This is a genomic window from Deinococcus taeanensis, from assembly GCF_020229735.1.
GTDB lineage: Bacteria > Deinococcota > Deinococci > Deinococcales > Deinococcaceae > Deinococcus > Deinococcus taeanensis.
In genome coordinates this window covers 115,343-169,534 of record NZ_CP083457.1, presented here as the reverse complement: position 1 = coordinate 169,534, position 54,192 = coordinate 115,343, and the positions used below count along the sequence as shown (strand labels likewise).

60 protein-coding genes and 3 pseudogenes (2 of these 63 only partly in view) are annotated in these 54,192 nt (G+C 65.4%); 24 read left to right on the top strand and 39 right to left on the bottom strand.

The window, feature by feature from the left end:
• Window positions 1-595, top strand: partial view of a VOC family protein gene (locus tag LAJ19_RS16535; RefSeq protein ID WP_225523955.1) — the 3' portion only. Its footprint begins 338 nt before the window's first position; the window shows 595 of its 933 coding nt (coding positions 339-933); its start codon lies beyond the left edge, outside the window; it ends in the stop codon at window positions 593-595.
• A 205-nt stretch (window positions 596-800) separates the two neighbouring features.
• On the opposite strand, the gene LAJ19_RS16530 is transcribed toward LAJ19_RS16535, so the two are convergent.
• The 3 genes from LAJ19_RS16530 to LAJ19_RS16520 all read right to left on the bottom strand — a co-directional run bounded on the left by LAJ19_RS16530 (window position 801) and on the right by LAJ19_RS16520 (window position 3,167).
• Window positions 801-1,526, bottom strand: a complete 726-nt coding sequence (locus tag LAJ19_RS16530) for a hypothetical protein (RefSeq protein ID WP_225523954.1) — start codon at window positions 1,524-1,526, stop codon at window positions 801-803.
• A 20-nt stretch (window positions 1,527-1,546) separates the two neighbouring features.
• The gene (locus LAJ19_RS16525; RefSeq protein ID WP_225523953.1) at window positions 1,547-2,092 is read right to left on the bottom strand and encodes a hypothetical protein; all 546 of its coding nucleotides are present in this window, start codon (window positions 2,090-2,092) and stop codon (window positions 1,547-1,549) included.
• A gap of 733 nt (window positions 2,093-2,825) precedes the next feature.
• On the bottom strand, window positions 2,826-3,167 hold the full coding sequence (locus LAJ19_RS16520; RefSeq protein WP_225524000.1) for a cupin domain-containing protein: 342 nt from the start codon (window positions 3,165-3,167) through the stop codon (window positions 2,826-2,828).
• 487 nt (window positions 3,168-3,654) lie between these two features.
• On the opposite strand from LAJ19_RS16520, the gene LAJ19_RS21745 reads away from it, so the two are divergent.
• Entirely contained in the window at window positions 3,655-3,789 is a 135-nt protein-coding gene (locus LAJ19_RS21745; protein ID WP_255639902.1) for a hypothetical protein, read from the top strand.
• A gap of 113 nt (window positions 3,790-3,902) precedes the next feature.
• On the opposite strand, the gene ybiA is transcribed toward LAJ19_RS21745, so the two are convergent.
• The gene (ybiA, locus tag LAJ19_RS16515; RefSeq protein ID WP_225523952.1) at window positions 3,903-4,415 is read right to left on the bottom strand and encodes a riboflavin biosynthesis intermediates N-glycosidase; all 513 of its coding nucleotides are present in this window, start codon (window positions 4,413-4,415) and stop codon (window positions 3,903-3,905) included.
• Between the two features lie 100 nt (window positions 4,416-4,515).
• On the opposite strand from ybiA, the gene LAJ19_RS16510 reads away from it, so the two are divergent.
• Window positions 4,516-4,935, top strand: a complete 420-nt coding sequence (locus LAJ19_RS16510; RefSeq protein ID WP_225523951.1) for a hypothetical protein — start codon at window positions 4,516-4,518, stop codon at window positions 4,933-4,935.
• A gap of 101 nt (window positions 4,936-5,036) precedes the next feature.
• Entirely contained in the window at window positions 5,037-5,618 is a 582-nt protein-coding gene (locus LAJ19_RS16505) for a DUF6183 family protein (RefSeq protein ID WP_225523950.1), read from the top strand.
• A gap of 206 nt (window positions 5,619-5,824) precedes the next feature.
• Here LAJ19_RS16505 and LAJ19_RS16500 read toward each other — a convergent pair whose 3' ends face one another.
• From LAJ19_RS16500 to LAJ19_RS16480, 5 genes are all read right to left on the bottom strand, one after another.
• A complete protein-coding gene (locus LAJ19_RS16500; protein WP_225523949.1) occupies window positions 5,825-6,517 on the bottom strand; it encodes an MBL fold metallo-hydrolase in 693 nt (230 codons plus the stop codon).
• A 70-nt stretch (window positions 6,518-6,587) separates the two neighbouring features.
• A complete protein-coding gene (locus LAJ19_RS16495; RefSeq protein WP_225523948.1) occupies window positions 6,588-6,878 on the bottom strand; it encodes a putative quinol monooxygenase in 291 nt (96 codons plus the stop codon).
• 606 nt (window positions 6,879-7,484) lie between these two features.
• Window positions 7,485-8,204, bottom strand: a complete 720-nt coding sequence (locus LAJ19_RS16490) for a 3-ketoacyl-ACP reductase (protein WP_225523947.1) — start codon at window positions 8,202-8,204, stop codon at window positions 7,485-7,487.
• A 265-nt stretch (window positions 8,205-8,469) separates the two neighbouring features.
• The gene (locus LAJ19_RS16485; protein ID WP_225523946.1) at window positions 8,470-8,715 is read right to left on the bottom strand and encodes a hypothetical protein; all 246 of its coding nucleotides are present in this window, start codon (window positions 8,713-8,715) and stop codon (window positions 8,470-8,472) included.
• A 559-nt stretch (window positions 8,716-9,274) separates the two neighbouring features.
• The gene (locus tag LAJ19_RS16480; RefSeq protein ID WP_225523945.1) at window positions 9,275-10,144 is read right to left on the bottom strand and encodes a DUF7662 domain-containing protein; all 870 of its coding nucleotides are present in this window, start codon (window positions 10,142-10,144) and stop codon (window positions 9,275-9,277) included.
• Between the two features lie 441 nt (window positions 10,145-10,585).
• On the opposite strand from LAJ19_RS16480, the pseudogene LAJ19_RS16470 reads away from it, so the two are divergent.
• Window positions 10,586-11,757, top strand: a pseudogene (locus LAJ19_RS16470) (IS3 family transposase).
• A 26-nt stretch (window positions 11,758-11,783) separates the two neighbouring features.
• On the opposite strand, the pseudogene LAJ19_RS22160 reads toward LAJ19_RS16470, so the two are convergent.
• Together LAJ19_RS22160 and LAJ19_RS16460 are read right to left on the bottom strand one after the other, a co-directional pair.
• A pseudogene (locus tag LAJ19_RS22160) lies at window positions 11,784-12,001 on the bottom strand (transposase); the annotation flags it as partial.
• Window positions 12,002-12,521: 520 nt separating this feature from the next.
• Window positions 12,522-13,142: a MarR family transcriptional regulator gene (locus LAJ19_RS16460; protein ID WP_225523944.1), complete on the bottom strand. Its 621-nt coding sequence runs from the start codon at window positions 13,140-13,142 to the stop codon at window positions 12,522-12,524.
• 86 nt (window positions 13,143-13,228) lie between these two features.
• Here LAJ19_RS16460 and LAJ19_RS21740 point away from each other — a divergent pair, with 86 nt between their 5' ends.
• The gene (locus tag LAJ19_RS21740) at window positions 13,229-13,354 is read left to right on the top strand and encodes a hypothetical protein (RefSeq protein ID WP_255639900.1); all 126 of its coding nucleotides are present in this window, start codon (window positions 13,229-13,231) and stop codon (window positions 13,352-13,354) included.
• 104 nt (window positions 13,355-13,458) lie between these two features.
• The gene (locus tag LAJ19_RS16455; RefSeq protein ID WP_225524015.1) at window positions 13,459-13,965 is read left to right on the top strand and encodes a hypothetical protein; all 507 of its coding nucleotides are present in this window, start codon (window positions 13,459-13,461) and stop codon (window positions 13,963-13,965) included.
• 598 nt (window positions 13,966-14,563) lie between these two features.
• Here the strand turns inward: LAJ19_RS16455 and LAJ19_RS22155 are convergent.
• The gene (locus tag LAJ19_RS22155; protein WP_225523999.1) at window positions 14,564-14,743 is read right to left on the bottom strand and encodes an integrase core domain-containing protein; all 180 of its coding nucleotides are present in this window, start codon (window positions 14,741-14,743) and stop codon (window positions 14,564-14,566) included.
• A gap of 340 nt (window positions 14,744-15,083) precedes the next feature.
• Here LAJ19_RS22155 and LAJ19_RS16445 point away from each other — a divergent pair, with 340 nt between their 5' ends.
• Window positions 15,084-15,824: an alpha/beta fold hydrolase gene (locus tag LAJ19_RS16445; protein ID WP_255639899.1), complete on the top strand. Its 741-nt coding sequence runs from the start codon at window positions 15,084-15,086 to the stop codon at window positions 15,822-15,824.
• Window positions 15,825-15,957: 133 nt separating this feature from the next.
• Here LAJ19_RS16445 and LAJ19_RS16440 read toward each other — a convergent pair whose 3' ends face one another.
• Genes LAJ19_RS16440 through LAJ19_RS16425 form a run of 4 tightly spaced genes read right to left on the bottom strand, consistent with a single transcriptional unit; the run spans window position 15,958 to window position 18,617 of the window.
• Window positions 15,958-16,788 carry an EamA family transporter gene (locus tag LAJ19_RS16440; protein WP_225523943.1) on the bottom strand — a complete coding sequence of 277 codons (831 nt, stop codon included), beginning with the start codon at window positions 16,786-16,788 and terminating at the stop codon, window positions 15,958-15,960.
• Window positions 16,781-17,485, bottom strand: coding sequence for a B3/B4 domain-containing protein (locus LAJ19_RS16435; RefSeq protein WP_225523942.1), 705 nt, complete (start codon window positions 17,483-17,485; stop codon window positions 16,781-16,783). The genes LAJ19_RS16440 and LAJ19_RS16435 overlap by 8 nt, the downstream gene beginning before the upstream one ends.
• A 35-nt stretch (window positions 17,486-17,520) precedes the next feature.
• Complete coding sequence (locus LAJ19_RS16430) at window positions 17,521-18,090, bottom strand: pyridoxamine 5'-phosphate oxidase family protein (protein WP_225523941.1); 570 nt, start codon at window positions 18,088-18,090, stop codon at window positions 17,521-17,523.
• Window positions 18,087-18,617 carry a GNAT family N-acetyltransferase gene (locus tag LAJ19_RS16425; protein WP_225523940.1) on the bottom strand — a complete coding sequence of 177 codons (531 nt, stop codon included), beginning with the start codon at window positions 18,615-18,617 and terminating at the stop codon, window positions 18,087-18,089. The genes LAJ19_RS16430 and LAJ19_RS16425 overlap by 4 nt, the downstream gene beginning before the upstream one ends.
• 99 nt (window positions 18,618-18,716) lie before the next feature.
• Here LAJ19_RS16425 and pdxR point away from each other — a divergent pair, with 99 nt between their 5' ends.
• On the top strand, window positions 18,717-20,144 hold the full coding sequence (gene pdxR / locus LAJ19_RS16420) for a MocR-like pyridoxine biosynthesis transcription factor PdxR (RefSeq protein ID WP_225523939.1): 1,428 nt from the start codon (window positions 18,717-18,719) through the stop codon (window positions 20,142-20,144).
• Window positions 20,145-21,041: 897 nt separating this feature from the next.
• Here the strand turns inward: pdxR and LAJ19_RS16415 are convergent.
• From LAJ19_RS16415 to LAJ19_RS16410, 3 genes are all read right to left on the bottom strand, one after another.
• Window positions 21,042-21,902 (bottom strand): PhzF family phenazine biosynthesis protein, encoded by an 861-nt coding sequence (locus tag LAJ19_RS16415; RefSeq protein ID WP_225523938.1) that lies wholly within the window; start codon window positions 21,900-21,902, stop codon window positions 21,042-21,044.
• A 382-nt stretch (window positions 21,903-22,284) separates the two neighbouring features.
• Window positions 22,285-22,416 carry a hypothetical protein gene (locus LAJ19_RS21735; RefSeq protein ID WP_255639898.1) on the bottom strand — a complete coding sequence of 44 codons (132 nt, stop codon included), beginning with the start codon at window positions 22,414-22,416 and terminating at the stop codon, window positions 22,285-22,287.
• A gap of 121 nt (window positions 22,417-22,537) precedes the next feature.
• Window positions 22,538-22,951, bottom strand: coding sequence for a response regulator (locus LAJ19_RS16410; RefSeq protein ID WP_225523937.1), 414 nt, complete (start codon window positions 22,949-22,951; stop codon window positions 22,538-22,540).
• A 966-nt stretch (window positions 22,952-23,917) separates the two neighbouring features.
• Between LAJ19_RS16410 and LAJ19_RS16405 the strand changes: the two genes are divergently transcribed.
• Window positions 23,918-24,178, top strand: a complete 261-nt coding sequence (locus tag LAJ19_RS16405; RefSeq protein ID WP_225523936.1) for a hypothetical protein — start codon at window positions 23,918-23,920, stop codon at window positions 24,176-24,178.
• 398 nt (window positions 24,179-24,576) lie between these two features.
• Here LAJ19_RS16405 and LAJ19_RS16400 read toward each other — a convergent pair whose 3' ends face one another.
• A complete protein-coding gene (locus tag LAJ19_RS16400; RefSeq protein WP_225523935.1) occupies window positions 24,577-25,674 on the bottom strand; it encodes an EAL domain-containing protein in 1,098 nt (365 codons plus the stop codon).
• A gap of 407 nt (window positions 25,675-26,081) precedes the next feature.
• On the opposite strand from LAJ19_RS16400, the gene LAJ19_RS16395 reads away from it, so the two are divergent.
• On the top strand, window positions 26,082-26,750 hold the full coding sequence (locus LAJ19_RS16395) for a molybdopterin-dependent oxidoreductase (protein ID WP_225523934.1): 669 nt from the start codon (window positions 26,082-26,084) through the stop codon (window positions 26,748-26,750).
• Between the two features lie 341 nt (window positions 26,751-27,091).
• Here the strand turns inward: LAJ19_RS16395 and LAJ19_RS16390 are convergent, their stop codons facing one another.
• Entirely contained in the window at window positions 27,092-27,661 is a 570-nt protein-coding gene (locus LAJ19_RS16390; RefSeq protein WP_225523933.1) for an ankyrin repeat domain-containing protein, read from the bottom strand.
• Between the two features lie 545 nt (window positions 27,662-28,206).
• On the opposite strand from LAJ19_RS16390, the gene LAJ19_RS16385 reads away from it, so the two are divergent.
• The gene (locus tag LAJ19_RS16385; RefSeq protein WP_225523932.1) at window positions 28,207-28,629 is read left to right on the top strand and encodes a TlpA family protein disulfide reductase; all 423 of its coding nucleotides are present in this window, start codon (window positions 28,207-28,209) and stop codon (window positions 28,627-28,629) included.
• Window positions 28,630-29,123: 494 nt separating this feature from the next.
• The gene (locus tag LAJ19_RS16380) at window positions 29,124-29,714 is read left to right on the top strand and encodes a P-loop nucleotide/nucleoside kinase family protein (protein ID WP_225523931.1); all 591 of its coding nucleotides are present in this window, start codon (window positions 29,124-29,126) and stop codon (window positions 29,712-29,714) included.
• A 714-nt stretch (window positions 29,715-30,428) separates the two neighbouring features.
• On the opposite strand, the gene LAJ19_RS16375 is transcribed toward LAJ19_RS16380, so the two are convergent.
• From LAJ19_RS16375 to LAJ19_RS16365, 3 genes are all read right to left on the bottom strand, one after another.
• Window positions 30,429-30,986 (bottom strand): DUF2087 domain-containing protein, encoded by a 558-nt coding sequence (locus tag LAJ19_RS16375; protein ID WP_225523930.1) that lies wholly within the window; start codon window positions 30,984-30,986, stop codon window positions 30,429-30,431.
• Complete coding sequence (locus LAJ19_RS16370) at window positions 30,983-31,189, bottom strand: hypothetical protein (RefSeq protein WP_225523929.1); 207 nt, start codon at window positions 31,187-31,189, stop codon at window positions 30,983-30,985. Before LAJ19_RS16370 ends, LAJ19_RS16375 begins: the two co-directional genes overlap by 4 nt.
• 537 nt (window positions 31,190-31,726) lie before the next feature.
• The gene (locus LAJ19_RS16365; protein WP_225523928.1) at window positions 31,727-32,587 is read right to left on the bottom strand and encodes a hypothetical protein; all 861 of its coding nucleotides are present in this window, start codon (window positions 32,585-32,587) and stop codon (window positions 31,727-31,729) included.
• Window positions 32,588-32,865: 278 nt separating this feature from the next.
• Between LAJ19_RS16365 and LAJ19_RS16360 the strand changes: the two genes are divergently transcribed.
• The 4 genes from LAJ19_RS16360 to LAJ19_RS16345 all read left to right on the top strand — a co-directional run bounded on the left by LAJ19_RS16360 (window position 32,866) and on the right by LAJ19_RS16345 (window position 35,677).
• Window positions 32,866-33,939 carry an alpha/beta fold hydrolase gene (locus tag LAJ19_RS16360; RefSeq protein ID WP_225523927.1) on the top strand — a complete coding sequence of 358 codons (1,074 nt, stop codon included), beginning with the start codon at window positions 32,866-32,868 and terminating at the stop codon, window positions 33,937-33,939.
• A 324-nt stretch (window positions 33,940-34,263) separates the two neighbouring features.
• Window positions 34,264-34,830, top strand: a complete 567-nt coding sequence (locus LAJ19_RS16355) for a hypothetical protein (protein WP_225523926.1) — start codon at window positions 34,264-34,266, stop codon at window positions 34,828-34,830.
• Window positions 34,793-35,020, top strand: coding sequence for a hypothetical protein (locus LAJ19_RS16350; protein ID WP_225523925.1), 228 nt, complete (start codon window positions 34,793-34,795; stop codon window positions 35,018-35,020). Before LAJ19_RS16355 ends, LAJ19_RS16350 begins: the two co-directional genes overlap by 38 nt.
• A gap of 429 nt (window positions 35,021-35,449) precedes the next feature.
• Window positions 35,450-35,677: a hypothetical protein gene (locus tag LAJ19_RS16345; RefSeq protein ID WP_225523924.1), complete on the top strand. Its 228-nt coding sequence runs from the start codon at window positions 35,450-35,452 to the stop codon at window positions 35,675-35,677.
• Window positions 35,678-36,246: 569 nt separating this feature from the next.
• On the opposite strand, the gene LAJ19_RS16340 is transcribed toward LAJ19_RS16345, so the two are convergent.
• Window positions 36,247-36,474 carry a hypothetical protein gene (locus LAJ19_RS16340; protein ID WP_225523923.1) on the bottom strand — a complete coding sequence of 76 codons (228 nt, stop codon included), beginning with the start codon at window positions 36,472-36,474 and terminating at the stop codon, window positions 36,247-36,249.
• 544 nt (window positions 36,475-37,018) lie between these two features.
• Window positions 37,019-37,189, bottom strand: a complete 171-nt coding sequence (locus LAJ19_RS16335) for a hypothetical protein (RefSeq protein ID WP_225523922.1) — start codon at window positions 37,187-37,189, stop codon at window positions 37,019-37,021.
• A gap of 342 nt (window positions 37,190-37,531) precedes the next feature.
• Between LAJ19_RS16335 and LAJ19_RS16330 the strand changes: the two genes are divergently transcribed.
• A complete protein-coding gene (locus LAJ19_RS16330) occupies window positions 37,532-38,008 on the top strand; it encodes a hypothetical protein (protein WP_225523921.1) in 477 nt (158 codons plus the stop codon).
• A 636-nt stretch (window positions 38,009-38,644) separates the two neighbouring features.
• Here LAJ19_RS16330 and LAJ19_RS16325 read toward each other — a convergent pair.
• A complete protein-coding gene (locus tag LAJ19_RS16325) occupies window positions 38,645-39,811 on the bottom strand; it encodes an FAD-dependent oxidoreductase (RefSeq protein WP_225523920.1) in 1,167 nt (388 codons plus the stop codon).
• Between the two features lie 406 nt (window positions 39,812-40,217).
• On the opposite strand from LAJ19_RS16325, the gene LAJ19_RS16320 reads away from it, so the two are divergent.
• Window positions 40,218-40,901, top strand: coding sequence for a DUF2726 domain-containing protein (locus tag LAJ19_RS16320; protein ID WP_225523919.1), 684 nt, complete (start codon window positions 40,218-40,220; stop codon window positions 40,899-40,901).
• 230 nt (window positions 40,902-41,131) lie between these two features.
• Here LAJ19_RS16320 and LAJ19_RS16315 read toward each other — a convergent pair whose 3' ends face one another.
• Entirely contained in the window at window positions 41,132-41,608 is a 477-nt protein-coding gene (locus LAJ19_RS16315) for a DUF4188 domain-containing protein (protein ID WP_225523918.1), read from the bottom strand.
• A gap of 68 nt (window positions 41,609-41,676) precedes the next feature.
• Here LAJ19_RS16315 and LAJ19_RS16310 point away from each other — a divergent pair, with 68 nt between their 5' ends.
• The 4 genes from LAJ19_RS16310 (at window position 41,677) to LAJ19_RS16295 (ending at window position 45,200) form a co-directional block, all read left to right on the top strand.
• Entirely contained in the window at window positions 41,677-42,213 is a 537-nt protein-coding gene (locus tag LAJ19_RS16310) for a PadR family transcriptional regulator (protein ID WP_225523917.1), read from the top strand.
• Window positions 42,214-42,599: 386 nt separating this feature from the next.
• Window positions 42,600-43,142, top strand: coding sequence for a hypothetical protein (locus tag LAJ19_RS16305; RefSeq protein WP_225523916.1), 543 nt, complete (start codon window positions 42,600-42,602; stop codon window positions 43,140-43,142).
• 682 nt (window positions 43,143-43,824) lie between these two features.
• Window positions 43,825-44,349, top strand: a complete 525-nt coding sequence (locus tag LAJ19_RS16300) for a winged helix-turn-helix domain-containing protein (protein WP_225523915.1) — start codon at window positions 43,825-43,827, stop codon at window positions 44,347-44,349.
• The gene (locus tag LAJ19_RS16295) at window positions 44,346-45,200 is read left to right on the top strand and encodes a hypothetical protein (RefSeq protein WP_225523914.1); all 855 of its coding nucleotides are present in this window, start codon (window positions 44,346-44,348) and stop codon (window positions 45,198-45,200) included. Before LAJ19_RS16300 ends, LAJ19_RS16295 begins: the two co-directional genes overlap by 4 nt.
• A 2-nt stretch (window positions 45,201-45,202) precedes the next feature.
• On the opposite strand, the gene LAJ19_RS16290 is transcribed toward LAJ19_RS16295, so the two are convergent.
• Window positions 45,203-45,967 carry an integrase core domain-containing protein gene (locus LAJ19_RS16290; protein ID WP_225475746.1) on the bottom strand — a complete coding sequence of 255 codons (765 nt, stop codon included), beginning with the start codon at window positions 45,965-45,967 and terminating at the stop codon, window positions 45,203-45,205.
• An 89-nt stretch (window positions 45,968-46,056) separates the two neighbouring features.
• The gene (locus LAJ19_RS16285) at window positions 46,057-46,344 is read right to left on the bottom strand and encodes a transposase (protein WP_225475745.1); all 288 of its coding nucleotides are present in this window, start codon (window positions 46,342-46,344) and stop codon (window positions 46,057-46,059) included.
• A gap of 42 nt (window positions 46,345-46,386) precedes the next feature.
• On the opposite strand from LAJ19_RS16285, the gene LAJ19_RS21730 reads away from it, so the two are divergent.
• A complete protein-coding gene (locus LAJ19_RS21730; protein ID WP_432804253.1) occupies window positions 46,387-46,893 on the top strand; it encodes a M23 family metallopeptidase in 507 nt (168 codons plus the stop codon).
• 176 nt (window positions 46,894-47,069) lie between these two features.
• Here LAJ19_RS21730 and LAJ19_RS16275 read toward each other — a convergent pair whose 3' ends face one another.
• The 9 genes and pseudogenes from LAJ19_RS16275 to LAJ19_RS16235 all read right to left on the bottom strand — a co-directional run.
• Complete coding sequence (locus LAJ19_RS16275) at window positions 47,070-47,210, bottom strand: hypothetical protein (RefSeq protein ID WP_225523913.1); 141 nt, start codon at window positions 47,208-47,210, stop codon at window positions 47,070-47,072.
• A gap of 229 nt (window positions 47,211-47,439) precedes the next feature.
• Complete coding sequence (locus LAJ19_RS16270; RefSeq protein ID WP_255639896.1) at window positions 47,440-47,646, bottom strand: zinc ribbon domain-containing protein; 207 nt, start codon at window positions 47,644-47,646, stop codon at window positions 47,440-47,442.
• Between the two features lie 109 nt (window positions 47,647-47,755).
• Window positions 47,756-48,280, bottom strand: a pseudogene (locus LAJ19_RS21645) (RNA-guided endonuclease InsQ/TnpB family protein); the annotation flags it as partial.
• A gap of 113 nt (window positions 48,281-48,393) precedes the next feature.
• Window positions 48,394-48,555 (bottom strand): helix-turn-helix domain-containing protein, encoded by a 162-nt coding sequence (locus LAJ19_RS16260; protein WP_225523912.1) that lies wholly within the window; start codon window positions 48,553-48,555, stop codon window positions 48,394-48,396.
• On the bottom strand, window positions 48,556-48,954 hold the full coding sequence (gene tnpA, locus LAJ19_RS16255; RefSeq protein WP_225523996.1) for an IS200/IS605 family transposase: 399 nt from the start codon (window positions 48,952-48,954) through the stop codon (window positions 48,556-48,558).
• A 174-nt stretch (window positions 48,955-49,128) separates the two neighbouring features.
• Complete coding sequence (locus tag LAJ19_RS16250) at window positions 49,129-51,576, bottom strand: helicase-associated domain-containing protein (protein WP_225523911.1); 2,448 nt, start codon at window positions 51,574-51,576, stop codon at window positions 49,129-49,131.
• Window positions 51,573-51,902, bottom strand: coding sequence for a hypothetical protein (locus tag LAJ19_RS16245; RefSeq protein WP_225523910.1), 330 nt, complete (start codon window positions 51,900-51,902; stop codon window positions 51,573-51,575). The genes LAJ19_RS16250 and LAJ19_RS16245 overlap by 4 nt, the downstream gene beginning before the upstream one ends.
• 81 nt (window positions 51,903-51,983) lie before the next feature.
• A complete protein-coding gene (locus tag LAJ19_RS16240; RefSeq protein ID WP_225523909.1) occupies window positions 51,984-53,660 on the bottom strand; it encodes a DNA repair helicase XPB in 1,677 nt (558 codons plus the stop codon).
• A 369-nt stretch (window positions 53,661-54,029) separates the two neighbouring features.
• Window positions 54,030-54,192: the 3' end of a GGDEF domain-containing protein gene (locus tag LAJ19_RS16235; protein WP_225523908.1), read on the bottom strand. 743 nt of this gene lie beyond the right edge of the window; the window shows 163 of its 906 coding nt (coding positions 744-906); its start codon lies off the right edge, out of view — the gene reads right to left on this strand; it ends in the stop codon at window positions 54,030-54,032.

The window sequence follows — 54,192 nt, the reverse complement described above, 5'->3', positions numbered from 1 at the left end:
TCACCTCACCCACGAAGCGTTTTATTTCAACGATCCTGAGGGCAACGGCATCGAGATCTACCACGATTGGCCACGTGAGCAGTGGCCCTTCAAGGACGGCAAGTACACGTCCTTTGACACGGCGGTCATCAATGTTCAGGACCTGCTGGGCACCCTTGCTCCGGATGATCGAGGCTGGACGAGAGCACCGATCGGGACCCGCATGGGGCATGTGCATCTCAAGATGAGTGATCCAGCCGCTACCCGTGGCTTTTACGAGGGTGTGCTGGGCTTCGACATCGGAGCAGACGGCATGGGCGCCGTCTTCGCTGGCGCGGGAGGCTACCATCATCACGTGGGCACAAACGCCTGGCAAAGCCGCGGCGGACCAGTCCCGCCCAGCGGTGCCCTGGGGTTGCTGCACTACACCATTGAACTGTCGGGCCCGGCCGAGCTCAGCGCCGTGACGGCGCGGCTCAATGCAGCGGGGCTTCAGGTGCAGGCGGGCGCAGCGGGTTCATTCGTCCAGGACCCGTCGGGAATCCGGCTGCTGCTGCGCGAAGGGCCCTCCACGGTGGAGAGCGCCCTGGCAGCGCTGGACGCGGTGGGTGGATGAGGGCCTGGCGCTCCGCGCCCCAGGACACTGCTCTGCCCGCTTCAGCCCACCGTTCCAGGCACGTCACGCTCAAGCGCCGGGTGTGATCACTTGGCGGCGCGGTGACCGGCCCTGCCCCCGTCTTCATCTGCCGCCGGAACGCCGCCCCACGGCCGGAGCCCAAGCGGATGATCAATCGGCCGTGGCCCTGCGGGGCAGCGCCGGTTCAGGGGGGTGTGGGCTTGACCGGCACCACAGGAAAGTTCGGGAGCGGGCGGATGTCCAGCGTCGGGAAGCGGGTGGTGGACAGGGCCTTGAGCCGCGCGGCAAGTTGCGACAGGCTCAGACCCGCTATCTCCTTGGCCGCGCCGCGGCTGGTCACCGGAATCAACCGTTCTCCCTCCAGAAGGTAGCGGCCTTCCGGCGCGATGACCCGGACGGTTTTCTGGCCGTCCAGTTCGGGTCCAGGGCGAAGGAACAGAACGTACTGCTGGCCTTCCCGGTACTCGGGATCGTCGTCAAGCAGGGTGGTGCGGGGCGAGGTCTGCGTGGGGGTGGCCTGATCCATGGGTTTCAGGTCGCGGGCTTTGTCTGGCGGCGTCTGCGTGGTCAGCTGCCCGGTGCTCAGGCCGGTATGAAAGAGCGTGAGCTGGCGCGGCGCGCTGCCGTAGAGCGCCTGTACCTCCAGCAGGACCCGCTCTGCCGGCACACGGTCAACGCCCCCGGGCTCGCCGGCCGCTTTGACCGTCAGGTCACTGGCGCGTTTCACTCCCACGACGCGGGCGATCACCACTACCTGCGAGAGTTTGACGGCTTCCTCCAGGGACCGCGCCATATTGACCCAGCTGGCGTGTATGCCGGGCGCCGCCTGGGGCCATCTGGCGCGCAGCGGCGCAAGCCACTGCACCAGGAGCAGGCCGCTTAAGGCGGTGACAACAAGTGACAGTTTCATAGGACAGTCCTCCTGCGCCTTCAGTACCGGTTGTTGATGTCCGTCCAGTTGTGGGGTCCGGAGAGGTTGACGTTGTTGAAATACCCCTTGCCCATGCAGTCCCCAGTGTCGCTGTGATCGAGGCCGAACAGGTGACCGAGTTCCTGGCAGTACACGCCGCGCTTGTCACTTGCGCTTCCGGTGCCGGTCGTACCGCCGTAGAAGCTGTTGAATCTGGCGTGCCCGTGGGTCACGAGGCAGCCGCCGATGGTTGGGCAGTGCCAGGGCCAGTCGAGTCCCCAGCCTTCAATGGTCGCCAGTCCCCACCAACCCGTGTCGCCGAAATTGCCGCCAAACATGCTGATGTCTGTGTGCCCGCCCTGCCGCGGGAGACTCAGGTCGGTCCGGCTGTCCCACTCGTTCCGTACCGCGTCGGCTTCGGTCACGTCATTCCATATGCCAACGCCCAGGGTGCTGCGGTCCCAGTGCCAGAACCACCAGTTGTGGGCAGCCGCCTGGTGCAGATTCAGCACGATCAGGGTGCCCACCAGGACATGGGCCGCCCGTACGCGGCGTCGTTCGCGCATCTGTCATTCCCCTTTTCCCGTGCATTCCACGCGGGATGGACTTCAGAGGTCGTAGAGCATGGCGACATCCCGGTTGTGACAGGTCCGCACGCAGTTCTTGTCTGCGTCGCTGCCTGAAGTGTCTTTATCGTGCACATTTTCGCATTTGGAAGATGAGACAGGCTCAAAGGCACAATTAATATTGTGTTTGTAATTCCATTTGCAAGTTGCCAGCCTGCCGAGGTACGTTTCCCTGGCTCTGCAGTGCCGCCGCTGGTCAGGTTGATCTTGGACTGGCCACACGCCCGGACGCACGACGCGGCGCCCGGCTCGGCGGGTCTGGCCCTACGCTCCCGGCAGGCGCACTCCTGCATTCGCAGCTGAAGGGGAGGCCCATTGAGGTCACGGTGTGCGTGGCAGAGTATGGAGGCCTGCTTGCAGGTCTGGCCGTGGGCGCGATTGCTGACCCCCCATCAATCCAGGCGTGCTGTTCACAGCCCAGTGGAGCGTGCCTGCTCGTTGGAGACGTCCAGATTCACGGCACGCAGAGGGGAAGCACAAGAGTGCACCGCGCCGGTGGGCCTGTCGTGCTGACCAGAATTCCCGTGGGCATGGATCAGGGAGAAGGCGAACGACCGTAATGGACAGAACCCCGGGCCGGCAGCGATCAACGGAGACACGACCGGACTGAACTGACGGCACTGGAAAAACACGCAGGACGGATGTCCGCTGCGCCGCTCTCTGGAGCGTGACTTCAGGTAACGCTGCTGGAGAGCCACGGGTCTGCGTCCTGTGCGCTGAGCCAGGTTCCCGCTGCCATGAAGCTGTGTTCCGGCCCGGCCGGCGAGAAGGTCGCGAGGAGCCGTGCAGGTTGCTGCCCATTCTCGAAGCGGTGGAGGGTCTGCCGGGGAATGTGAATGAAGTCGCCCGCCGCCACACTGAAGGTCTGAGCACCCACCTGAAAGGTCAGTTCGCCACTCAGGACGTAGAACTGTTCATCCTCCGCCGTGTGCTGATGCAGGTTTGGACCTTTTCCAGGAGGGATAAAGAGTTCCATGGTGGTGTAGCTCCCTCCCGATTCCTGACCGGTGACCAGAATCGTAAACAGGCAGTCGGCGAATCAGAAAGAGCGTTGACTGCGGGCCTGCACGTAACGAATGATGTTGGCCTGCCCGGCTTTCACTGTGTTCATAACGCTGCTCCTGGAGGCCCAACGGATGTCCGGCATTCCCAGCCTCCTCTGACTAAACCATGTCCCTGTGTGAGAGAAACACAACTGCCCGGAACGCAGCCTCCCCGCCGGGGTTCCGCAGGGCACGGTCCGAACGGGTTGTTGCCACCAGGCTGACAGGAAACGGAGAGAAGGGGTCCTCTGCTTGTCCGGGAGGCGGATCGAGGCGTCTTCCCCCGCCTCCCGCGCGGAAGTCGTGTCTGGGGGGACCATGGGTAGACCGGCCTGGAGAAGCTCTGCCCGAAGCATGAGGTGATCGTGCCCCGCATGCGACCTCGAGGCGGCCCACCGAGCAAGGACGACTGCGCTCAATCATCAGATCTCGAAGGTGCGGGTTACCGTGGAGAACGTCGTGTGCAAGCTCAAGACGTTCAAGGTCTGCCGGGAGGTCTACCGGAGTGACACCGGGTGGCACGGCCTGTTCTGGGGTGGTGTGGCCGGCCTGGTCAATCTCCGCGCCATGAACCGCACACCACAGGGTGCCTGAATCACCGGAACCCAGTTCGGGGGAGGCGCTGCTTCTCCTGATCAACTCGCATCCCAACTGGGCTATCCGTCTTCAGTGTCCTGAAACCTCCGGCACCAGCCTGCGCGCGGCGTTCAGGACGCTGTCGGAGGGGAGGACGTGATCTTGACGTCTCCTGTACGTAGGGTGTCGCGCACGCGCATCAACGCCAGCCCCAGCAGGTTCTGACCCCACTGATGGTGGTGGGCGGGGGCGTCCTGTTCGCTGAACCCGATGCCCCAAATGGCATCTGAAGGAGCAGCTTCGACCAGCAAGGCGTCGCCAGTGGACAGGAGGACGTCCCGCAGCCGAGAGTTCTGGGCGAACTTGTGAACGCACGCGTCGTAGGCGACCTGTTCGCGCACGGCAGCCCAGATGGCCTCGTCATACGGCCGGACCCGCCGGCCGAGTTTCTTGCACTCGCCAGGACCACGCGCAGCCAGGATGCGCTCGGCGGACACCGGATCACCGAACGTCAGCGCCTTGCGGTACATGATGTACTGCTCGGCGGTCTGAAAGGTCTGGCTGTCCACGGTGAACACGGACGGATGAAAGTTGCTGAACGGATGCGCCGTTCGGTAGAAGTACACGGGATCGGCAGGGGTCATGCGGCTGAAGGTATCCCTGAGACGTGCCGCGGCACATGGCGCGGATGGCGTACGCCGCTGTGACCGGGCAACGCCACGAGCCGTGCGCTACGGTGGCGGCATGGCCCCCCGTGACCCCCACTGGCTCCACGCTCTGTTCCCGGAAAACGCCGACCGCACCCTGCCCTGGGGGGACGTGGGCGAGCACGTCACGCTGTACCGTCCGGTGGGCCTCGCCGAACTCCGTCTTCTGGCGCTGAATGGCTGGCAGGCCTTTCCTCCGCGGCTGCCAGACCAGCCGATCTTCTACCCGGTACTGAACTTCGCGTACGCTGAGGAGATCGCCCGGGACTGGAACGCGAAGACCGCGCCCTGGGCCGGCTTCGTGACGCGCTTTGACGTGCAGGCGGAGGTCGCGACGCGCTACGAGATTCAGGTCGTGGGCAGTGAGCAGACCCACCAGGAACTGTGGGTGCCGGCCGAGGAACTTGATGCGTTCAATGCCGCGGTCATCGGGCAGATTGGTGTGCTGGTCTCGTAGGTGGGCCCGGCGTTCGAAGGCACGATCAATGCTGCGACGCATCTCCCGCACGATCTGACAGGGAAACAAGCCCCGGACCAACGCGACTGACGGCCTCCAGCGTGCGGACCGCGCGGCCCACTTCGGCGCAGTCCGCCTTTTCCCATCGTTGCTCAACAGCGAAGATTTCGTGGTGCTCCCCAGGTTTCAGCAGGCGCTGGTGGCAGCCCGTCACCCTCCCCCTCGCCCTGACGGATTTAGAACTGAACCTCCCCCTGCCGCAGTACGGTTACGTCCTGGGCAAGTTTGGCGGTGAGTCGCGGCCGGGCGTCACGACGCCGGTGGTGACGCCCGACATGGCGCTGCCTTCCCGGGACGAGGCCTGGCCGGCGTTCCAGCGGGCCGACGATGAGGTGGTTGTCGAAGCCCTCGGGGCGCCCTTTCACCTGTGGCAACAGGAGTCGAATGCCAGCCTCGAAACGCGGGCCTTCCGGTTTGACGCGCCCCTGTCCCGGCTGGACGCTTCGTTGGTGGGTCGCCTGCCGGTCGCTTCGGTCGCCTCACCAGCGACCACCCGGGTGGCCACCAGCAGCGGCCGGGAGGTGTTCATTGACCTGTCTGCGGCCGGCCTGGTGCCACGGCGCCCCGCACACTGTCTCGTTGCCCAACGTTACAGCACTGCCGCCCCTGGGCGCTTCTGCTGAAAGTACCGCGCCTGCACCGTACAATCACGGGTCATCCTCTACTCGTCCGAGGCTTGTCAAACCACCGTCTCAGACGAAGTGTATTGAAGTACCGGTTTCCGTACCTTTTCGTCCGCCGGGCATGTCGGGACCACACCGCCAGCGGACCCCACGCAACCCGTGCACAGGTGCAGTTCTGCCGCTTCCACCTGTGCACGGTTGAAGGCTTACCGGGATTGGTCCAGCACGAAGATGTGCCGGTCGGGCGGCAGGGTGTCACGCGTCAATTCCAGCGTCGGGGTGCCGACGCGCGTGACCATCTCAGCGGGGTACCGCGACAGGAAGGCCTCGACCGGCTCGATCTGCAGCCACCCGCGTGGGCTGTAGTAGTGCATGGGAATCACGACCCGGGGGTTGATCGCCGTGATCGCCGCGTCCAGATCCTCAAACGCGATCGTTGCGTGTGCGCCGGCGAGGGCCAGCATGATGTCCACGTTGCCGCGTAACGCGTCGAGGTGCTCGGCAGGCACGGGGTTGCCTGTATCCCCCAGGTGCAGCACCCGCAGCCCACCCAGGGTAAAGAGGTACAGCGCGTTTGCGTCCGGATGACGGCCGAACTCCCCCTGGAAGTCGAACGAGAGACTTTCCATCGCCGGGAACGCGCGGATCTCCACGCCCTTCACCGTCAGGCCCGCGGGCGGCACAGTGAGCGCGTCCACCACCACAGGTTCCCCCCGCACGTGGCTGGGGTCCGAGTGGAAGGTGTCCGTCGAGGAGCTCATGATGACCAGGTCGGCGGGTTCATCGACCGGGTCGAAGCCCGAACCGGGTTTTGGTCCGGGCGTGTAGGAGTCCGTGATGACGCTCAGCCCGTCCGCGTCGAAACGGAAGCAGGCGTGCGCGTAGAAGGTGATTCTCACGGCCGTCTCCTGTCCCGGGGCGAACGGCGCGCGCTGCCGCCGGGCGCGTCGCCCTGCGAGGGTGCGGTGTTCACGCCCCGACTTTCTCCCCGAGGAACAACTCCCACACCTCGTTCATGCCTTCGGTCTTCTCGGAGAAGGCCTTGAGGTGCGGGGCCTGCATGTGCTGCTCCCACAGCGACCGCGTCGCCCAGTTCTCGTAGAACATGATGACGCCTGGCTCTTCGACGCTCCGGTGCATGTCGTAGTTGAGGCACCCTTCCTCCGCGAGGGTCGGGGCGATCAGTGCCCGGCAGGCTTCGAACAACGGTTCTTCCATGCCGGGTCTGGCTTTGAGCTTGGCGATAACGGTCAGGGGCATGACGTCCTCCTTGGGCAACGGGCCGTGTGCGCGGGGCGTGACATGAACACTGGGTGTTGTACCTGCAGGCCGAGTCTACCCAGCGTGACCCGGACGGTCATGAACGTCGTGCCCCCCTCGTCTTGAGGGACCGGAAAGAAAATCCAGGCCACTTCAGGGGCTGGTCGTGCCCGGCGCCCCACCGGGCGCTCAGCGCAGGGGCGCGGCCGGTGGAGAAAAGGCGTGGTCCACGTGCATTGACAAGGCGGGTGGTGCAAAGAGGCACGCGACTGAGTGCCGTAAGGAGTGAAACCGCACGGGTCATCCACGTGTCGCCGGGCGCTATCGGCCCGTGCGGGGTCACAGCATCCTCGCGCGGAAGCGGGATTCCGGCGCCTTGTGGAGAGGCCCGGAAGGCCTCACGGCGCCCGGTGAACCGCCGCAGGAAAAGCGTGGGGGGTGCCGCCGGGTTTGTTCCGTTGCAGAAGGAGCGTGGGGGTTCACTGCCCCCGCGCTTTCAGAGCACCGCCCGCACGTCGGTGCTCTGCGGGTGACCGCAACAGCCGACGTTTGCTTGAGGCTGCAGGTCAGGAGGGAAGCGCGGAGTGAGGCGTTTCTCTCCTGGTCTTACTGCGGGTTGGTGGTGAGCAGTGACAGGTTGCGGATGAGTGCGCGCTGTGGGAGCCGCAGCGCAGACACAAGCACCTCCGCGACGTCCCCGGCCTGAAGCATGCGGTCCTCCTCGCCGATCTTGAGGCCGAGACTCGCGGCGAGGTCGGTGTTGACGGTGCTGGGGTTGAGCAGGATCACGCGGATGTCGTGCTTGCGCACCTCGGCCATGAGTGACTCGGTGAACGCGATGACGCCCGCTTTGGACGCGGCGTACGCTGAGGCGTTTGGCGCGCCCTTCTCTCCGGCGGTGGAGGCGACGTTGATGATGCTGCCTGCGCCGCGGGCGATCAGATGGGGCAACGCGGCGCGGGTGACGTGGTACGTGCCGAGCAGGTTCACCCGGATCATGCGTTCCCACTCGCCTGGGTCCATGTCAAGGACGCTGCCGAAGGTGGCGGTGCCGGCGTTGTTGACCAGAACGTCAAGGCCGCCCAGCGTCCGGGCCGCGCGCTGGACCGCCGCTTCTACCGCCTCGCGGTCAGACACGTCGACACTTTCGACGTGGGTGCGGATTCCGTACCGGGTCGTGAGGTCGTGTGCGACGCGTTCGAGCGTGGCGCGTTCACGTGCGAGCAGGGCCAGGTGAGCGCCTTCCTGTGCGAGTGCCTGCGCAACGGCTTTGCCGATGCCCTTGCCTGCCCCGGTGATGAGGACGATTTTGCCTTTGAGTTCCATGGGGGGTTCCTCCTTGTGCCTGGTTCTGGGTGGCTGGGCCCACTGCGACCAGGTGCCAGTCCGCGCCGGCGGTTCACGGGGTGGGCTGGCAAGCGCGTTGAACGTCTGTGCATGTTGCTGGACGGTTCGTCATGGCCCGCGGCCGCTCAGCCGGGTGTGGTCAGTGTATCGTGCGTCGCGGCGCTGCCTCCCCGTGGGGAGTCCCGTGGTGGACCGGGCTGCTTGCGGGCGCGTGGATGTTGAGCCGGGCAAGGGCGCTTGAGGTTCACCGCTTGATGATCGTGACGAGGTTCCTGAAGACCATAAGGCTGTCGACCTTTCGGCTGGTGTGGGCCGGGAAGGTCAGACCATGGATGGTGCCGCGCTGCTTCAGCCCGTGCGGTCCGTTGTTGAGCCGCCCTTTGAAGAGGGTGGACTGGGGTGAAGGGTCATTCTGCAGAGGTACCGCCTTCCTGGAGTGCGTCGCGCGTTGAAGATAGCCGGAGTTATAAAGCAGCTGGTGTACACGCACGCTGTCTTTCCATTCTCTACATCTCCCCTGGAACCACGCTCATCCTGCAAGCCTCAAAGACCGCCTGCTCTTCATTTGCCGCACTGGGGTGTGGCCTGCGCAGCTGAGGCCCAGGCCACAGCATGATGAAAGCTGGCCCTCCTGGTGCACAGCGTTCTCCGGACCGCGGCACAGCACCCAGGACGCTCAGGCAGGCAGTTCCGGTGCTGATGATGTCAGTCACGGCGTGAGCGACGCTGTTGCGGTTGTCAGTCATGTGCTGCCGGTTTCCTGTGGCTCCCTCTTCTGGCGCTCTATCCTCCGTGTCGCCAGCAGTACTTCAACAGGAATGTCCTCACAAGCGACAGCTGAAGCGTGAGCTTGAGAGCTCACTACCTGACAGTTTTCCGGGGGGCTTGAAAAGGATCGGCTGACCCGCGGGAACAGGACGCGTGCCCCGACGTCCTGGCCAGACTGACCCGCTGCTTCACGGCGCACTTCCCGGGGTTGCGTAAGAATCAGGTCGAACTGCGCTCCCTTCCAGTCCCCCGCTCGAGCGGTTCCTTTGATCATCAACCGTTCAGCCTGCCGTTGCTCCCGCGACGTCATCCTGCAGGGATTGGAAGGCAATTGCCGCCGCCAGAGTTGCTATTTCGCTTGGCACCTGACCACTGAGGATGACGTCGTACCCATCAAGGCCAGCTCCGATCCTGCCGTGCCATTCGCCAGATTTTTGGGTGAGCTGTACGTCGTATCCGAGTTTCTTTCCACCAAGTCGACCCGTCGCCGTGGCGTTGTGCAGATCAACGTGCAGGTCTGCGCCGATGAGGTTGCCGCCAAGTCGAAGATCGATGCGCTCTGACATGAGTGTTCCTTTCACTTCAAAGCCCATCATTCGACCACCGACGTGACCTTGCACTTGTCCGTGTTCGATGTGAAGGTTGACGTCACGTCCGACTGTGGTTCCTCCGATCCGTCCAGTAAGCGCTGGCGCGCTCCAGGTGAGGTTGAGGTCGTAGCCAACGAATTTGCTTCCGACGCGTCCGGTGATGATGTTCTTGTCTCGTCCTTTGAGGTGTTGGAAAGTGACGGTGGTGCTGGTGACTCCAGCGACTTCCCAGCCTGGATTAAGCCAAGCTGCCGCTTGTGAATGCCCGGTTGAACTATTGCTCCACCAAGCACGGTGTTTTTTTGCCGATGGGGGGAGATTGCAGCCAAGCAGATCTTCGATCTCCGCGAAGGTCAGTGTGAGCGTACTGGCACTACTTTCACGCAAATACTCACTGAGCGGCAGGTATTTGCGGGTAGCCAGGGGAAGTGGAGGTGAGTGCTTGAGACCAAGGAGTTGGGGCAGCAGAGCAAGGAGTTGTTCGGGCGCTAGCGTCGTACGCCCTTCGGTTTCGAGCAAGATCTGTTCGTCCTCTCTGAGTTGAACTTTGAGGGTTCGCATATCCTAATCTAGTTACTAGTAACAATAAAGTCAACACTAGTAACTATCAGCGGCGTATCCACGAGGAATAGCGTGAAGCCCGGCAAAGTCGAATCCGAAAGTCGCGTCCAGTGTGTCGTGCACAAGCGTAACCTCGTGTGGAGTGGCAGTGGCGACATGAACCGCGATGGGAATCCCGCTAGCGTCCGTGATCGCCATAATCTTCGTGCCTTTGCCTCGCTTCGTCTTGCCCAAGTCCAGGCCCGCTTTTTCGCGCTGGCAAAAGTTGCATCGATGAAGCGCTCGCTCAGATTGAGTTGGCCTTGATCCGCAAGTCGTTCGTATAACGCCTGAAGGATGCGGTCAAGCGCCCCTGTGCGGACCCATTCCTGGAAGTGACGGTGTGAACTGGATAGAGTTTGGTGGAGGGTAAGTTCAGTGTGATCCACACTGGAGGACAGAATGTCCGTACCCAAGCAGAAATTCACCGCTGAGTTCAAACAAGAAGCCGTCCGGCTGGTCCGCACGACCGGAAAGAGTTGCGCCCAGATTGCCCGTGACCTTGGCGTTCCCCCTCACTACGTGGTCCGGTGGAAGCAGCAGCAGGACACCCAGACGGCCGCTGGCCGCCCAGCCTTCACCGGGCGGGGAATCCCCGCCCTTTCACCACAGGAGGCTCGACTCAAGGAACTGGAGCGGGAACTGGAAATTGCACGACAGGAACGGGATATTCTGAAAAAAGCACTGGCCTTCTTCGCGAAGCAGCCCTGATCTTCAAATTCATCGAGGGGCACCAGAACGAGTTCCCAGTGGAACTGATGTGCCGGGTTCTCGAGGTGGGCATCAGCGGGTACTACGCTTCGCGGGGAAGGCCGGAGAGCAAGAGGATCACAAAAGACCGCGTGCTGATCGAGAAAATCAGGACCAGCTTCGAGGAAAGCCGGGGAACATACGGGGCGCTGCGCATCCAAGCCGACCTGAAGGCACAGGGAGAGCAGGTCAGTCGTCAGCGGATCAGGCGGCTCATGCGACAAGCCCTGCTTGTCGCACGTGGGAAACGGAAGTTCCGTACGACGACCAAAACGAAATCTTCGCGTCCAGTCGCAGAAAACATTCTTGATCGGGCATTCACTGCGGATGCCCCGAACCAGAAGTGGGTCACGGATATGACGTACCTACCCACCCGTGATGGCTGGTTGTACTTGGCAACGGTCATGGACCTGTACTCGAGGAAAATTGTCGGCTGGGCGCTGAATGAGCGACTTCAGACGCCGCTGGTCACAGCGGCGTTGGAGATGGCCGTAGCGCGTCGGAAACCACCAGGCGGACTCCTGCATCACTCGGATCGAGGGAGCCAGTATACGAGCGATGTGTACCAGCAGGCGCTGGACAGACTGCAGGCCGTTCAGAGTATGAGCGAGGCGGGGGATTGTTGGGATAATGCTGTCCAGGAAAGCTTTTTTGCGACATTGAAGACGGAGATGGGGCTTGGTGAAGCGCAGTGGGACCGTGCCCAGACACGGACAGAGGTGTTCGAGTGGATTGAAGTGTTCTATAACCGTCGCCGTCGTCACTCGTCGTTGGGGTATCAGTCACCGACGGCCTTCGAGGAGCAGGCTTACATCCTGAACTGAGGCTCCACCAAACCCTTGACAGATCAGTGAACGGTGGAGCGCGGTGGGTACCGTGTGGGTAAATCTTTCCAGGGTGCACCGGTCCGGAGAATCCACAGCACCGCATTCAGGATCGGACGGCTCCACATGCGAGGACGGCCTTTGCCATCATACGGCGCGGTGGCGCCAACAGGAAAGGCTCGACCAGCGCCCAATGTTCGTCGGTTAACTCCACGCCATCATGCTGCTGGGACTGCATGAGCATAGGGGCGCAGTCTCGACTGCCTTCTCAGTTTTTGGGTGGCTTCTCCTCTCCCCATTCCGTTATCCCAGGAGCACATTGGTGGGTTGTGCCCTGTCTGCGTCTGTTCAGCATTCGGAACTCGGAGCCATCCTCAACAGTCATGGCCCCGGCACTGTGCAATATCGTTGTGGAACAACCGCCCTCAAGCAAGTGCGCAGGCGCATGAGCCCTGCCAGGACGATCAGACCGGACAAAAAGCGGAAGCGAACGCGCAAGTCAGGGCCCCCACACCAATTTCGCGTACACGTGTTGCAACCTAAACTCTATAACTCCAGTTATAATACTGCGCTCGTACAGGCGGTAAAACTCCCGGCCCCCAGCCCGCTGTCCTGAAGGGCAAAGACAAAGAACAGGATTTTATGTGCCCGCGGCAGCAAGAGACAGACTCTCCAGGACAGGTGAGCGTGCATAGGGCCAGCCCAACCCAAATTCGTACTGAGTCATTGCACAGGTGATGGGAAGCGACTTGCGGACGCTCCGATCATGACGCAGCGCCGCCGTCGCGCACCACGGCCACATGAAAAAGATACTTCTCGTCCTGCTGATCGTCGGAGGCCTCCTCGAAAAAAGCCTGCAAGGTCTCCTCCAGCCGCTCTTTCAGAACCCGGGCCTGGGCGCGGCTCAGGCGCAGCACCCCCCACTCGTTCAGCGGCAGCTCAGGCGGCGGCGCTGGGGACGTCATCGCTTCGGCCGGTACCAGGTCCCGGTGCAGCAACGCTCCGCCTTCCAGATAGACTCGGAACACCCAGTCGGCCGAGACGCGCCCGTACTCGCGGGCGTAGCCGCTCAGCATCCGGGCCCAGGAGGACCGGTCGCGCCGCTCGAGCATGTCCTCAAAGGGCATGACAGCCGTGGGGTTCATCACGAAATCGGTGGCCACTGCCCGGTAGCGCGCCGGGCGGTCCTCACCCACCCGCTCCAGCAGGTTCCAGTCCAGCGCGCGCTTCACCCAGTAATTCAAGGCGCTGGCGCTGACGCCCGTCAGGCGGGCCGCGTCGGTCACAGTGATCGGCCCGGCCAAGAAAGGCGCAAACAGGCGCAATTTGGCCAGGTCCAGAAACAGGTCCATGGCCTCAGGCGCCGAGACGGTAACACGAGTCACACTAAAAGTCTACCCGTTCTTTTTTGAATCCGGCCCTCTATCTTGTGCCCACCGGCACCCCAGCCCCGGAGGACCCCTTGACACGAATGCGAAGGATTTCTGCTTTCTACGTGCTGCTCGCCCTGGGCAGCTTCAGCGCCCAGGCCCACGCGGCCAGCGCCCTGAACCGTGGGATTCCCACCTGCAGCATCTTCCACTGCCCGCCTCACTAAGTCCTGCGCCCCGGCCGTCGCTGTCCGTCTTCATGAAGGCGGCGACGGTCTGCCTTGCCGCCCCGTTTTTCGGTCGCCCCACGCGGCCCCACAAGGAGATACCCATGCGCCGTTTTCTGCTCGCTGCCGCCCTGCTGCCCCTCGTGCTCGCCGCCTGTGGCGGAGGTGGCGGCGCGCCCGCCCCAAATCCCACCCCAGCCCCGAATCCCACACCCTCACCCACACCTGTTCCAGCTCCCGGTAACGGCACCACCCTCACGCGGACTCAGATTGCCGGCTGCCCCAACGTTTCCGGCTCTGCCGACATCAATGCACCGACCTGTTTGAAGGGCACCGTCGTTGGCAAGACGCTGGGCGGAGACAGCTGCACCCTGACAATCAAGGACCAGGGCAGCTACAGCTACGCCGGCAAGGCCCTGACCTACAGCTACACGAACGCCACAGCCAACTACAACTTCTTCGCGTACAGCCCGAGCGCCGACTTTGTCCTGTGGTCAACGCAAGCCTCAGGCGTTGAACTCAAAGTCAACTACAACGACAGCGGTGACTACCGCATGCAGATCGACACTGTCAACGCTCGAGTCACAGAGACCTGCGTCGCGCAGCTTTGAACATCCACGCTGAAAGGACAGCCCCCAGTAAAGGGCTGTTTTTGTTGCAGAGGATCTCAGTCGGCCTGTGCGTGCGGCCCAGGAGCTGACCCGGGCCCGCACGCCGTCGCGGCGGCCTGAAGCCGTTCGGAGCTGACCTGCCACAGCGGGGTGGCCACGGTGGTGGAATGAACCACGGTCCAGGCCAGCGGAAAAAAGTGACGTTGCCGCACTCCACTTGCAGGCCGGCACACTGCCCGGTCGCGCGCCTTCTTGATCAAAGCTCGCGCCACCTCTGCGGCCTCAGCGATGACCTGATGGGCCGGAGGACGATAAGGCCGAACATCAGCGTCCAACGACCGGTGGCGCGGCCAACAGCAGTTTGGTGCCCAGCGCCACGCCTAGGGGGGGCCAAGAACCCTAACCAAAAAAGGGCTGCACGTTGTCGCAGAGCAATACGCAGGCCGCGGGAACCGGGCTCAACAGAAGGGTACCGCATCGGTCGTCGGTGCTCACCCAGGTGGCGGAATGACGGCCGCCTCTGCGGTGGCCTGTCCGCAGAGGGGGAGGGCAGCCTGGCGCCGGGCCAGCTGGCCAAATTCGTCAGGAGTGCGGTCATTCAGGGAAGAAAGGGCCTGCTGGTGGTGTAAAACGCTCGGTACCCGTCCAGCACCACTTGGGCGTGCTTGGCCGAAGAAACCACGTCCGGGTTGAGACACTCCACCTGCCGCCAAGCGTGAACACTTTCGGCGAAGCCGTTCTGCCACGGTTTCCCCGGTTGAAGGAACCGCGTGCCGATCTCCTGAGCCGCCCGCCAGATCCCCAGGTCACGGGCGATGAACTCTGGACCGATGTCACTGCGGATGAATCCTGGTGCGCCACGACCGAGGGACAGGTCTCTGACGTGTTAATTCGTTCGGCGTTGCACCGTTCCGCGCGGCGAGCAATGCAGCGCCGTCCACCGTTCGCCGCCGGAGGCGCTCCGCCGGGGAAACCTCAAGTGGTCTTAGCGTGATCAGGCAGGCCGTCACACGGCCCGCCCCGAAAGTAAGGAGGTGACTTCACCCACTCCTCTGCCTCAGGGGCGCCCCGGTCCTTCGCTCCACCACCTCCGGCGCGGCCGGGGCAAGCCGCTGCTGTTGGTCCATGGGCTGGGCAGTTCCTGGCAGACCTGGGCGCCGATTCTGGCCGGACTGGAAGCGCAGCGTGAGGTCATCGCCGTTGATCTGCCCGGTTTCGGCCATACGCCCCCACTGTCCGGTGAGGTGAGCATCGCCACGCTGGCCGACACGCTGAGTGATTTTCTGACGCGGGAGCACCTCCTGGGCATCGACGCCGTGGGCACTTCGATGGGCGCCCGACTGGTCCTGGAACTCGCGCGGCGCGGAGGCGTCCTGGGTGCGGTGGTGTCGCTTGATCCGGGGGGGTTCTGGCGGGGCTGGGAACGGGGCTTCTTCTACAGCACGGTGGCCGCGTCCATCACGCTGATCCGTGCGCTTCAGCCGGCCATGCCTGTCCTGACGGCTTCTCCCGTTGGCCGCAGCGCCCTGTTCGCCCAGTTTTCCTCGCATCCTTGGGCCCTGGCGCCAGAGCTCACCCTGTCCGAAATGAGAAGTTTCGCCGCTTCGCCGTCCACGGACGAACTGCTGCGCAACCTGGCGTTTGGCGAGGAGCAGCAGGGGGTGCCCCGGGGCCGGTTGGCGCACCCGCTGGTGATCGGCTGGGGCCGCTGGGACCGGGTGTGTCTGCCGGGACAGGCAGCGAGGGCTCAGGCGTTGTTTCCCGACGCGCGGCTGCATTGGTTTGATCACAGCGGCCACTTTCCGCACTGGGACATGCCGGCACAGACGCTGCGGCTGATTCTGGACACCACAGCCTGACAGAGCAGCCGACAAATCTGGCCACTGAGGGGCAAACTGGACAACGTCTGCGACGGCCAGCGTCGCCCAAGCTTCAGGTTCGACCGCAGGCAGGTGCACGAGGACGGCGTCGCTGCACCGTCTCTGCAGCTGTTTATAAGTGAGTGGCGATCATCGGCACGGCCAGCAGCGTGATCCACAAGCCCCACCATTGGTCAAGCCGCAGTCGCTCGCGCAGCACCAGCAGGGCCAGGAGCACCGTAAAGGCCGGGTAGGCGTTTGACAGCACACTGGCCTCCGCCAGCCGCCCCGTCTGCGCCGCGATGACGAACAGCACGTTCCCCAACGCGTCCAGCGCTGCGGAGCCGACGATCGGGACCACCGCCTGAGGACGCAGGCCGGGTCCACGCAGGGCCAGCAGCAGCATCACACTGCCCGAGACGATCCGGGCCATCACCAGGGGCCAGAACACGGCACCGGTCTGCGTCTGCCCGAGGCACAGGAAAAACGTCCCGAACCCCAGTCCGGCCAGCGCCGCCAGACCCACCCCCCCTCGGCCCTGGGACGAGTCCCGGCTCAGGACGGTGACCCCCAGCAGGGCCAGCACCATCCCCACCAGCTGAACGGTTCCCAGGTGATCGCCGAGCAGGACCGTGGTCACCACCGGCAGGCTGGCCGCCAGGACGGCACTGATGGCCGCCACGGTGCCCATGGGGCCCAGGGCCAGCCCCCGGTAGAGGCAGCCCAGACCAACGACGCCTCCGGCCCCGGCGAGGGCCCCCCACGCCAGGTCTGCCGGTTGCGGCCAGGCTTCGCCGCTGACAACGGCGAGGCCCACGAACAGCACCAGGGACAACAGGTGTCCCAGGGCCACGACACGGGTTACCGGATCAAGCTTGGTGGCGAGGCCCCCACTGAAGTCACCCGCGCCGAAGGCCATGGCCGCCCCCAGCCCGGCTGCCAGCACAGTCGTCAGCTCACTCACCTGACCCGCCCAGATGCACCCGGTGGATCACGCAGCCCGGCGAGAATTCTCTGAGCAGCGCTTCGAGGGCGTCGCCGGCCGCGGTCAGGTCCTCCGAGGTCATCGGCGCGACGGCGTCGAACAGAAAGTAGGCGTTCGTGGTGGCTTCGGTCAGCCGGGTCCGGGCGCCCTGCCGCCAGTTCCAGGCGCGGCACGTGACTCCCGCTTCGTCGGCCCACACCACTTCGCCGGGAACCGGATGGTCGATGAAGGGCGCACCGTCCTTGTTCGTTTCGAAGGGTTCGGTGCCGTCGGCCACCGTCAAGGTGACCTGTCCCACCACGTGGTCGAGATCCTCCCCGCCGCACGGCACGACGAAGCGCACACTGACGGCGTTGTACGCGTCGGTGAGCCGGTTGATGGCCGGCAGTTCGCCCCCTTTGACCACCCGGGAGATCAGGGCCTCTGCGGAGTTCACCGTTTTCTTTGGCTTCATGCCGAAGGCGCGGAACGCGTCCTGCCAGGCGGCCATGTGCGGGTGGGTGGCCGGTGGCGTGGTGGTAAACATCTGGCGAGCGTGCGCTTCGGCGTCCCGCAGGAGGGTGAGGCTGCGCTCGTCGCTGGGCCCGTTGGTGAGCCCAGAAGCGAGCAGAACGAGGCCGCGGTAGGTCGGGAAGCGTTCCGCCACAGCGGGACTGATGTGAAGGGGGGTGTTCATGGAATCGTCTCCAGAGGTGAAAGAGAAGGGTGGCGTTATTTGCGCTTCTGCCAGCCGGGCGAGGCAGTGTCGTTCCTGGCCGGCCAGCGGTCACTCAGCCCGGGCAGGAGACCCTGTTTGCCGGTGACGGCGTCCGGGGTAATGGCGTACACGACGGTGCCGTTCACGCGCGGCAGCGAGTCCTTCTCCCGGCCCCAGGAGTCTGCCGGGGCGTACTTGTCCATGAAAGCCCGGTAGAAGCGGAGCTTCTCGTCCGTGTCCTCCACGATGCGGATGCGGCCGAACACGATGACCGAGCGGTACGACACGGACGTGTCGCATTCCACGTGGCCGTAGGGGAAGATCTCACCCGGCTCGTCCACTTCGAAACTCACCTGCTCGTGGAAGCGCACGTTCGTCAGGAAATGCCCTTCGTACCGGGCGGTGTGCAGGTACACCTGACCGCCTTGCCAGGTGAAGAGGTTCGGGACGACGTAGGGGTAGCCGTCCGGGCCGAGGGTGCCGGTACGCCCGCAGAACGCCGCGCCGAGGAAGACTTCGGCCTCCTCGCGGGTCATAGCTTTGTCCTGGCGTTTGAGGTGGCCGCGGGGAGTGGGGTCGGTCATGAGGCGCTCCTGGGGCTCCTGTCTCCATCGGTGGCTGCGGCGCCAGGCGCTTCAGCCAGCGCCATCAGGGCGGCCCCACTGAGGCTGTAATCCACCCACACCGGGTTGGGCTGCGCGCCCAGGCGCTCGTAGAAGCGCTGCCCGGCCGTGTTCCAGTTCGCAACCGTCCAGCGGACGGCGCCGCAGCCCCGCGCGGTGGCCTCGCGCGCCGCGGCGCGCATCAGGTGTTCACCGACACGGTGCCCACGCGCGGCCTCAGTCACGTACAGCTCCTTGATGTACAGGGTGGGTGTGGCCGTGGCCGTAAACGGAACCAGGGAAAACACCAGCGTCCCGACCAGGGCACCGTCGAGCTCAGCAACGAAAGCCTGGAAGTCGGGTGGGTCTTTCCGGAATCCCTGCACGCGCAGGACCTCTTCGTCCACGGCAAAGACGTCGATATACTGCTCAAATTCGGCGAGCCCCCGCATCAAAGGCAGCAGCTGGGGAATGTCCTGTTCGGTGGCTGAGCGAATGGTCGGGGTCACGGCACCTATCCTGACGAGGAAATGGCGCAGCGAGAAGAACCACTTCAGAAGAAAAATGGCAGACCATTTGCCGGTGCGGGACAAGGGCTGACTGTGGACGTGCCCCTGCACCTGGAACGGGCCGGACCCCTTCCTGTCGCTCGGCAGCTCAGCCTGCAGCTGCAGGGGGCCATCCTGAACGGTCAGCTGCATGCCGGTGCCCGGCTGCCCAGTACCCGCACGCTCGCCCGGGTGCTGAACGTCAGCCGGGGGGCGGTGATCACCGCCTACGAAGACCTGCTGGCCACAGGGTATCTGGTGGGTCGGGTGGGGGCCGGAACATACGTCAGCCAGGACGTGCCTGTGGCCTCAGGCATCACGCCCATCAATGTCGCGGCGCAGGGAAGTCCCCGCTGGCTGCGCGGCCAGCCGGTGCTGCCCGACGTGGCCCCCGCCAGTCGGTCGGACGTCATTGATTTCCGTGTGGGGCAGCCGGCGGTGGCCCGGCTCTCGGACGCGGCGTGGCGGCGGGCGTGGCGCCGGGTGGCTGAGGAGGCGCTGCCAGGAGCGTACGCGGACGCGGCCGGCGATCCGGAGTTGCGCGCGGAGGTGGCCGCCTACCTGCGCCGTTCGCGCGGCGTGGTGTGCGGTCCGGACGACGTCGTGGTGACCAGCGGAGCCATTCAGGGCCTGCATCTCGTCGCGCGGGCGGTGCTGGCCCCAGGTGACGTGGTGGCCTTTGAGGAACCCGGGTACCGCCTGGCCCGGCAGGTGATGCGCGAGCACGGAGCGATCATTTTGCCGGTTCCGGTCGATCACGATGGCCTGCGGGTGGCGGCGCTGCCCGCAGGCGTGGCCGCGCCGACCCTGGTGTACACCACCCCATCCCATCAGTTCCCGCTGGGCAGCCGCCTGTCCCTGCCACGTCGCCGCGCGCTGCTGGCCTGGGCCCACGAACACGACGGCCTTATCGTGGAAGACGATTACGACGGTGAGTTCCGGTACGACACGGCGCCCCTGCCCGCCCTGGCGTCGCTCGATCCCGCTCGCGTGGTGTACCTCGGCACCTTCTCCAAGGTGCTGTCCCCGGCGCTGCGGGTGGGGTATGTGGTCGCGCCACCGCTGCTTCGCGAACGGCTGACCGCGCTCAAAACCATGGCGGACTATCACACCTCGTGGCCGGTGCAGCGGGCCCTGGCGTTCTTCCTGCGTTCCGGGGACCTCGAGCGGCACCTGGCCCGCATGCGGCGGGTGTACGCGCGCAAGCGGGCCGTCCTGGTCCGCGAATTGCAGGGCGCGAAAACCGTCGCGAAGGTCGGGGGTCTGGAAGCAGGCTTCCATGTCCACCTGGAGCTGGACGGGCGGCTGGACGCGGCGGAGGTGGCGCGCCTGGCGGGCGAGCGGGGGGTACAGGTGAGTGTGCTCTCTCCGTTTTACGTTGAACCCACAGGCGCAAACGGGCTGCTGCTGGGGTACGGGGGACTGGAGCAGGCGCAGATCCGGCACGGCGCCCGGGTGCTCGTCGAGGTGATGAACCAGCGTGGCTGATGTGGATTCACCCCGGGAAACGAGGGGGCCGCGTGACGCAGGTGCCGCTGGCACGCCGCAGCTCATGGACGTACCGGCGGCCGTCCTCCCCCCCAGCCCGTTCTCACAGCGCCGCTTGAGCAGAGTCCAGAAGGCGCTCTGATCGTTGAAGCCCGTGACGATTGCCACGTCCGCGAGGCCCCACCCCGCGGCAACCCATGCCTGCGCCCGACACGCGTGCGGCGGCAGCCCCACGTTCTGGCGGAACATCCGAAGGAGCCGAGCCTCGAGAGCCGTGCCAGGTTCACCAGGGAGACATCCTCGCCGGCATGAGCCGCCAGGCAGGCCCGCACGTCCCTCGCCGTGGCCCATTATCCGCGGTGCGGACCGGCGACAAGCGGTCCTCGCTCAGGGAACGTCAACAGGGGCGCCAGGACCGCCTGAAGCGCGCCTTCACGGGTGAGCAGGGTGGTGCCCGCGTCCGGCGGCCGCCCGCGACCTCCGTCTCTGTCGCCGCACTCTGCGGACAGTACGGTGCGGGCACGCACTTCCCCGCGACCGGCCCGGCCACCGCGCACCCCTGCGCCTGGGTGGGGTACCGCGCCAGATGCAGGGGGCTGCCCTGGACCGAGGAGCGCCGGAGCGCCGGGTCGTCACCTTATCCGCGCTCATCACCATGACGCTGCCAGGCGGCGCCCCCATGGACCGCCCGGACCGTGAATTCCTCGTGCGTGTGCCTCTCGAACACCTGCTTCACGATGCGGACCTGTAACTCAGCCATCCCACCCAGGAACGGCACCCGTCACAACCGGACCCCGGCCTTCTTCAGACGCTCGGGATGTCGCGGTCGGGCCTCGGTTACCCGATCAGGAGAGGCGCCAGACCGGGGCCAGGCAGCCGCGTCAGGGGCATTGCCGTTCAGGGGTCAGTCAACGTGCCGTTCAGGCTGGTCACGCAGGCCCCTTCCAGCTGCACCCCACCCGTTTCGGTCAGGGTCAGCCGCAGGTGGCCGTCCCGGCCGACGCACCGGCCCTGCCGGGCAGCGTACGCGCTCCCCGGGGCAAGCAGGCCCAGCTGCCGCTGGTAGTACGCCACGGCCCCGTTGCCACTGCCACAGACCGGGTCTTCGTTCACGCCACACGACGGCGCGAAGGACCGCACCTCCACCACACCCGTCGCTGGATCCGTGGCGAAGGCGCAGACCCCCGTTGCCCTCAATTTGCGTTCCAGCGTGGCGCTGCGCGCGAAGTCCGGGTGCAGGGCGAGCACCGCGGCCGGGTCCGCCAGGCGGGTCACGATCCAGCGGGCCCCCACGTCCACCAGCACAGCCGGCACGTCACTCCCGGCGCCCGGGCCCAGCAGCGCCCTCAGTTCGTGGGTGTCGGCCTCGTTCAGGGGCTCGAACTGTGCTGGCGGCATCGTCAGGGAGAAGCGGCCCTCGCCCATCTGCTCAATGGGGATCAGCCCGGCGCCGCACTCCTGCACCAGCCGGCCCTGGCGCGGCGCCACCCGGCCGGACTGCACAGCGGCGTGGGCGCTCCCGATCGTCGGGTGCCCCGCGAACGGCAGCTCGGACACGGGCGTGAAAATCCGCAGCCGGTAGTCTGCGTCCGGCGTGGTGGGTGGCAGCAGGAACGTCGTCTCGGAAAGATTCGTCCAGCTCGCGATGTGCTGCATCTGCGCCGCCGACAGCCCCTCGGCGTCCAGCACCACCGCCACGGGATTGCCCTGGAAGGGCGTAGCAGTAAACACGTCCACAGTGGTCAGGCGTCTCGGCATGATGCGAACCGTACTCCAGCCCTGAAGCCGCACGCGAAAGCTGCGTGGACAGGTGAACTTGCGCGCCAGGAAGCGCCATTTTTTGCAAGACAGCCCGGCCGGCGAGACGGTCCTGTACCCGGGTGTCCTCTCGAAGCCACGTCAGCGCCGCCCACTCCTGTTTTCCGGGTGATCGTCGTGGCTGCCGCCCTGGCTGGGGACTGATATTCTTCAGATCAACGCCCATCGCGCACGCGGTTCTGGCCGGATCCCACTTCGTCGCGCAGACGTGCAGGCGCATGAAGTGAAACGCAGCCTCGCCGGACTTCCGCATGGGGCTGTGTCCCTCGGGATGGTAACCGCCTCCGACGCTCCCGGAGCGCGCCTGGCGAAGCGGCCTGATTCAGGCCAGGCCCTCCTCCAGCGGCGTGACCAGCGCCTGGTCTTCCAGCGCTGTCTGCGGCTTGACGGCCTGCGAACCCGGCATGCACTGCGGCTCAACCTGCCCCGCCAGGGGACGCGTCGTCTTCCTCACCTGCGGCCTGCTCAAGTGGGTCACGGCCTGAGGGCACCTGGGAGTTCATCCCGGCCGACCTGGTTGGAAGGACCGACAAAAGATCAGCCGGCAGACCTTCGGCCCGTGCGCAGACCGGGCGTCAGGCGTGAATGGTGCGGCAGTGCGCCCAGTAGCCGAGGAACGCCTCGATCTGGCTCAGGAATGCGGAGAAGTCCTGGGCTTTGACCAGGTATGAACTGGCGTAGAGGGTGTAGGCGGCCGCCACGTCCTCGGGAGCGCCGGACGTGGTGAGCATCACGACCGGGATCGTGGCGAGGCGGGGGTCCTTCTTGAGGGATTGAAGGACTTCGAAGCCGTTCATGCCGGGCATGTTGACGTCCAGGAGGATCACCTCGGGGAGCTCGTCGGTCGACTGGAGCAGGCGCAGGGCTTCGGAGCCGTCATTGGCGAAGGTGAGGTGACAGTCGGGGCAGAGCTCGGCAAAGGCTTCCATGGCGAGCAACTGGTCATGGGGGTTGTCGTCAATGAGGAAGAAGCGCTGCGGAGCCGTCATGGCCGCATGATAAACGTTAGCTAAAGCCGGATTGGTATCGGTTCACTGTTTGTGTCGAGGTCCTCCGTTCCCCTGCCCTGAGGCCAAGCGGAAGGCGCGGCTCCCGTCGTCGCTCATCCGGTCTCAGTCCCCCTTCGCCTTCCAGCCGACTGAACTCACTGAACATGAAGGGTCAGAGACACGGGGGTCCCCACGAGTGTGCAGGGCAGGGGCGGCTCAGCAGGCCTCAGAGGGTGCGCCGTCCCGGACCCCCAACCAGCACCCGACGCGCCCACCTTCCGGCTGCAGGGCCATCCAGTGGGCGGCTGCCACGCACGGCCACCGTGGAGCGGGGACCCGCCACCCAGGGTGCGGCATGGACAACTCCCCACTGAGCCGGGTGCATCCGGCTGAGTTCCTCAACGGGGCCGACCGCGCAGACGGTGGCCTCCGGGGGACCATGCCAGGTTCCGCACGGCGCCCTGCCGGAGGCCGGACCGAGCGCCGTGCCGAGATGCGGGCCGGAACGGCCGCTGCAGGTGGTTAACCCCTGCCGCCGCGAAGCTGGTCAGCGTGCCTTCACCCAACCTGATGGGGGCTGAAAACCCACTCACGGTGGATTTGGATACGGTCATCACGTCGCCAGGCTGGGTCGAGGACAGGGGGCGTCACACCTGTCGCCCTCCTCATCACGTGCGGGCACACCCGGCTCCGGGGGACCGAAGCGCTCTGCACCGGCAGCGAAGCCAGCAGCGGCGGCCCGCAGGCACCCTTCAGGTGTGAAATGGCAGAACTTATCACGCGGAGGGGGCCGCCGGGCGCTTGGGACGGCGACACCGCCCGTCCGTCAAGGCGTACCGTACAGATCAGTGGTCACACCTCTGGGAACGCTCAGAGCCTTGTTTGGCCACCTCCCCACCCCATTGCACCGCCTGAAATCACTGCTTTGAGACCCACCAAAGCGCTTCGGGCGCCGACAGGAGACACATGATGGAAGACGCAAACGCGAAACCACAGGTTGATTGGGAGCGCAGGGCAGCGCAACGACGGGCGGAGCGCCTGACGCTTCCCGCCGTGGTCCTGAGCGAGTGGTGCCAACTGCACAGCGTGACGCTCGACACGGCGAAAGGCTGGGTGCAGCGGGGCGAATACCCAGCGGGCGCGGTGTGGCAGTCCGGGCGGGATTGGTTGATCCGGCCCACCGAGCCGGTCCCCGAACCGAAGTCCAGACTGAACGGGAAAAAGTAGCGTCCTTGCAGGGGCCGCCCCCGGCACGGACAGCAGAGACCGGCCGGCCGGTCTCTGCTGCATGGCGATTGACCACCTCCATGCTGAAGGGAAAGGGCGTGCCCGGTGGGTCTGGGGGCTGGGCCCCCTCTGCCGGCGGCGGGACTGTTTCTGGTGGGGTTGGCAGCGACGCGCCGGCGCGCTACGGCGTGACACCAGCAAGGTGGAGGATCCCGGCGCACGCGGCAGGCGGACAGGAACAGAACGGGCCTGATGAAGCGGCATGTATGACGTCCCAAGGCGCGCAGCGGGCGAACGGGAAACAGGAGCGGCGCACTCGTCGGCGCCGAATGGGACCGCCGCCCTGCGGCACGGAATGAAAATGGGACCCCCGCAGGTCAGGACTGGAAACACTTCAGTTACCAGAAGGCCGCAGCGTCCGGGAGCACCTGCGCGGCGCCCGGGCCTGGGCGGCCCAGGAAGTATCCCTGCGCGTAGTCAGCGCCCAGCGCCATAATCTGCGTCAGTTCACCGGCCGTTTCGATGCCCTCCGCGACCACGCGGACGCCCAGGTCGTGTGCGTACCCGATGAGGGCCGTGACCAGCGGAAGGCGGCGGTCATCACCATGCAGGCCGCTGACCAGCGCCCGGTCTAGTTTCACAATGTCGGGTTTCAGCTCCGCAAGGTAACTCAGGCTGGTATGGCCGGCTCCCAGGTCGTCCAGCGCCACCTGAGCGCCCTCCTGCCGGTAGCGGTCCAGAATCGAGCGCAGCAGTGTGAGGTCCGGGAACGCCTCACTTTCCGTCACTTCAAACACCAGCCGCGAGAAGTCGGCGCCCACCTCCCGGCAGGTGGCGAACGTCGTCTGAAGGCAGATGTCCGGGTTGTACACCACGCCCGGGGCGAAGTTGAGAAATAGCTGCTGGTCTGCCCCGAGCTGCGGGTACGCCTGCCGGATGGCGGTTGTGCGGGCGTGCGCGTCGAAGGCGCGCGCCTGACCGTGCGCGGCGGCCGCTTGCAGCAGCGGCCACGCGCCGATCAGTGCGCCGTCATGCTCGGCGCGCACCAGCGCCTCATACCCGTACACTTGGCCGCTGCTCAGCGCCACGATGGGCTGAAGCTGAAACTTGAGGTGCTCGCTGGCGCTCTCAAACCAGGTCGTGGCGAGGCGCTGCGTCCACTGCTCCAGGGGGGCCATCTGCCACGCGTCCAATTGCGGCCCGAACCAGGGCGCCGCGAGCAGATCCGTGCGCTCCGTGCGGGAGAAGCTGCCCAGAACCGCTTCGAGGGACTGAAAATCCTCCCGGCGGACCTGCACGCTGCCGTCCTGCATGACGACCGGCACGTCATGCGCCGCCAGGAGAACCGTCAGTTTCCGCTGAAGGTGCGTGGAAGAGGCGCGGACCGACAGGGCCGTCATGTCACGCAGGTTCAGCGGCGCCACGACCTGGCAGTCGCACGCCCCCGGACTGGGGTTCATGAGGTGAGAAGGACTGGCGGGGTCATGAAGCGGCATCGCAACATCATAAGGAACGGGCTCTCACAGAAGCCTGAATGGGCAGGCGCGGCCTGCCTGATGTGACGGTGCAGGGCAGAGGTGCCGGCGCAGGCCCCAGCGCGGCCTTACACAACCCGATTCCGTCCCCCATCATCGAGCGGCTCAGGTGTTGCGCTGTCATCACTTTCCGGCCGCGCGGCATGCACTCCAGTGGGTGTAGCGCTGAGCAGGCCACCGGCGCGCTCACTTCCTTGCTCACCGGGATGGCGAGGCAACGCACTGGGCAACGCATCCACTTGAGTGCCAGGGGCACCAAACGTCCCTGTCCCGCGCCGGTGCTGGCAGGTACAGTTCATCCTGGCCCCACTGCGTCCGGCCATCTGCACACCCGGCCCGCCTGAACTGCCTTGTTCCCTGGAGAGACCATGACCACTGACTTCCCCGCGCCTGGCCAGGTGCTTCTGTCTGGACCCATGCCCCGGTTTGGCCTCCCGCGCTACCTAGGCCGCCAGGTGCACCCCGCCCCGGACTCCGCGATTGGGGTGTACGGTCACGTGACCTGCCCGGCGGTCCGGACCTCCTCGCTCCTGGCCCACCTCCCGCGCACGGCCATCATTCGTGACTTCCACTGCGTCACCACCTGGACCGCGCCGCGAGTGCACTGGGAGGGCTGGCGGTTTGCGGAGGTGTGGGCGGCGTGTCTGGCGGACCTCGCGCAGCCGGACGTCACGCACGTGATGGTCAGCGCCCACGACGGTTACCAGGCGTGCGTTCCTCTCGACGAACTGCTCCGTCCCGACGTCCTCCTGGCCGATCACATGAACGGCACCCCGCTGACGCCGGCCCACGGGGCACCCCTGCGCTTGATTGCGCCTCAGCTGTACGGTTACAAGAACATCAAGCACCTGCGGCGCCTGGAGTTGTTGCCTGCGCCGGTGACCAGCCGTCTCGGGCGGCTGCTCGCTCATCCGCGCGGCCGGGTGGACCTAGAAGAACGCAGCGGCACCGGCGTTCCCAGGTTCTGGCGGTGGGTGTACCGCTCGCAGCTCCATGGTTATCTCCGTGGGGCCCGCGCGCTCTCGCCGTCAGGATGACCTGACAGGCGTTCGCAAAGCACGGAGTCCAGAGTGAACACCCAGGGGCGCCCCGCCATGAACGGCGCAGGGAGCGGTCAGGAGATCCCCCGTCACCTGACCACAGCGTCCGGGCGTCAGCGGCTGACCGGGGAGCGGCGCTTGACCGATCCCACCTGCGTGGCGTTCAGGGGCGGACCCGGGCGCCGGGACCGCAAGTCAGATGAATGGCTGGAGTGGCATGCAGAGGTCGCAGAACGGAGCCTGACGTGGTTCAGCCGGGCCCGTCGGCGACGCTCCGAGGGGCGCGTGGACCGCCTGGACTGTTGCCCGATTGATATCACGCCGCGCCAGCGCGTTGATCAGGGGTTCTCACCCGGCGCGGTCGTTGCCCGGCCCCTCAGCATCCGCGCTTCGAGCTCAGCGGCGGTGTCATGGGCACCCATCAGGCGCGCAGCGTCCGCCACGCTCATGCCCCGGGCATCCCGCGCACCAAGATGTGCGCCGTGGGCGAGCAGCACCTCAATGATCTCCGCGCGGCCGAACATGGCCGCCATCATCAGCGCCGTCCTGCCATCCGGGCTGGGGCTCTCCACGTCCGCGTGGTGCGCCAGCAGCAGCCTCACCATGGACAGGTCTCCTTGATACGCGGCCCCCAGCAGAGGGGTTTGGCCCTGGTCGTTCCGCAGCTCGGGGTCCGCGCCGTGCTCCAGCAGGAGCCGGGCAGTCCTGAGGTGGCCGTGATAGCTCGCCAGCATGAGCAGGCTGTCGCCTTTCTGGTTGCGCAGATTCGGCGGCAATCCCCGCTGCAGCAGCGGAGCCAACCGGGCCGCGTCGTCTGCCCGGGCCGCGTCAAACACCGCTTGCAGAAATTCCAGCGTGCCCGCGTCCAGGTGCTCTGGACTCAAGGGCGCCTCAGGATGGTCATGCATGTTGATCTCCTTGGGGCGGAGCAGGCCCCCAGCCACGGTGGAAGGTGACCGTGCCGCCCGGCCGGCCACGACCCGGCGCCGACGAACCAGCGGCGGCACCCGAGTGACCCGGCCGCGGCCCGTCAGGCAACGTAGCATGCCCGGCCCTCAGGGCAAGACGTCGACACGTCATGGGTCGAGCAAAGAAGTGGACTCCGGCAGGAACGCCGGCGGGACCCGCGCCGCGGCACTCCCCGAGCCCGGCAGAAGCAGGTGCCTTCAGGGCGGCGAGCCGGACCAGGACCGGGCCCTGACCCGCTGGGCGCCGGAAGAGGCCGGCCTCAACGAACAACTGCCCGCCAGTCTCAGCGATTCCAGCTTCAGCTTCTGCGCCGTCGAGATCGCCTCTGCGGTGACCGGGCCTTCATCCAGAGGCGCGGGGCCGCGCCCCGCACCCACTTCACGTCCGTGGCAGAGTGACCCAACCCCATGCTGGGCTCCGCCCAGCGGCAACCGTGGCAGCCCATCTGGACTGCGGCGCTTAAGGTGAAGACCGGAGGACCGTCATGCAGATCAAAGTCCCTCAGTGGCTGGGTCAGTTCATCGAAAAGCGCCTCGCGGCCCGCCTTCCTCGACGAGGTGACCAGGTGACGCCCTGCAAACAACTCCGGCTGACCCGAAGAACTCTGCTGTATTTCAAAGCAGAGCAGTGCGTCGCTTGCGGCACCGTGGAGATGTACATCGGGCAACTCGCCGCCGCGAACAACCTGGATCTGCGCGTGATTGATTTCAGGCGCGGCGAGCTTCCAGAAGCCGTCTATGGCGGTCAGCTGCTGCTGGACCAAACGCGTGAGATTGGCCGGCGCTACCGGGTCTTCAGCTTCCCAACCCTGGTGATCACGGACGAGCACGGGGTCATCGAGGGCGCGATCGCTGGAGGCGCGGTGGACCGCGCTGACGTGAGTGCTCGTCTGGGGTTGCAGGCATAACCGGAACGGTCACTGCCGATCACGAGTGGCAGGGGGCGGGCGGAGCCGTTGATCTAGAATGAGGCCGCATGACCTCTGTCGGGACGGAGCCATGGCGCCGGGGAAGGCCCCCAAACGCACGTCTGGGGGCCTCCCGTTCAGAGGTGAGGATCATCCCGCCAGGGCAGTCAGCAGTATCTGATGGCGCGGGTCATGAACGGGTACCGCTTGGAGAGCAGCCGGCCAAAGGCATCACGCGGGTCCCGGGCCGACACCCAGCGGCCGAGCCGGTCGGAGACGCCATTGAGGTTGAGTGGCGTCCCTGCGCTGGCTGGATACCTGCAGCGCCAGGCCATGCCCGTTCACGGCCCGGCGGGTCCCGCTGCTTGGTTGACCAACGAACAGTCGAGCCAGCCACCGTGGCCATCCCACTGGAGGGGCATTCCAGGAGACATGACTGCCTATGCGCCATTGCGCGCATGTTCCTGGCGTCCCCCCCCCGTATGCTGCCGGCCATGCCTCACCTCTTTTATCTGATCGGCCCACCGGCCAGCGGCAAACGCACGATTGGGCAACTGCTGGAACGGCAAACCGGGGCGGTACTGCTGGACAATCACCTCTGGAGTGATCCGATTTTCCGGGCGTGCGGCGTGACCGGGCATCACGAGTTACCCGCCGGGCTGAGCCCCTTGCGCGAACAGGTCCGGCTGGCGGTTCTGCAGGCCGCTGAACTGGCGCCCGCGCAGGTCAGTCATATCTTCACCCATTATCTGACGGCAGAAGCCAGAGAGCAGGAGACCTTCGGCAGCCTGGCTGCCTTGGCAAAGGCACGCGGCGCCGTGTTCACGCCCGTCGTGCTGACCTGCCAGCGAGAAGAACTCGCCCGCCGCATCAACCGTCCCGAGCGGCAGGACAGACTAAAACTGAAAAATCCGGCCCTGCTGGCATCGTTGCTAGACACCCGCGGAACCTTCACGGCCCCTGCTGACGTGCCTGTTCTGGACACCACCAGCCTGGAACCCGAGGCGGCCGCGCGGCAGGTCGCGGCCTTGGCTGGGCTCCTGGCGTCAGCAGACCTTCCTTCGTCTGGGCGCCACATATGCTGACCGGCGCCCTATGCGCCGTAGGGACGCTACAGCTCTGTTGTTCCCAGATCGGAAGTCCTCAGGCGCGCTGGTCATGACCGGATGTGGTTGCAGCTGGTCCGGCATTTGCGCCCACCCGCCCTCTGGAGCATGCCGGGGGTTGACCTGAACGTTCGGATTTTCCGGCCCATCACCTTCCTGACCGCCGTATTCATCACTCCCCCGGTGGACTCACCAATTACTCGCGCCCACACCAGCCCCTTCCTGCCAGACACGGTTCGGACCGACGTCACCATCGCTGCTGGCTTCCTCCAGGGATCTACCCTGATCGCGCGGCGGTCACGCCGGTACAGCGAGTTCGCCGGGCTGCGGTCAAAGACAAGTCTGCCCTCGCGGTCCACAGCGGTCATCCGGTCTGCCTTCGCCGCAACGGGGAGGTGTACTGAGGAGGACCCTTGCCAGTCCACTACAGACCCACACGGCACCCTGATCCTCCGCCTGGGCGGGCAGGCTGGAGAACGCCGTCCCGGCGTCTTCCCTCAAGGACGCCACGCTGATTACCGCAATACCGCGGCGCGGCGGAGGAAACGGCCACAGCGTGGCCAGACGTTCTTGCCAGGGCCCGTTCTTTCCAGACGGGACGCGCACCTGCTCTCCCGCTGAGCGCCGCATTCACGGCCTCCAGGCTCCGCGAGCTGGAGGATGAGCACGCAGCGCCTGGCCAGGCTTCTGGTTTCAGGGGAACGCGGCCGGCGCGCGCTGGTAGACGCCGCGTTCGCGCGTGAGCAACCCGAGGCCCACCAGTTCGCGGCGCAGGGTAAAAAAGTCCTCGTGGTACTCCCCCAGCAGCGCGTTGACCTCCGTTTCCAGGTAGGACCGTCCAGGGTCAAAGATCGTTGCCAGTTCGCGCAGGACCACCTCGCGCTTTTTCCGCTGGGCCGGAATTTGCACGAGCTTCCCGCCGCGCAGGAAGGCCCGCAGCACCCGTTCGCGGTAAGGGTCCTCAGCGTGGGGCAGCTCGGCGTGGCCCTGAACCAACGCGGCCACATTGAGGTCCAGCGCAACGTGATCTGTACTGAAAAGCCGCTGATGACCGTCTTGCCGCACGCTCATCAGGCCAGCTTCCGTGAGTTGCGCGAGGTGGTGACTTACCGTGGCGGGGGCCAGGCCGACCATGCGTGCGAGGTGCTCACCGCTGAGCGGCCCATTCCAGGTCAGGCGGAGCAGCGTCAGCCGGGCCGGGTGGGCCAGTGCCCGGAACACGGCGGCCCGCGCATGCAGATCGGCACTCATGGGTGCGCAGGGCGCGGCCAGGGCCGGACCCCGTGCGCCACAAGGTATGAGGCCGCGTAGATCTCCAGCGCGGCCCGGAGCGTATCCAGGCGGGCCTTTGCCTTGTCGGCCAGGGCGCGGTCACCGTCAGCGCGGGCCAGGCGGACATCACGCTCGGCGTTGAGCAGCAGGCTGGACACAATCTGGTGGAACTGGGTGTTCATGCGTGTCTGAGGGTCAGGGGCGGCTGGAAGGGACGCTTCACTCATTTCGATATACCTCGAATTGAATTCTAAAACAGTTCAAAGTCGTTCTAAATAAGTTGGATGGCCTACACGACCGGGGGAACGGTCAACTGGGGTCTGGCACGCTGAGGTTGCCTGTCAGGCTTCAGGAACATGCACTGGACCGCTCTGCGCCTTTGCCCTGCCACCACCACCGTAGCCGTCCTTTCCCACTGGCCCTGACTGCCGGAGCACCCTGGGACCGCACGCCATGGGCGGCGTCAATCCCGGCCAGCTCCCCACTCCTCTTCGACTAGCCGTCATCCAGGCGGCGCGCCTGAATGCCCACATCGGTACCAGCCCAGAGCTGGTTGAGTTCAGATCCACCACTCTTTCCAGACATCCTCATGCCTTCACGGCAGTGCGCGTGAACAACTAAGGACAGCAGACACCGTTGGACCCCGGGGCTCTGGAAACCAGAGGAGGGGCGCTGAGATCGAATGAACTCCGGGTGGAGTCACCTCACCGGAGAAGGCCTCACGGTCGGTCGCCCCGCCGGGGCACTTCCCGGTATTCGATGGCGCGGGTCATGAACGGGTACCGCCTGTAGAGCAGCCGGCCATCACCGAACAGCTCATACGGCAGCTGCCGGCCAAAGGCATCACGCGGGTCCCGGGCCGACACCCAGTTGCCAAGCCGGTCGAAGACATAGTCGATGCGCTCCGGCTTACCTCCGCTGTACACCTGCCGCAGCACCAGGCCGCGCTCGTTCACCACGCGGCGGGTCTCGGTGCTCGGCTCACCGTCAGGGGTGACGGTGGCGGTCCGGCCCTTCGGTCCCCAGTGAATGGTCTGGCCCCATTGTCCCAGCCGGCCGAAACGACGGTCCGTCGTACGCCGGTGGACCGGGCGGCCCTGATCGTCACAGGTCTGCTCCACGGTCAGCTGAAAGAGCAGGTCCTCATGCCGGGTGAGGCAGGGACCGTCGAATGTGAAGCGCTCGTAGACCTTGGTGCCGTCCAGGACAACCACCGAATTGCCCTGCGTCCGGACAGTGCGCCGCGTGGTGCCGGAGGGGGTGATGGTGGTGAGCGTGGCCTGCTGGCCGTCGGGGTTGACGTCGAGCATGGCCCTGACGTGGGGGGTGACCGGGTCGGTGTGGGTGACGTTGTCGTCCGCTTCGAAGTAGGCCGTCACCAGCCGTTTGACCGGGCCGTGAAAGCCCAGGGCCTGGCCAAGCCGCGTCTGATCTGAGAGCCGGGCGGGCGCATAGGGCGCGTCCCAGGGCATCAGTGGCAGGGTCAGTTTCAGGACGACCAGCAGGGTCACGGCGGCAGCTATCACGCTGACGGCAATCCACCCCGCCCGGGGCACGGTGTTGAAAACAGGAGGAGCCACGGCGTCCATCATGGCCTGACCTCGGGAGGCGCGCTGCCTCAGGTGCGCGAACCCGTTTGGGTGCAGACCCTTCGCACGGCTCAACGAGACGTCCAAGTGCGCACGACGCCCGTGGGTTGAACTGCGCCGGCGCCAACGGTGGTCTGGACAGCGGGCACCTGGCGTTCGGGAACGTGAGCACCGTGCCTCCGTGGACCGCACCACTGATGCAGGTCCAGTTCCATGATGCGGGCCAGTTTGTCCTTTGAGGTGTGGACGGTCCGGCGCATGCTGAACCCATGGCTTCCTTCAAGCCCGTGTTGACCGGCCTCTGGCGCGCTGTGGTCAATCTGACCCGGGCCCCCTCTCCCCTGCCCTTTGCCGACCAACGCGGCCACCACCGCGCAGGGAGCGTGGCCTCCGTGTGCTTCGCGCGCATTGGAGGGCGCCCGCAGCGGTTGGTGATCCGCGGGGCCCGTCCAGGCACCCCCCTGCTGCTGTTCGTCCACGGCGGCCCAGGCGCCTCGCTGAGCAACGCCTGGTTCCGCCGGTTCAATGCCGCACTTGAGGAGGACTTCACGGTCGTCACCTGGGATCAGCGGGGTGCGGGCCGGACGCGTGGTCAGCCTGCCGTCAGCGTCGCCCACGCTGTGCAGGACCTCCACGAGGTCATCGTGTGGCTGCGGACGCGCTTCCCTGGACAGGGTGTTCTTCTGGTGGCTCACTCCTGGGGCTCCGTGCTGGGCCTGCACTATGCGGCAGCTCATCCGGAACAGCTTCTGGGCTACGTCGGCGTGGGGCAGGTGACTGACATGCCGCGGAGTGAAGCGCGGTCGTATGCCTGGGTCATGCAGGAGGCTCAGCGGCGCAGGCACCGCGCCGCCCTCCGTGCGCTCACGCGCATCGGCGCACCACCCTACGGTGTGCGCGCAGTGATGACGCAACGAACGTGGCTCAGCCTGCTCGGCGGTGATCTGCACGCACCACTGCGCGCCACGGTCCTGCTCCGGGAGGCCCTGCGCACACCGGAATTCAATGCCTGGGATCTCTGGCTGCATCTTCAGGGCAGCCTCCGGAGCAGCCGTGCGCTGTGGCCTGAGTTCGCGGCCGTCAACCTGAACAGCCTCCGGGTCTTCGCGGTGCCACTCTGGTTTGCGCAGGGGCGGCATGATCAGGTGATTGGCGGAAGCGAACTCCAGGCGTACGTCAAGCAATTGAAGGCACCTCAGGTACGACTGATGTGGTTTGAGGGTTCAGGGCATGATCCGTTCTTTGAGGAACCTGTGCAGTTCAACCAGTGGCTTCGCACCGAAGTCCTCGCGCACCTTCTCCACGCTGAACAACCCCAGCAAACCCAGATTGAAGGGCCTTAAGACCGTGGGTCGAGCTCGTTATTCACGTTCAGGTTCCACCCGAGGTGTGGTGAGCTCCTGAGCGACAAAGACCGGCAGGGAGAGGCCCTTGTGTGCCGTTGCGCCCATGTCCGCGTCTGCTTCGTAACAGACGGGTCAGCGTGGCAGGGCCCCATCAGCCTCTGGTTCAGGCCGCCGGTCCAGGCCCTCCGATTCCGCTGCGGCGGCATGTAGACAACTTCCTCACAACGTCTCCCCGTCCCCGGGTGCTGAACATGCCCCTCCGGTACGCCAGGGCAGGTGAGCACGCAGTCCAGCCCACCCCTCAACCCCAAGGGGTCTTTCATGCGCAACCACAGAATCGTGACCGTCCTGACCGCCCTGACCTTCGTGACGGGCACTGCCTTCGCCGCTCCAACCAACACGGCGGCCCAGCGCCAGACTCCAAACTACACCCAGCAGCGCGGCAGCCAGCATCAGACACTGCAAGAGGCCTACGACACCGGCAACCCGCTGACCGGCGGGCTGTTGATCAAGTCCACGACGGTCACCGCCCAGCGCGGCGCGCCCCTGTTCCAGAACGCTCCCCAGGGCCCCACCGACGCCCTGATCACCACCCCGTTCGGAAAACAGGTCGTCAACCTGAAACCTGCTCAGGCTCAGGCCCCGGACCGCGGCGCGCCTGGGCAGGCGGCGGGTCCTGACGCGCGGCGTGGCGGTCGCCAGGAGCAGACCAATGCCCCGGAGAGTCAGTGCGGAACCCCCGGGAGCATGGCCGCTGGGCAGCGGAGCGGCCAGACCGGCGCCACCAGCCCGCGTGGTGACTGCGACGCCGCGCCACCCTGGACGGGACAGCGACGTGCTGGGGGGAGCCTTGCGCGGCGCCAGCAGCGTCACCTTCTACGCGGCTGACCCACTCAAGGGAGGCAAGGCGACGCAGACCGTCAAGGTGACCGGAAACGATGCGAATGCGCAGGCAGAGATCACGCAGGTCGCGAAGACCGCCATATTTGCCGTGGTTGAGCGCAATGGCGAGCAGATCATCGTCGACCTGAGCGCCACCGCTCGGGGTGCAGCGCCTCAGGGTCCCCAGCGCCGTTAACCCGCTCCCTCTTCACCTGGACGGCCAACAGACGTCCAGGCGTTGTTCGCGCGCTCGTCTCAGCACTAGAACCAGAGGCCGGCGCACACGGTTTACCCATACTCACAGTCACCGGTGGTTAGTCCCACTGCACGCTCCTCGGTTTCGACGGTCTAATTTAGAACGAAGTTCACACTTCCCCGCTGACCTTCGCCGTTTCTCCGAACCCAGCGGGCAGCTGCCTTTGCTGGCAAGCTGCGAAGGAAAGCCCAGGCCCCGCTGGACAGGAGTTCAGTCATGACCGGGAGACACGTGCCGATACCCGATCTTCAGGTTGTGCCTCAGGCCATTCAGGCCTCTGCCACGAGCACCGTTATCACCTATACACGCCGCGCAGGGAGAACGACCATCCCCCGGTTTCCGGTCAGTCAAGTGCTGCCCAGTCTCTCTATGACGCCCCAACGTCTGCCGGAGATCATCCTCCGCCTCACGGCGGCTGGCCACTGCACCGCTGGGCCGGTGGTGCAACGCATCCCCGATCTGCTGGTCAAAAACGAACTGGTCCGGCCGCAGCGGCGGGGCTCCACCTGCTGTTACGTTCTCGCGCAAGGAGCAGCCGTGGAACTCGCCCTTGACGCGGCGTGGCGAGAGCGGTGGGCCCGCAGTGGGTGGGATTGAGGACGTCACGGTCCCCAACCGTAAGTGTTGTGCTGTTCAGTTCCGCCGAGGGGGCCAGGGCGCAGGGTGAACAGATACCGTTGACCCCGCGGCCCGCCAGCTTGAAGCCCAGTCCGTGTGGGGCGCCGAGCGGCCGTGGACAGGCTTCCGTGAAGCAGCACGTCGCCTGCACCTTGGAACGGGTTCAAATTCTGTGGTGTTCTGTCCTGGCCTCTGTTCGGCTCTGGAGGCGGACCTGCGCGAGGCGCCGCACAACCCCGATGCCTGCGGAGAGGTTAAGAACGATACTGCCTTGCCTGTGGATCGCGGCGTCTTAATTGCATTCTGAGTGTGCCCAGAAGAGCGCCGGCAACTTGAAAAGTGGCTCAGAGCAACGCGTCACGTCAGGAAAAAGAGGCTGCTCCAGGCTTACATAAAACAATAAAAGCCGTGCCAGAGGGCCTGCAGGCGAGCCCTAGAGCAACTCGCCAAACATACTGTTCCCGCACCAGTCGACAGTGGCTTAAGTGACCTCCGAGCCGCCGAAGTGAACGTTGATCCGGCCTGAATCCGCCGGACCCTTCCGCGCTTCAGCCACCCGCGCCCAGCGTCTCACTGAGCACCGCAACCAGTTCATCCATAGCGCTTTTCATCCGATCCGCCGGATCCGCGCCGGACAGCGCCGCACTCGTGATGCGCTCATATTCCGCCAGACTCACCTCCCCTGCCCGAACCAGGTTTGTCTCATCCACAGGCAGGTTCAACCGGTCCAGCGCAGCGCGCAGATTCTCCGGGGAGAGTTCGAACGTGGCGCTCATCGTGCGCTCCTCAGACGGAAAGGGCGGGTGCGTGGCATACCATCACTGTGCCATGAGGGGAACCCCCTGACCCTCCATCACTCCTTCACCCCAAGAACGTTCCCCGGCTCGGCCGAATCACCGCCAGGATCTGCCGCTTCATCGCGCTGACTCGTTCTGGCGAACCCTGGCGACGCTCATGCCGCGTTCTGCGGAAGGGTCGAGGGAGACCGTCGGGGTCGTCAGGAGCACCACAACCGGGTCAGTCGTGCTGCCCGCCTCCAGATTCGCATGAGCGCGGCCACGTCCTTCAGCAGGTCACCGACCACCACCTTGATTCGCAGGTGACCCGTCTGAATCACCTGAACAGGACCGCCGTACCCCGCTGAAAAAATTCGCCTCAGCTGCGCCGTGCGCTGAGGATCTTCCTGTGCGCCCGCATGTGGGCAGGTGTCTTGGCGTAAAGCGGCGCTCCGGTTCGGGCTGAAGTGAATCAGCGTGCTCCCAGTTGCCTCGTAGAAGATGCCCAGCTCGCCGTTGCTCAGCCACACCGCTGCGGTGAAGATTATCGGCCCGTGAAGGTCAGACTGGTCTGCCCCTGCTGGGTGCTGAGGCACACCCTCAGACTGGCCCAGCCCGTGCCGCTGAATCCAGTGCCGCTCAAGTCGCCCAGCAGCGCACTCATGATCACAGTCCGGGTTGCGCCCAGCGACACGTTCAGCAGTGACTTGGCCACCCGGCTGACTTTGATTCCTCCTCTTGCCCCTCTGGGCGGCCGAGGTGTGTCCTCCATCACTGCTGATGAATCAGGAACGGCTGACGGGGCTGACGCTGGAGCACGGGACGATTGCCGGAAGCCTGCTGACGCTGGATGCCGCCCTTCGCCGGGCCGTGCGGTCAGGCGTATCCCCATTGGAAGCGAGCGCTGTGTTGAAGTGGCTGGTAAGACACGGCGCCGCAGGGCAGCCTTGAGTCTCAGGCTCCCCCTGCGGCGCTCCGCTGACTTTACTGACGGTACGTGGCCAGATCTCGTGAGGATGACTCGCTGGCCCTTTCTCCCTGTCAGAATGGAAACGACATGGCATTCACAGACGTGATCTCCACTCTTCTGACCGAACTGGGTTGGAATCTCGCGGTCTGGCTCCCGAGCGTGCTGCTCAGCCTGCTGTTTATCCGGGCAGTCCTGGGTGTGCATCTGCGTGACCTCACCACAGAAATTGAGGAGCACCAGACGGCGGCCATTGGCGCGGTGTTCTTCTGGGTGTCACTGGGGGTGAGTCTGCTGCTCAGCCGCACCATCGCCAACCCTACGCCCGGCGGGGACGGCAGCTGGTCGGACGCCTTTTCCTGGCTGGCCCTGGCGGTGCTGATCAGCCTCCTGCTGTTCGGGCTGGGGGTGCTAGTGGTGTTCGGCACGCTGGCCCGGCGCCGGCAGGAGGGCGTCCTGACCTACATCCGGCGGGAGATGCGCCAGGAGCACAACCTGGCACTTTCGTTCATCATGGGCGCGCTGTTTCTGGTGCCAGTCGTGGTGACCTATCACGTGACGCTGTAAGCGGACGGCGGCACTGGCGTGCCGCGCGGCACGTTCCAGGACCACGCGCACCGGGCAGGGCCGCCACCGCAGGGGAAGCTGTGGTCAGTCGTTGCGTTGAGACGCGGGAAGGACGACCAGGGACGCAGGTGGGGACGACCACCGAATCCGCGTTCTGCCGGCAGCTGCAACGCAGCCCATCGGTCGCGTCCGAGGGCGTGGCGGTGGCAATCACTCAAAGCCTTCCAGGCGGTTGAGGCGCCATGTGCACACGCCCCCGGTGACTTGACGCTGCGGGGCTACTGACCCGAGTATGTGCACCTGCACAGCGCGGCGTTAAAGGAAGAAAGGTTCAGGCTCTGGACTGACTGACGTCGCTGCGCGTCGGCGTGACGACTCCCGCCTGTTTCTGGCCCTGAAGGCGGACGGGCTTGGTCCCTGCTTCTCTTTCCCTGCCCACGGCTGGGTCACCGATCGTTTCCTGCCAACTCCTTGCGTCCATCCACGTCACAGCACCCTGTGCGGAGCGTGTGAGGTCGGCGGAGAGTGGTGGAAGCGGCAAGCTCATCCACTGAGATCTCCGCCGTCATCAAGAAGCACAGACCGCCAGGGGCCAGTGTGGGCCAACAGTTCGGCAGGTGCGCAACCCGTTCAGGGTCAATCCGGGAAGTGCATCAGCCACGCCAGCTGCCGGACCTGCAGCCACGCAGGCGTCATGCGAGCCGCGGTGTTCCGCGCGCCCTGAAGCCAGGCCGGGGTGAACTGCAGCATACGTCCATACTGCTCAGCACTGGCACTCACTCGCGCCGCCCGGGTCCGCCGCATCTTTTCATAGGCGCGCAATCCAGCCACCACCGGAACGTCTGGAGCGAGGCACGCCTTCAGCGTGACCGCGTCCTCGATGGCTTGACAGGCGCCTTGTCCGAGGTTGGGGGTCATGACGTGCGCCGCGTCGCCCAGCAGGGCCACCCGTCCGTGGACCCAGCGATCGACGCCCGTGAGCGTCAGGGCGTCCTTCCGCACCACCGGCCCTCGGGTGGCATGCATGAGCTCGTGCACCTCATCGCTCCATCCCCGAAACGCTGTGCCGAGATCAGAGAGCCGTACCGCGGGATGGTCCTGCTCGCGCGGCGGCGCATTCCGGTACACCCCCCACAATGTCTCCCCGTCCGGTAGCGCCATCCACGCGAAGCGCAGCGCGCCTCCCCAATACTCCCGGAAGCCAGGCTCTCGTGTGGGTGCCCCGCGCGTGGTGCTGACACCCTGATAGACGCTGTAGCCGGCGTAACGCAGGGTCGCGCGGGGGGCGATGGCGGCCCGCAGCCTGGAGCCGGTGCCGTCAGCGACGATCAGGGCTTCAGCATTCCAGCTACGGCCGTCCGTCAGGTTCAAGCGGACTGCACGCCCGTTTTGCTCGAACCCCTCGCACGGGGTACCCAGGTGAAGGTGCTCTGCCCCAAGCGCGTCGAGCAGCAGGCGTTGCAACCGTGTCCGCAGCACACCGATCAGTGGATATCCATGAGCACGGGTAGCGACTTCTAAATCACAACGACTCAGAACGCGACCAGCGGAAGTGCAAACGGTCAAGGACCGTAGCGAAAGACCGAGCTGCATGACCGACTCAGCCAGGTTCAGGTGAGCAAGGGCACTCAAGGCGTTCGGCCAGATCGTCAGCGCCCCAGCAGGACTGTCAACGCGGTCGTTGCGTTCGACAACTCGAACGTCATGACCGTTCTGTTTCAGGGCGATAGCCGCTGTCAGCCCGCCAATTCCAGCGCCAACGATGACAATCTGCTTCCCGGTCACCTTGCCGCGCGACTCCATACAGGCTGGGTGGACGGCTCGCCACGGGTAAAGGTTTTGATCGCCATTCCTGAGTGTGCATTACCCCCACCCTCCGAATCCACCGGCAGCCCGGACCGTGGGTTTAGGCTGCAGGGGTCATGAACCTGTGGACGGTCTGCAAGAGCGTTTTCGGGCGGCCACTCCGGTGACCCGCGACCTCTGGCGCGTCCTCAGAGAGATCCACGCGGAGGCAGAGCGACCGGGTCGGGTGAGGAGAGGTGGAAGCGCGATCAGGGTGACGGGTCGTGCCTCAGGCCCGGTTGAACTCCACGTGAGCATCCGGTACGCAGAGGCCGCGCCCGGGGAGGGAGTGCGGCGCACAGAAAAAAGTGACCAAGCAAGTCTGACCGTTGTGTCAAACTGTCTTATGGAAATGCTTAGCTCGTTGATCGCCGCGACCTATGCATTGATTGTTCTCGCCGGCGTCGCCGTGCTCCTGGTCACTGTAATTCGCGCTTTCCATGAAGCGCTCACGCCCAAAACCAGAGCAGGAACGACCCGCGCTGCACCCATACCGTTCACGCCCGCACGCGCGGCCGCTGGAACAGTGCGGCGCCCAGTCCCTTCTACTCCATACGCCAGACCCAACCGTCCATCCGCTGAGCCGGTCAACCTCCTCCTCCTGCCTGACGGCATGCCGAATGAGCTGCCGGTACGCACCAGGCCGTTCCTTCTGACGCACAGCGAGGCGGCCTTCCTGGCCACACTCGAGGCAGCCCTGCCCGCTGGCTCCCGGGTGCTGCCGAACGTCCGGTTAAACGACCTGTTTTACATCACCACGCGCCACCCCAGTCAGCAGAACGGACCGGACCCCCGCCTGCGGGATACGCATGTGGACTTCCTGGTCGTCTCGGGTACGGCGCTTCATCCGGTGTTCGCCATTGAGCTCGGGAGAGCAGGCCACGACGCTCAGCAGCAGGCGCGGGACGCAGTGAAAGACGTGGCCTTCCGGAGCGCTGGACTCCCGCTTGTGCGTTTGCGAGCGGAACGACCTCTCACAGTCGCGGCACTCCAGGCAGAGTTGGGGGTGTATTTCCAGGCGACCGCGTTGAGTCGCGCGCCTGCATGAGGGGCGCGTGGTCCCGACCTACCTGAGTTTCCCGCTCAGAGCTGTCAGGTGGAGCGACGCAAGGTCGTGCCCCCATGGCGGCTGACGTCGCCTGTGCGGTTGGGAGGGCTGGGCGGGCAGAAGGGCAGCGGCAGGCTTATCCTTGGTTGTCAGCTGCGTTCAGGGGGGCTGGAACGCCACCACACGTGCGTCCTGCCTTGGCTGGCTAACCGCCGTGCTTTTCCCCGCCCTCACCGTGCTGGGGTGGCGGTTGTGAGCCGTCGCTGCGCGGTCTGCCGCGGGCCTGTCGCGGGGATCAGCGTTCCGGCCCGGCCCAGGCCGGTTGGCGGCATGTTCACGTAAACGGTTTCGTAGGCCCCTGCGGTGACCTGGTAGGTCTCGTGCCAGATGCCCACTGCGCCGCCGGCGGCCCGCGCGCCCTGCGTGAAGGCGCGCCAGGCGGGCAGGTGAGCATGTTCCCTGGAGGTCGCGTAGCGGTGCAGGTGAGCCATGCTCCGCCAGTACTGCACCTGGGTCAGGCCAGAGGAGTGCGAGCCGAGAAGCCCCAGTTCGGGTTGTGTCTGTAATTCCCGGAGCATCCGGGGCATGGCCTGGATGACGGGCCACCAGGACCGGACCTTCCAGGGGTGGTTGATCCGCATGCCAATAAGGAAGACGACGAAGTCACCGTCGATTTCTGCTGTGAGCCGCTGGAGTGCAGGTGTCATGGTTTCTCCTGACCGTCCCTTATAAACGGTCCAGAATGGACGGTCTAGAACCAGCGTACAATGCACCTATGCCCGAAGCAAGCCTGGGACCCTCGGCCTACATCGTGCTGGGCATCCTCGCGCAGTGCGGCCCCCTCACCTCCTACGATCTCAAACGTCAGGTGGACGGCTCAGTGGGTTATTTCTGGAGTTTCCCGCGTTCACAACTGTACGCAGAGCCGCAGCGCCTGGCTGCGCTCGGCCTGCTGACGGAAACGCAGGAAGAAACGGGACGGCGCCGACGCACCTATACCCTGAATCCAGCAGGGCGGACGGCCCTCACCGAGTGGCTGCGACGGCCTGCTGGTGAAGTGGAACTCCGGGATCCCGGTCTCCTGAAATTGTTTTTCGTGTCCCAGGGACCGCCAGGAACGCGTCAGGCGCTGGCGGCTGAGCAACTTGCCCTTCACCATGCCCGGCTGCAGATCTATGAACACCTGACCACACAGCTGAAAGCTGAAACGGCCGCAGACACCCGCACCGAACCGCTGAGGATGGGCATTCTGTATGAGCGGGCGAGTCTCGCCTTCTGGACGACCGTGCTCGAGGACACTCGGAAGGACTGACGCAGTGAACTGAAGGGCAGGGTCGCGCTGGTCAGGACAACATGAGGACCACGGCCTGCGCTCCAGGGCGTCATGACGCGCGGGCCCGGCCGGACCGCGACGCCACGGGGCGCCCCGGATCAACCGCCGGGCAATGCGCCAGCCTCCCGAGCTTGAGCACGGTCATGACTCACCTGCTCTGCCGCTCTCGCTTCCCGCACGAAACCGGCCCTGCGCTGGCGTCATCTGGACCTGGAGAGGCCTGCCGCCCACCGCGCGGCAGGCGGCACCGGTACCCCGCCAGATTCTGATGCACCGCAAAGGGCTCCGGATCGTCTTCCCTTTCCCTTGGGGGAAGGGGCGGTTCCCGCACCTCTCACCCGGAGTGGCCCCTCTAGACTTCAATCATGATCACAAGACATGTCTGGCTGCTGGCTGCACTAACCGGCGTGGCCGACGCCACCGTACCGACCGGTTTTACGCTTCCTGCTGGCCTGAGTGCGACTGGAAAGGCCATTACTCCGAAAAAAGGGGAGCGCTACATTGACCTTGCGGCATTCGTGACAGCCGCCTCCAGGCTGACCCGCACTTCGGTTCAATCTCCACATCCGCTGGTGCGGGAGTTGATCTGGTACCCCGGACGGGCCAACCTCGACCGCCCGCAGGATCCGAACTGGAACGTGCCGGCCGGGCCGGACAACCTGATGCTGCAATTCGTGGCCGGCAGCGGCACCCTGCATGTCCGCCAGTGGGTCAATGCCAGAGGTGAGACCCGCGTTGCAGGCCTGGAAGCGTTGATGGCGCCGCCGTTTATGAACGGCAAGGTGATGTACGTCCCGGTGGATGTGCTCTACACGCTCAAGTGCTCGCTGCTTCAGAAAAAAGGCTTCGCAGTGTGCCCGACTGAACAGGGTGAAATTACTGTGCCGGTCACGATCAAGACCTTTTAAACCGCAGGTTCGGGGGCCCTTCCCTGAAATGACGGGCGCCTGTTGGGGTGAAGGTCCCTGGAAAGAGCTGGGGGAGCGTCGCTGGAGGAGGCTGGGGCGGCATGGGTAGACCGGTCGTGGAGGGCCCATGCACCGCGCAGCTTGAGGCCCGGATGAAGCGGCGATGTCGCTCACGCTGAAACGCGCGGACCTTCACGTTCCACCCGGGATTATTACAGCCGCCCAGACGCTGGTGGATCAGCAGGCTCTGTGGGGAGGGAACTGACCGCCTGACAGAAGTTATGAGAAACCGTCCCCGGTAGGCGACACGTTCTGTTTGTGAAGACCGAAAATGCCACTGGGGACGCCTCACGACTCTATCAAGCCGTCCTCCCTCAGCTCCAGGGTGCCCTGTGGAATGACGTCCGCAACGTCCACACCCTCGCGCCCCAGCTCGGCTGCAACGGCATCGGTTGCCTGCTCACTGCTGTCGCTCCTGGTCCACAGTATTCGTGGGCGGCGGCCTTTGCGCTCAGGCACTTTTCGTACTGGGGACCGGCTTTCGCCGTGATGATCAGTCTGCCCACGTGGTGGAGTGCCCGGGTGGCCAGCCCCGCGCGTCAGGTGGTTCGGACAGACGCTGATGGTCCGCTCTTCAACAGCACAGTGTGACATAGTTCCGTAATTATGTAATATTGGAATTATGGAAAAAGAGCTGACGGACCATCTCGCGCAACTGGAAGCGCGCCTCGCGGCCCTCGAACAACAAATCACGCCCGCGGCGCCCCCACGGCCACCGGCCAGCAACACCCTCTGGGCACTCAACCACCTTCAGGAACACGGCGTGGACGGCGTGCTCTTCGCAGGGCAGGTCAATCTTCCTGTAGGTGGCACCGTTGCGTGGCAGTACGGCCTGCCCACCCGCAGCTACTTCGCTCAGGATTGGGACGCCGCCGCTCCTGTCCTGGCCGCCCTTGGCTCACCTGCCCGGCTCCGGCTGCTGCGGGCCATCCTGAATGGCCAGACCCGCAATGCCGACCTCGCCTCGTTGGATGAAGTCGGCTCGACAGGACAGCTCTACCATCACCTGCGTGAACTGGTCGCCGCCGGCTGGCTCAAGCCCGCGGGACGAGGCGCTCACCGCGTTCCAGGCGAACGCGTCGTGCCCCTGCTGACCATCCTCGCCGCCACAGAAACCCTCGAATTCCACCCGGGAGCGGACCAGTGACCCACGCGGCGCACCTCAAGACCCTGCTGGAAGCACCCCGCCCAGAACACTTCACCCCGGACTTCCTCGCGCAGGTGAAGTTCGAACAGCTTCAGCCGTACCTGGCCGGACTTCAGACCAGGTACGGCGCCATCCGTGAGGTCCAGCTGGCCGACGAGGAGGGCTTCTGGACGGTGAACGCTGAACGCGGCCAGTACCAGGTGCTCGCCCGCCTGAACGACGCTCTGCAGATCACCTCCCTGCGCATTCCCACACCATCAATGCCGTCCCTGCAGGCAAAAGTCCTGTTTGGCGCACTCTGGGCGCTGCCTCTGATCCTCCTGGGGACCGTCGTCCGCAGCTGGGCAGTCCAGACCCGGCTGGAGTGGTTGACCACGCTTGTGCCCAGCGTGATGTTCATCAGCGCCTTCCTCGCCACCCTGGTCTGGGCGCAGGCCTCGACGTACCTGCGCCCACTGTTCTGGTTGTGCCTGGCAGCTGTGTTTGCCTCTGCCGTGCGCCTTCCTGCATTGCCCACGGGTTCACTTGACCTCTGGAGCAGCCTGTTCGCGCTGGGCGTGAGTCTCGCCTTCGGACGCCTGCTGCTCGAAGGCCTCAAAGGCCGCCGCGCTCCAGGACAACTGGTGACGCTCGGACCGGTGCTGGCCGGCGGAGCTTTCATGGTTGGCCAGGGCGGAAGCACGTCCACCGTGAACTACCATGTCGACCACCCCACCATGCGCTACGCCGTGGACCTGATCGGTGTGGGACCGCTCGGCCGGCACGCCCGTGGCCACCTGCCCGCTGACCCCGCACGCTACGCCATCTTCGGTGCGCAGGTGCTTGCTCCCCTGGTAATGCTCCAGGTTTGACTTCAAGCGGCGTTGCGAGCATTCGCCGATAAGGTGAGTGTAGACCAAGGCGTGGCGTAGCCGAGCGCCGAATGACGGCGCTCGTGGTTGTACCAGCGGTGAAAGTCCGGCATGGCGGCCCGGACATCGGCCATGGACTGCCAGTCCTGGCGGAAGGCGAACTGGTATTTGTAGGTCCGGTTGAGGCGTTCGAGGATACCGGTTCCTCCCGGCTGAGACACTTTGCAGCGCACCCAGTTGCCGTACATCAAACAGCCCTGTTGAAAGAGGTCACTGGTGAAATCACTGCCTCCATCACTCTGGACCAGGATGCGCTTGTGGTGGCCCTGAGCACGCAGCACGGCGACCGCCTCGTCGAGCGTCAGTTTGGCGAGGTGCATCGACAGGCTCCGTACCACCCGGCTGGCCAGCACCACCCGCGAGGTAACGTCCAGCACGAAGTAAATCCAACAGACCCCGTCGGGCAGCGACAGCCGTGTCGCGTCAATCTGCACCCGTCGACCTTCCGGCCAGTCTTGTGGTGCGGAAACCTTCGGGGAAGGTTTCCGGGTCTTTCGAGGCAGCGGTGGGTGAAGGTGCAATTCGCCGAGTGCGACACGGATCTTGTGCAGGCCAATCTCTTCGCCCTGAGCTTTGAGTTCCTGATACAGCAGCCGGTATCCAGACGTTGGATGCTGCAACGCCGCCTGGCGTACCTTCTCGTACAGTGCGTCACGGTGCTGCTGCTTGGCACAGCGCGCGGGCGCGCTGTGCTGATGGTCCCGCATCCGCCAGTACGGCACGCTGGCGTACTGGGCAAAACGCCGCAGGCTGAGGTGCGGCCGGCTCTGCCAGAGAACGATCAGCTCGTCCAGCGTCAGAGCCGTCGCACTTTTCGCGCAATATCGAGCTCCAGTTCCTTTTCGGCCACGATGCGTTTGAGACGGTCATTCTCCCGTTCCAGGATGGTCACGCCCTGGTCTGGTCGGTCACCAGAGAGGCGGGCACGGCCCGCCTCCAGAAACTGTGTTTTCCAGGTGTGGATCAGGCTCTCGTTGGCTCCATGCTGACGGGCTGCCTCCGCGACTCCGAGTTCGCCCCGCAGCACGCTGAGGACGATGGCTTCTTTGACGTCGGTGCTCCAGGTTTTTCGCTGTTTCCCCATGATGATCTCCAGTGTGCTCGTCCCTCGCATCGAGAGGGTCAGGTGCTGAAAGTCATCCTTGGAGCACTACCCCTGGACGGGACAGTGCTGCAGACTGAACACACCCGCCCAGACCTGCGGGTTCCTCAAGTCGATAGCCTGCGCCCCGCAGGCAACTTCATCGTGCTCCGCTCGACTGCCCCCGACGGACGCCAGGTGCACATCCTGCTGGCCCATCTGCAACGCGGCAGCGTCACGGTCAAACCCGGCGATCAAGTGCGGGCAGGACAGGTGCTGGCCCTGGTCGGCAACAGTGGGAACACCACTGAACCGCATCTGCATCTGGGCGTCAACATCAACGCGGCCGCTGACGATCCTTTCAGCGGTGAAGGGGTGCCCTTCAGCATCGCCGGGCACTTCCCCGTGCGCGGCACCACGTTCTCTGAACCTGCGCTCAACGCGCCCACCGTTCACGCAAGGCAATGCGCCACCGGTGAAATCCGCCCCGGACCGGAACGGTTCCCTGGCCCAGCTACGTCCAATTCGACCCGGACGGCCAAAGAGCGTTGACTTCACCGGGTCATTGGCTGTACGGACAGGGTTCAGCACTGCCGATGTCTGAGGGTGGAGGCCGGGCGTTCAGGGGCAGTCACGGTGGAGTGGTCGCCCAGCAGGACAATCCGGCCCTGTTTCAGGAAAAAGACGGCGCCCAGACCGATCCTCGACTCAAACCGGAACGTTCGTGGTCAGGTGCCTGGGGGGCCAGGCGTGGGCACCTCCTCCAGGCGACCGGCTTCCCGTAGAAGCAGGAGCCTGGCGTCGTCTGTGAGGCCCTGGGTGAGTGCGTCAAAGGCCTCGGCCTGGGCCAGCAGATCGATGATTCGCACGTCCACCGCCCGCCGGCCGGTCAGCGCCTGACGCCATACAACGTGGTTGATGCGGCGGTCCACTGGAGCGGGCCGCCGCATCAACCACAACTCGGCCTACAGCGGCCTGGTCGTTGTATCAGGCCCAGGGCCTCCCCTGTGGACGCCAGCTGTGTCGTTGCCTCACGCGGTTGGGCTGGTGGACAGGGCGTGCATCGGTGACCGACCAACGGATACATCCGTTGGCTTCTCAGGCAACGCTTGCGTTCACGACCGCTCCGTTGATGCCTGAAGGGGCGGCCCGTCCCAGGATGTTCCGCGCTGCGTTCAGGTCGGCATTGTCCATATGACCCCAGGGGACACATCGAAACCGAGACTGACCCGCCCGGTGCTCCCGGCAGGTGTGCCCGCAGGCGGTGCACCGCTGAGAGGTCTGCCGGGGGTCGACGCGAACCACTCGTCGTCCGGCGCATTCTGCCTTGACAGCGAGCAGGGAGAAGAACTAACCCCACATCGTGAATCAAGCGCGCAAGGTTGCCCCGTCCCATCCCCGACACGTTGAGGTCTTCGTGAGCGACCAAGTCGTTCTCCCCAATCAACTTGGCAGCGGTCTTGTGATGGAAGTCCAGACGTTGACGGCTCACCTTCCGGTGCAGCGTGGCGACGCGCCGCACAGCCTTCCGTCTGCGGTTGCTGCGCTTGTTGTTCTTGCGGGCAACCGCACGCTGAGCCACGCGCAGTTTCTTCATGGACTGCTGGAAATGCCGGGGGTTCTCGGTGAACTCCCCATCGGAGGTGATGCAGAACCATGTCGTTCCTACATCCACCCCCACCGAGCGTCCCGTGTCGGGAAGCGGCTGGGCCTCCACCTCGCACACGTCGCTGACGTACCACTCCCCGCATTCCCTGCGGATGGTGGCCGTCTTGAGCTTGCCTTCCAGCGGGCGATGCAACCGGATTTGAATATTGCCAGTTTTGCTGAAAAACGCCGTCTTCTCAGGCACGTTGAACCCGGACTGGGGGTAGCAGCGCGCGTCGTACCTGCCTTGGCCCTGGAACCAGGGGGAGCCGGGCTTGGAGCCTTCCTTCACGCGACGGAAGAAGGCTTTGAACGCCTTGTCCAGCCGCTTGAGAACGTCCTAAAGCACCTGCGAATAGACCCCGGCGTCTTCCGGCAGCGCGGCCTTGATTTCGGTCAGGGACTTCATCTGGTCGTACCGGTCACGGTCTTCCCCGCCTTGCAGTAGGCGTCCCGGCGCTCCTGAAGGGCGCAGTCGTAGAGGTTGCGGCAGAGCCGCAACTGGCCTTCCAGCACAGCTTGCTGTGCCTTCGTGGGATAGGGACGGGAGCGGTACGTCTTGAGCATTCAGTCCCTCGTCTTCTGCCCTGCGATGTACCGCTCGATGACTTCGGCGCTGACGTTGCCCGCCGTGCTGACCCAGGAGAAGCGAGTCCACAGGGACGGCATGGTTTGCAACCCCTGGAACTCCTGCCGCAGTACGCGGGAGGTGGAGCCCTTGAGGGCGTGCATCACCTGCGTCGGAGACACGTCCGGGTGGGTGCCCAGGAAGAGATGAACGTGGTCGGGCATGATGTCCAGCGTCACGATGTCCCAGCCCAGTTCGGCGGTTTTCTCTTCCAGCAGTGCCTTGAGCCTCAGCGCCACGTTCCCCGTCAGCACCTTTCGGCGGCGTTTGGGACAGAACACGAAGGGGTATCGCAGGAGCGATACGGACGTGTTCTTGTGAAGATAGGGCGTCGGCACTTCCACGGCCTACCACGGCGGGGCGGCGGGTCAAGAGCGCCTCAGCATCAACACAAAGCATCAGCCCGGCCTCCCTTGCGGGAGGCGTGGGTTCTGCAGCCCGCGGCTAAATCCGTTGGCTTTCCACCCACATCCTTTTCTGTCAGTGTCTGATCTTGGATGTGATACCGACACCTATCGAATCGCTATGCCCAGAATGTACTGAATCCGAATCCGCTCCTCCTCACTGCTTTTCAAGTTCCGTGCGTCCAGGTACGGCGTGTTGCCCGCCCGGTCTACCCGCAGGGGTTGAAATTCGTCGAGTCGGCGTTTGCCGGGCGTGGCCCGGCTGCTGTACCAGCCCCCAACGGTCTTTTCCTCGTTGAACTGGATGAGCAGGTTGTGTCCGTTGCGAATGGCTTCTTCCAGAAATTCCCGCTTTTTGCGGGTGTCAGTGATCATCACCAGATCGGAGGCGGCGCCCTGCGGAGCAAGAAGCTCGCGGTGCGGCGTCAAGCCCAGAGCACGCAGGGCCGTCTCCAGGGCCTGTTCCTGGCCGGCCGGCACTGCAAACAGGTTCGGCCCGACAGTGCCGCCGATAAGGCCCTTCAGGGCAGGGTGTTGTGCCAGGCCCTGCGCCTGTGGATGCTGAAGAAGCGTCACGGCCGCCAGACGGGGCGGCGGCGTCTGGCCGCTCCAGACACCCAGCTGAAGGCGCAGGAGGCTGGGAAGACGACCAGAACTGCGCGCTTCGAGATCGTTCAGGAAAGAGGTGGGCAGGCCGCCGGCCAGGGCGGGGCGGAAGAGGTACCTTTCCTTGCCCACAGCCGCAATGCGGCCCTCGAGAAGCTGCCGGGTCAGAAAATCCAGTTCGCTGGTGATGGTGAAGGTTCCGTCATCGCCGAATTTCAGGGTTTTCGGGGGGACCTGATCGTACTTCAGTATGCTGATTCCCGGCTGAACCTTCTGCCCTGACGCGAGCATCAGCAAAGTCTCGCCAACGGGCGTTCCCCCGGAGCTGAGTGCCGCGTCCCGCTTGCTGCGAGTGGGGTACTCCAGCAGCGTGACGCCTTGATGCACCGTCAGGCGCTCGCGGCGCGCCGCCCAGTCCCGAATGGTGCTCTCCACGCTGGGGGCCAGGGGAGTTGCCGAACCCGATTGCAGGCCAGCCACCAGGTCTGCCTGACTCAGGCCGCCTTCGAGCGCGGCATAAACACTGTCCCGGGTCAGGCGGTAGGTGGCGGTCTGGGCATCGAAGCGCACCGCCTCGGCGGCGTACAGGATGGCGAACTGATGCGGCTGAAGGTGGGCGGGATACACCAGCAGCTCAAAGTTGGGTTGCAGAATCCAGGCGGGGGGCGCCGGAACGGGGGCCAGCGCAGCGCCGGCGGCAGGGTTACTGGGCTCGGAATGCACCGTTGAGGTGTCCAGGGCTTCGCCCGGCGTGACTACCGCCTGCCCATCCCGGTCCTCGAGGGACACCAGACCAAAATCGGTCATGGTACCGCGCAGCGTGGCACCGAACCAGTCCGGCCAGGCCTGCGGATTCGGTACGACGCGGTAATCACGCACCGGCAGGCGCAGCTCTGCGGGGATCACGGCACTCATCACTCGCAGCAGTTCGGACTCAGTGATGGCCCCGGGTAGATCGCGCAGCAGGGTCAGCAGGCAGGAGCGAAGCACTCCGGCGTACGGCAGGCGATGCGCCTGATCTTCAGGCATAGCCAAAACCCCAACCAGTCCCGCCAGGCGTTTCACCAGATGCTGCGGGCCAGCCTGGGTCAGCGCCCGTTCCTGCTCCGCACAGACCCGCACCTGTTTGCCAGCCACGTCCACTTGCAGCAGGCCCAGCGACTGTGCTGCGGCCAGCCAGAACCCGGGCTCCTCGAGGGCAGGCAGCAGTTTGTTTAGTTTGCCCAGCCCTGATTTGTTGTAGGTTCCCGCCTGAGTGAGACCCAGGCCGCCCAACACCCGCAGGCCACGCAGCACCTCCTGAAGATGCAGCGCCAGCCTCGCGGCCGGCGAGGTTCTGTTCTGCACCGTGGGCGGCTGCACTCCGCCCAGCTTGACGGTCAGGGGCAGTGCCTCGACCGGGGGGAGATGCGTCAGCAGGCGAGGGTCCGCCAGCACCCAGGTTGCGGGCAGGTTCGGGAAGGGTCGGTGCCGGTAATAGGCATAAGCATCGCGCAACCAGTGATTGGGAACCGACACCGGAACCAGCAGGCCGTCGGCAAACAGCGACCAGATCAGATCGGCTCCGGGAAAATCAGCGCCCTGGTACCCCTCGAAGAGATTCGACGAGGAGGGGCTCAGCTTGACAGGCGGCGCCTTCAGTCCACGCAGCCGCGCGAAGGTATACAGCGCCCAGCCGTCCATGGTCCCGCCGCGCCGACGAACTTCACCCAGCAGTTGCAGTTCGGTGGGATGCAGGCTGGCGGCCAGTGCGTCCAGGCGCCTGGCATTCGCAAAGGTCCGGCTCAGGGCCTCCCGGGCGGCGGCCTTGCCGTTGATTCCCTTCTCACCGCTGTAGCGCCTGGCCACCCGGTTGAAGTGTCCCGTGCCGAAGATGTCGGCCATGTCCTCCAGGCGCAGAGGAGAGGGATCCAGGGCCGAGCGGCTCAGTGACGAATTCGTGGCGCTCATGGCCCGACCACCTTCGGCAGGTGACCGGCCTTGCGCAGGGCCTCGAGCACCGCCTTCTCACTGCCCGGAACCAGCAGGGCAAAGGTCGGGCCGAGCCGGGACACGACCTGCCCCGCCACGCGGGCGTCCTGCAGCAGCGCGTCCAGATCGGCGCTGTCCTGCACCTCCAGCACACTCAGCGGCCGATGGGCCACCACCCGCTGTACCCCCGGCAGGAGCGGCTGGGGCTGGGCCTCCGTGGGCTGGGCCTCTGTGGGCGCCGGCGCTGGGGACACGGTCTTGCCGCTTTTGGGCGGGCGACCACGTTTCTTGGGTGCCTGGGTCATGTCTGCTCTCCTGTCGCCCGCATGGAGCGAAGGGCCACAGCGGCTGGAGCCGGGTGGCCCATCCGCTGTGCCGGATCAACGTCAAACCTCATCTTGATCCAGAATGCCGTAAGAGTAGCCCTGTGCGGCCAGAAACAGCTGGCGGTGGTGGGCAAAGTCCTCCTCGCTGGTTTCGCGGGTGACCAGAGAATAGAAATAGGCGGCGCGGCCGTCGGCCTTGGGGCGCAGCAGCCGCCCCAGGCGCTGCGCTTCCTCCTGCCGCGACCCGAAGGCACCTGACACCTGAATAAGAAGCTCGGCGTCAGGCAGATCCAGCGCGAAGTTGCCGACCCTGGACAGCACCAGCGTCTTCAGGTGGCCCTCCCGGAACGCCTGGAAGAGGGTCTCGCGGGTGCGCTGCGGCGTCTTGCCGGTGATCACGGGGACCTCCAGGTCGGCGCCTATCAGTTCAAGCTGATCCAGGAACTGGCCGATAATCAGCGTCGGCAGGCCGCTGTGCCGCGCCATCACCTGCCGCAGGACCGTGCGCTTGACTGGGTTCTCGGCGGCAATGCGGTGCTTGTCCTGGTCCGGGGCGACCGCGTACTGCACACGCTCTTCAGGCGGCAGACGCAGCCGGACTTCCAGGCAGTGAGCCTGGGCAATCCAGCCCTGCGCTTCCAGGGTCTTCCAGGGCTGGTCATAGCGCTTGGGGCCGATGAGCGCGAACACGTCGCCTTCGCGGCCGTCCTCGCGGATCAGGGTGGCGGTCAGGCCCAGGCGGCGGCGGGCCTGGACTTCGGCGGTGAGGCGGAACACCGGAGCCGGCAGCAGATGAACCTCGTCGTAAATGATCAGCCCCCATTCAGAAGCCCCGATCAATGCCAGATGCGGGTAGGCGCCGTCCTCCCCACTCAGACTGCTCCGCTTGCGGTGGGTGAGCATCTGGTAGGTGCACAGCGTCACTGGGGTCAGTGCTTTCCCGGCGGCGTACTCGCTGACGTCCTCGGGGCTCAGGTCGGTTTTGTTCAGGAGTTCCCGGTGCCACTGATTGACGCTGGTCCGGTTGGTGGTCAGCACCAGGGTCCGCTGCCCGACCAGGCTCATGGCGGCCATGCCCACCACCGTTTTTCCTGCGCCTGGGGCCAGGACCACCACACCCGACCCACCCTGCTCGCTGCCGGCGCGGTAGAACGCCTCGGCGGCTTCGCGCTGATAGTCGCGCACCTGAAGCGACGACGACAGCCGCACTGCGAAGGCGGCGCCATCGGTGTAGCCTGCCTGATCATCCACCGGCCAGCCAACCTCGATCAGCTGCTGCTTAAGCACCCCCCGGTGGGCCGCCGGAACGGTCACCACGGTGGACGACATGACCTCGCCCAGCAGCGGCCTGATCTCCTTGTGGCGCCCGAGTTCAGTCAGCAGGGCTTCGTCGCCAGCCGCGACGATCAACAGCAGCGCGGAGTCGTACCGTTCCAGCTTTAGGCGGCCCCAGCGGCCCACGAGCTCGCGGACGTCCGTAGCCACATTGTCAGGGAGAGGGAATTTGGCGTGCCGGGCCAGGGCCTCCATGATGCCGTTTGCCGTCAGGCCCGCGCTGGCCGCGTTCCATAATGACAGGGGCGTGACCCGGTACGTGTGCAGATGTTCGGGACTGCTGATCAGTTCTGCAAACGGCGCAATATCAGTGCGCGCCGCCTCTGCACGCGGATTAAATGCTTCCAGAAACACGCTTCGGTCCGCCTGCACAATAAGCGGATTCAACGGGTCGAACGACATGCGCTGAGTTTGACAGGTTCGCCTCAAGTGGCTTTGACCCCGGACTGGTCTTCCAGGACCCACGATGCGCGACAGACGGGCGTTTGGCTTCGTCTGGTGTGGTGTCGCCATATTTCTTCTTCCAGTCGTCATCCGACGCCGGCCGCGTCGCTGCTCTGGCCAGAGGCAACGCCCCAGGTCGCGCTGAGGTTAAGTTGCCAGAACCGCCGGGACGCGCTCCGGCCGTGATGCAGGCGGTTCTGGCACGGTTCAAGCGCTGACCTCCTGCTGGCGTGGGGCCTGAATCCCGCCGGGCACGCGAACCGGTCAGGCCACCCGACGGGCGCGACAAGTCCGCCGGGTGGCGTCTCCCGCACCTGGGTGTGCCGCTCAGCCGCGCGGGCGGGCGTCACGAATGACGAAGGTGTGCTTGCCGGCGCGCTTGGCGTCGTACATGGCCTGGTCTGCGGCGGCAAGCACTTCGTCGGCGCTCAGACCGGGCGCCGGCAGGATGAAACCCAGGCTGGCCTGCACCCGCACCTGAACGTTCTGG

Bases quoted from the DNA above. Each gene is read 5' to 3' on its own strand.
- LAJ19_RS16530 (WP_225523954.1), bottom strand. From the start codon at position 1,526: ATGAAACTGTCACTTGTTGTCACCGCCTTAAGCGGCCTGCTCCTGGTG.
- LAJ19_RS16525 (WP_225523953.1), bottom strand. From the start codon at position 2,092: ATGCGCGAACGACGCCGCGTACGGGCGGCCCATGTCCTGGTGGGCACC.
- ybiA (WP_225523952.1), bottom strand. From the start codon at position 4,415: ATGACCCCTGCCGATCCCGTGTACTTCTACCGAACGGCGCATCCGTTC.
- LAJ19_RS16510 (WP_225523951.1), top strand. From the start codon at position 4,516: ATGGCCCCCCGTGACCCCCACTGGCTCCACGCTCTGTTCCCGGAAAAC.
- LAJ19_RS16495 (WP_225523948.1), bottom strand. From the start codon at position 6,878: ATGCCCCTGACCGTTATCGCCAAGCTCAAAGCCAGACCCGGCATGGAA.
- LAJ19_RS16490 (WP_225523947.1), bottom strand. From the start codon at position 8,204: ATGGAACTCAAAGGCAAAATCGTCCTCATCACCGGGGCAGGCAAGGGC.
- LAJ19_RS16480 (WP_225523945.1), bottom strand. From the start codon at position 10,144: ATGCGAACCCTCAAAGTTCAACTCAGAGAGGACGAACAGATCTTGCTC.
- LAJ19_RS21740 (WP_255639900.1), top strand. From the start codon at position 13,229: ATGCGAAGGATTTCTGCTTTCTACGTGCTGCTCGCCCTGGGCAGCTTC.
- LAJ19_RS16455 (WP_225524015.1), top strand. From the start codon at position 13,459: ATGCGCCGTTTTCTGCTCGCTGCCGCCCTGCTGCCCCTCGTGCTCGCC.
- LAJ19_RS16435 (WP_225523942.1), bottom strand. From the start codon at position 17,485: ATGAACACCCCCCTTCACATCAGTCCCGCTGTGGCGGAACGCTTCCCG.
- LAJ19_RS16430 (WP_225523941.1), bottom strand. From the start codon at position 18,090: ATGACCGACCCCACTCCCCGCGGCCACCTCAAACGCCAGGACAAAGCT.
- LAJ19_RS16415 (WP_225523938.1), bottom strand. From the start codon at position 21,902: ATGCCGAGACGCCTGACCACTGTGGACGTGTTTACTGCTACGCCCTTC.
- LAJ19_RS16410 (WP_225523937.1), bottom strand. From the start codon at position 22,951: ATGACGGCTCCGCAGCGCTTCTTCCTCATTGACGACAACCCCCATGAC.
- LAJ19_RS16405 (WP_225523936.1), top strand. From the start codon at position 23,918: ATGATGGAAGACGCAAACGCGAAACCACAGGTTGATTGGGAGCGCAGG.
- LAJ19_RS16400 (WP_225523935.1), bottom strand. From the start codon at position 25,674: ATGCCGCTTCATGACCCCGCCAGTCCTTCTCACCTCATGAACCCCAGT.
- LAJ19_RS16395 (WP_225523934.1), top strand. From the start codon at position 26,082: ATGACCACTGACTTCCCCGCGCCTGGCCAGGTGCTTCTGTCTGGACCC.
- LAJ19_RS16390 (WP_225523933.1), bottom strand. From the start codon at position 27,661: ATGCATGACCATCCTGAGGCGCCCTTGAGTCCAGAGCACCTGGACGCG.
- LAJ19_RS16385 (WP_225523932.1), top strand. From the start codon at position 28,207: ATGCAGATCAAAGTCCCTCAGTGGCTGGGTCAGTTCATCGAAAAGCGC.
- LAJ19_RS16380 (WP_225523931.1), top strand. From the start codon at position 29,124: ATGCCTCACCTCTTTTATCTGATCGGCCCACCGGCCAGCGGCAAACGC.
- LAJ19_RS16375 (WP_225523930.1), bottom strand. From the start codon at position 30,986: ATGAGTGCCGATCTGCATGCGCGGGCCGCCGTGTTCCGGGCACTGGCC.
- LAJ19_RS16370 (WP_225523929.1), bottom strand. From the start codon at position 31,189: ATGAACACCCAGTTCCACCAGATTGTGTCCAGCCTGCTGCTCAACGCC.
- LAJ19_RS16360 (WP_225523927.1), top strand. From the start codon at position 32,866: ATGGCTTCCTTCAAGCCCGTGTTGACCGGCCTCTGGCGCGCTGTGGTC.
- LAJ19_RS16355 (WP_225523926.1), top strand. From the start codon at position 34,264: ATGCGCAACCACAGAATCGTGACCGTCCTGACCGCCCTGACCTTCGTG.
- LAJ19_RS16345 (WP_225523924.1), top strand. From the start codon at position 35,450: ATGACGCCCCAACGTCTGCCGGAGATCATCCTCCGCCTCACGGCGGCT.
- LAJ19_RS16340 (WP_225523923.1), bottom strand. From the start codon at position 36,474: ATGAGCGCCACGTTCGAACTCTCCCCGGAGAATCTGCGCGCTGCGCTG.
- LAJ19_RS16330 (WP_225523921.1), top strand. From the start codon at position 37,532: ATGGCATTCACAGACGTGATCTCCACTCTTCTGACCGAACTGGGTTGG.
- LAJ19_RS16325 (WP_225523920.1), bottom strand. From the start codon at position 39,811: ATGGAGTCGCGCGGCAAGGTGACCGGGAAGCAGATTGTCATCGTTGGC.
- LAJ19_RS16315 (WP_225523918.1), bottom strand. From the start codon at position 41,608: ATGACACCTGCACTCCAGCGGCTCACAGCAGAAATCGACGGTGACTTC.
- LAJ19_RS16310 (WP_225523917.1), top strand. From the start codon at position 41,677: ATGCCCGAAGCAAGCCTGGGACCCTCGGCCTACATCGTGCTGGGCATC.
- LAJ19_RS16305 (WP_225523916.1), top strand. From the start codon at position 42,600: ATGATCACAAGACATGTCTGGCTGCTGGCTGCACTAACCGGCGTGGCC.
- LAJ19_RS16300 (WP_225523915.1), top strand. From the start codon at position 43,825: ATGGAAAAAGAGCTGACGGACCATCTCGCGCAACTGGAAGCGCGCCTC.
- LAJ19_RS16290 (WP_225475746.1), bottom strand. From the start codon at position 45,967: ATGCGGGACCATCAGCACAGCGCGCCCGCGCGCTGTGCCAAGCAGCAG.
- LAJ19_RS16285 (WP_225475745.1), bottom strand. From the start codon at position 46,344: ATGGGGAAACAGCGAAAAACCTGGAGCACCGACGTCAAAGAAGCCATC.
- LAJ19_RS16260 (WP_225523912.1), bottom strand. From the start codon at position 48,555: ATGCTCAAGACGTACCGCTCCCGTCCCTATCCCACGAAGGCACAGCAA.
- LAJ19_RS16250 (WP_225523911.1), bottom strand. From the start codon at position 51,576: ATGAGCGCCACGAATTCGTCACTGAGCCGCTCGGCCCTGGATCCCTCT.
- LAJ19_RS16245 (WP_225523910.1), bottom strand. From the start codon at position 51,902: ATGACCCAGGCACCCAAGAAACGTGGTCGCCCGCCCAAAAGCGGCAAG.
- LAJ19_RS16240 (WP_225523909.1), bottom strand. From the start codon at position 53,660: ATGTCGTTCGACCCGTTGAATCCGCTTATTGTGCAGGCGGACCGAAGC.